The 57,286-nt window shown below is 60.6% G+C and carries 53 protein-coding genes and 2 pseudogenes (2 of these 55 running past the window's edge); 17 read left to right on the plus strand and 38 right to left on the minus strand.

The features are described 5' to 3' along the window. The 7 genes from P3T17_RS23620 to P3T17_RS23650 all read right to left on the minus strand — a co-directional run. Positions 1–264, minus strand: the start of a protein-coding gene (locus P3T17_RS23620; protein WP_429409119.1) for an ABC transporter ATP-binding protein. The gene continues 450 nt to the left of window position 1, outside the view; 264 of the gene's 714 nt are visible here — the first part of the coding sequence; the start codon lies at positions 262–264; the stop codon falls past the left edge of the window. Then, complete coding sequence (locus P3T17_RS23625) at positions 261–1,076, minus strand: ABC transporter ATP-binding protein (RefSeq protein ID WP_429409120.1); 816 nt, start codon at positions 1,074–1,076, stop codon at positions 261–263. Before P3T17_RS23625 ends, P3T17_RS23620 begins: the two co-directional genes overlap by 4 nt. Further along, the gene (locus tag P3T17_RS23630) at positions 1,073–3,058 is read right to left on the minus strand and encodes an ABC transporter permease (RefSeq protein WP_429409121.1); all 1,986 of its coding nucleotides are present in this window, start codon (positions 3,056–3,058) and stop codon (positions 1,073–1,075) included. Before P3T17_RS23630 ends, P3T17_RS23625 begins: the two co-directional genes overlap by 4 nt. A gap of 84 nt (positions 3,059–3,142) precedes the next feature. After that, positions 3,143–3,727: an amino acid synthesis family protein gene (locus P3T17_RS23635; protein WP_074267661.1), complete on the minus strand. Its 585-nt coding sequence runs from the start codon at positions 3,725–3,727 to the stop codon at positions 3,143–3,145. Positions 3,728–3,831: 104 nt separating this feature from the next. After that, complete coding sequence (locus P3T17_RS23640; RefSeq protein WP_074267660.1) at positions 3,832–4,422, minus strand: amino acid synthesis family protein; 591 nt, start codon at positions 4,420–4,422, stop codon at positions 3,832–3,834. Then, positions 4,398–5,378: a UPF0280 family protein gene (locus P3T17_RS23645; RefSeq protein ID WP_429409122.1), complete on the minus strand. Its 981-nt coding sequence runs from the start codon at positions 5,376–5,378 to the stop codon at positions 4,398–4,400. Before P3T17_RS23645 ends, P3T17_RS23640 begins: the two co-directional genes overlap by 25 nt. Positions 5,379–5,383: 5 nt before the next feature. Further along, a complete protein-coding gene (locus P3T17_RS23650) occupies positions 5,384–7,003 on the minus strand; it encodes a 6-hydroxynicotinate reductase (protein WP_429409123.1) in 1,620 nt (539 codons plus the stop codon). 266 nt (positions 7,004–7,269) lie between these two features. On the opposite strand from P3T17_RS23650, the gene fdxA reads away from it, so the two are divergent. The 3 genes from fdxA to P3T17_RS23665 all read left to right on the plus strand — a co-directional run bounded on the left by fdxA (position 7,270) and on the right by P3T17_RS23665 (position 9,674). Then, entirely contained in the window at positions 7,270–7,593 is a 324-nt protein-coding gene (gene fdxA / locus P3T17_RS23655; protein WP_429409124.1) for a ferredoxin FdxA, read from the plus strand. 141 nt (positions 7,594–7,734) lie between these two features. Next, positions 7,735–8,835: an NAD(P)/FAD-dependent oxidoreductase gene (locus tag P3T17_RS23660; protein ID WP_429409125.1), complete on the plus strand. Its 1,101-nt coding sequence runs from the start codon at positions 7,735–7,737 to the stop codon at positions 8,833–8,835. 134 nt (positions 8,836–8,969) lie between these two features. Continuing rightward, positions 8,970–9,674: a TetR family transcriptional regulator gene (locus P3T17_RS23665; RefSeq protein WP_429409126.1), complete on the plus strand. Its 705-nt coding sequence runs from the start codon at positions 8,970–8,972 to the stop codon at positions 9,672–9,674. Positions 9,675–9,693: 19 nt separating this feature from the next. On the opposite strand, the gene pcaC is transcribed toward P3T17_RS23665, so the two are convergent. The 5 genes from pcaC to P3T17_RS23690 form a co-directional block, all read right to left on the minus strand. Next, entirely contained in the window at positions 9,694–10,083 is a 390-nt protein-coding gene (gene pcaC, locus P3T17_RS23670) for a 4-carboxymuconolactone decarboxylase (RefSeq protein ID WP_074267655.1), read from the minus strand. Continuing rightward, a complete protein-coding gene (gene pcaD / locus P3T17_RS23675) occupies positions 10,080–10,871 on the minus strand; it encodes a 3-oxoadipate enol-lactonase (RefSeq protein WP_429409127.1) in 792 nt (263 codons plus the stop codon). The genes pcaC and pcaD overlap by 4 nt, the downstream gene beginning before the upstream one ends. A gap of 4 nt (positions 10,872–10,875) precedes the next feature. Beyond that, positions 10,876–12,255 (minus strand): 3-carboxy-cis,cis-muconate cycloisomerase, encoded by a 1,380-nt coding sequence (locus tag P3T17_RS23680; protein WP_429409128.1) that lies wholly within the window; start codon positions 12,253–12,255, stop codon positions 10,876–10,878. A 132-nt stretch (positions 12,256–12,387) separates the two neighbouring features. Beyond that, the gene (locus tag P3T17_RS23685; protein WP_429409129.1) at positions 12,388–13,047 is read right to left on the minus strand and encodes a 3-oxoacid CoA-transferase subunit B; all 660 of its coding nucleotides are present in this window, start codon (positions 13,045–13,047) and stop codon (positions 12,388–12,390) included. A gap of 11 nt (positions 13,048–13,058) precedes the next feature. Then, on the minus strand, positions 13,059–13,763 hold the full coding sequence (locus P3T17_RS23690) for a 3-oxoacid CoA-transferase subunit A (RefSeq protein WP_074267651.1): 705 nt from the start codon (positions 13,761–13,763) through the stop codon (positions 13,059–13,061). Positions 13,764–14,266: 503 nt separating this feature from the next. Here P3T17_RS23690 and P3T17_RS23695 point away from each other — a divergent pair. The 3 genes from P3T17_RS23695 to folE all read left to right on the plus strand — a co-directional run bounded on the left by P3T17_RS23695 (position 14,267) and on the right by folE (position 17,862). Continuing rightward, the gene (locus P3T17_RS23695) at positions 14,267–16,123 is read left to right on the plus strand and encodes a tetratricopeptide repeat protein (protein ID WP_429409130.1); all 1,857 of its coding nucleotides are present in this window, start codon (positions 14,267–14,269) and stop codon (positions 16,121–16,123) included. 46 nt (positions 16,124–16,169) lie between these two features. Beyond that, the gene (locus P3T17_RS23700) at positions 16,170–17,093 is read left to right on the plus strand and encodes a LysR family transcriptional regulator (RefSeq protein ID WP_429409131.1); all 924 of its coding nucleotides are present in this window, start codon (positions 16,170–16,172) and stop codon (positions 17,091–17,093) included. 133 nt (positions 17,094–17,226) lie between these two features. Continuing rightward, the gene (gene folE / locus P3T17_RS23705) at positions 17,227–17,862 is read left to right on the plus strand and encodes a GTP cyclohydrolase I FolE (protein WP_074267648.1); all 636 of its coding nucleotides are present in this window, start codon (positions 17,227–17,229) and stop codon (positions 17,860–17,862) included. Positions 17,863–17,944: 82 nt separating this feature from the next. Here folE and P3T17_RS23710 read toward each other — a convergent pair whose 3' ends face one another. The 4 genes from P3T17_RS23710 to P3T17_RS23725 form a co-directional block, all read right to left on the minus strand. Next, positions 17,945–18,853, minus strand: a complete 909-nt coding sequence (locus P3T17_RS23710; protein ID WP_429409132.1) for a DMT family transporter — start codon at positions 18,851–18,853, stop codon at positions 17,945–17,947. Between the two features lie 187 nt (positions 18,854–19,040). Next, the gene (locus P3T17_RS23715; RefSeq protein WP_429409150.1) at positions 19,041–19,853 is read right to left on the minus strand and encodes an AraC family transcriptional regulator; all 813 of its coding nucleotides are present in this window, start codon (positions 19,851–19,853) and stop codon (positions 19,041–19,043) included. A gap of 55 nt (positions 19,854–19,908) precedes the next feature. Then, positions 19,909–20,835, minus strand: coding sequence for a serine O-acetyltransferase EpsC (epsC, locus tag P3T17_RS23720; protein ID WP_074267646.1), 927 nt, complete (start codon positions 20,833–20,835; stop codon positions 19,909–19,911). A 105-nt stretch (positions 20,836–20,940) separates the two neighbouring features. Beyond that, positions 20,941–21,174 carry a hypothetical protein gene (locus P3T17_RS23725; protein WP_074267645.1) on the minus strand — a complete coding sequence of 78 codons (234 nt, stop codon included), beginning with the start codon at positions 21,172–21,174 and terminating at the stop codon, positions 20,941–20,943. A gap of 278 nt (positions 21,175–21,452) precedes the next feature. On the opposite strand from P3T17_RS23725, the gene P3T17_RS23730 reads away from it, so the two are divergent. Continuing rightward, positions 21,453–21,902 (plus strand): DUF3005 domain-containing protein, encoded by a 450-nt coding sequence (locus P3T17_RS23730; RefSeq protein ID WP_074267644.1) that lies wholly within the window; start codon positions 21,453–21,455, stop codon positions 21,900–21,902. A 254-nt stretch (positions 21,903–22,156) separates the two neighbouring features. Then, entirely contained in the window at positions 22,157–22,762 is a 606-nt protein-coding gene (locus tag P3T17_RS23735; protein ID WP_429409133.1) for a short chain dehydrogenase, read from the plus strand. A gap of 102 nt (positions 22,763–22,864) precedes the next feature. On the opposite strand, the gene araD is transcribed toward P3T17_RS23735, so the two are convergent. The 8 genes from araD to P3T17_RS23775 form a co-directional block, all read right to left on the minus strand. After that, positions 22,865–24,601: an L-arabinonate dehydratase gene (araD, locus tag P3T17_RS23740; protein WP_429288100.1), complete on the minus strand. Its 1,737-nt coding sequence runs from the start codon at positions 24,599–24,601 to the stop codon at positions 22,865–22,867. A gap of 101 nt (positions 24,602–24,702) precedes the next feature. Beyond that, positions 24,703–25,662, minus strand: coding sequence for an ABC transporter permease (locus P3T17_RS23745; RefSeq protein WP_429409134.1), 960 nt, complete (start codon positions 25,660–25,662; stop codon positions 24,703–24,705). Then, on the minus strand, positions 25,662–26,540 hold the full coding sequence (locus tag P3T17_RS23750) for an ABC transporter permease (protein WP_429409135.1): 879 nt from the start codon (positions 26,538–26,540) through the stop codon (positions 25,662–25,664). The genes P3T17_RS23745 and P3T17_RS23750 overlap by 1 nt, the downstream gene beginning before the upstream one ends. Continuing rightward, positions 26,537–27,616, minus strand: a complete 1,080-nt coding sequence (locus P3T17_RS23755) for an ABC transporter ATP-binding protein (RefSeq protein WP_429288102.1) — start codon at positions 27,614–27,616, stop codon at positions 26,537–26,539. The genes P3T17_RS23750 and P3T17_RS23755 overlap by 4 nt, the downstream gene beginning before the upstream one ends. 54 nt (positions 27,617–27,670) lie before the next feature. After that, on the minus strand, positions 27,671–28,849 hold the full coding sequence (locus P3T17_RS23760; RefSeq protein WP_074267638.1) for an extracellular solute-binding protein: 1,179 nt from the start codon (positions 28,847–28,849) through the stop codon (positions 27,671–27,673). A 167-nt stretch (positions 28,850–29,016) separates the two neighbouring features. After that, complete coding sequence (locus P3T17_RS23765) at positions 29,017–29,949, minus strand: SMP-30/gluconolactonase/LRE family protein (RefSeq protein ID WP_429409136.1); 933 nt, start codon at positions 29,947–29,949, stop codon at positions 29,017–29,019. 100 nt (positions 29,950–30,049) lie between these two features. Continuing rightward, the gene (locus P3T17_RS23770) at positions 30,050–31,630 is read right to left on the minus strand and encodes an aldehyde dehydrogenase (NADP(+)) (protein WP_429409137.1); all 1,581 of its coding nucleotides are present in this window, start codon (positions 31,628–31,630) and stop codon (positions 30,050–30,052) included. Between the two features lie 12 nt (positions 31,631–31,642). After that, positions 31,643–32,584: a dihydrodipicolinate synthase family protein gene (locus P3T17_RS23775; protein ID WP_429288105.1), complete on the minus strand. Its 942-nt coding sequence runs from the start codon at positions 32,582–32,584 to the stop codon at positions 31,643–31,645. An 888-nt stretch (positions 32,585–33,472) separates the two neighbouring features. On the opposite strand from P3T17_RS23775, the gene P3T17_RS23780 reads away from it, so the two are divergent. Continuing rightward, positions 33,473–34,177: a helix-turn-helix transcriptional regulator gene (locus P3T17_RS23780; protein WP_074267634.1), complete on the plus strand. Its 705-nt coding sequence runs from the start codon at positions 33,473–33,475 to the stop codon at positions 34,175–34,177. Here P3T17_RS23780 and P3T17_RS23785 read toward each other — a convergent pair. The 3 genes from P3T17_RS23785 to P3T17_RS23795 form a co-directional block, all read right to left on the minus strand. After that, positions 34,161–34,493: a hypothetical protein gene (locus tag P3T17_RS23785; RefSeq protein ID WP_074267633.1), complete on the minus strand. Its 333-nt coding sequence runs from the start codon at positions 34,491–34,493 to the stop codon at positions 34,161–34,163. The two genes, P3T17_RS23780 and P3T17_RS23785, sit on opposite strands and share 17 nt — an antisense overlap. A 220-nt stretch (positions 34,494–34,713) precedes the next feature. Continuing rightward, complete coding sequence (locus tag P3T17_RS23790) at positions 34,714–36,228, minus strand: MFS transporter (protein WP_074267632.1); 1,515 nt, start codon at positions 36,226–36,228, stop codon at positions 34,714–34,716. A gap of 157 nt (positions 36,229–36,385) precedes the next feature. Further along, the gene (locus P3T17_RS23795; RefSeq protein ID WP_074269329.1) at positions 36,386–37,075 is read right to left on the minus strand and encodes a FadR/GntR family transcriptional regulator; all 690 of its coding nucleotides are present in this window, start codon (positions 37,073–37,075) and stop codon (positions 36,386–36,388) included. A gap of 275 nt (positions 37,076–37,350) precedes the next feature. Between P3T17_RS23795 and P3T17_RS23800 the strand changes: the two genes are divergently transcribed. The 3 genes from P3T17_RS23800 (at position 37,351) to P3T17_RS23810 (ending at position 40,139) form a co-directional block, all read left to right on the plus strand. Next, the gene (locus tag P3T17_RS23800; RefSeq protein ID WP_074267631.1) at positions 37,351–37,824 is read left to right on the plus strand and encodes a universal stress protein; all 474 of its coding nucleotides are present in this window, start codon (positions 37,351–37,353) and stop codon (positions 37,822–37,824) included. A gap of 76 nt (positions 37,825–37,900) precedes the next feature. Beyond that, positions 37,901–38,659, plus strand: a complete 759-nt coding sequence (gene fnr, locus P3T17_RS23805; RefSeq protein WP_074267630.1) for a fumarate/nitrate reduction transcriptional regulator Fnr — start codon at positions 37,901–37,903, stop codon at positions 38,657–38,659. 157 nt (positions 38,660–38,816) lie between these two features. Further along, on the plus strand, positions 38,817–40,139 hold the full coding sequence (locus tag P3T17_RS23810; protein ID WP_429409138.1) for an SUMF1/EgtB/PvdO family nonheme iron enzyme: 1,323 nt from the start codon (positions 38,817–38,819) through the stop codon (positions 40,137–40,139). A gap of 149 nt (positions 40,140–40,288) precedes the next feature. On the opposite strand, the gene P3T17_RS23815 is transcribed toward P3T17_RS23810, so the two are convergent. From P3T17_RS23815 to P3T17_RS23855, 9 genes and pseudogenes are all read right to left on the minus strand, one after another. After that, positions 40,289–40,930, minus strand: a complete 642-nt coding sequence (locus P3T17_RS23815) for a hypothetical protein (RefSeq protein WP_253190076.1) — start codon at positions 40,928–40,930, stop codon at positions 40,289–40,291. Positions 40,931–41,095: 165 nt separating this feature from the next. After that, positions 41,096–41,515: pseudogene (locus P3T17_RS23820) on the minus strand (TniQ family protein); the annotation flags it as partial. A 231-nt stretch (positions 41,516–41,746) separates the two neighbouring features. After that, the gene (locus P3T17_RS23825; protein ID WP_167379443.1) at positions 41,747–43,051 is read right to left on the minus strand and encodes a TniQ family protein; all 1,305 of its coding nucleotides are present in this window, start codon (positions 43,049–43,051) and stop codon (positions 41,747–41,749) included. A 28-nt stretch (positions 43,052–43,079) separates the two neighbouring features. Further along, positions 43,080–44,165: an ATP-binding protein gene (locus tag P3T17_RS23830; RefSeq protein ID WP_429409139.1), complete on the minus strand. Its 1,086-nt coding sequence runs from the start codon at positions 44,163–44,165 to the stop codon at positions 43,080–43,082. After that, entirely contained in the window at positions 44,146–46,911 is a 2,766-nt protein-coding gene (locus P3T17_RS23835; RefSeq protein ID WP_074267625.1) for an integrase catalytic domain-containing protein, read from the minus strand. The genes P3T17_RS23830 and P3T17_RS23835 overlap by 20 nt, the downstream gene beginning before the upstream one ends. A 607-nt stretch (positions 46,912–47,518) precedes the next feature. Continuing rightward, on the minus strand, positions 47,519–48,316 hold the full coding sequence (istB, locus tag P3T17_RS23840; RefSeq protein ID WP_074267609.1) for an IS21-like element helper ATPase IstB: 798 nt from the start codon (positions 48,314–48,316) through the stop codon (positions 47,519–47,521). After that, a pseudogene (locus P3T17_RS23845) lies at positions 48,313–48,741 on the minus strand (IS21 family transposase); the annotation flags it as partial. The pseudogene P3T17_RS23845 and the gene istB, both read right to left, overlap by 4 nt. Before the next feature lie 52 nt (positions 48,742–48,793). Beyond that, complete coding sequence (locus P3T17_RS23850; RefSeq protein ID WP_429409140.1) at positions 48,794–49,459, minus strand: AbiEi antitoxin N-terminal domain-containing protein; 666 nt, start codon at positions 49,457–49,459, stop codon at positions 48,794–48,796. Positions 49,460–49,470: 11 nt separating this feature from the next. Continuing rightward, a complete protein-coding gene (locus tag P3T17_RS23855; RefSeq protein ID WP_074267608.1) occupies positions 49,471–49,938 on the minus strand; it encodes a hypothetical protein in 468 nt (155 codons plus the stop codon). 151 nt (positions 49,939–50,089) lie between these two features. Here P3T17_RS23855 and P3T17_RS23860 point away from each other — a divergent pair, with 151 nt between their 5' ends. Further along, positions 50,090–50,467, plus strand: a complete 378-nt coding sequence (locus tag P3T17_RS23860) for a helix-turn-helix domain-containing protein (RefSeq protein WP_167379440.1) — start codon at positions 50,090–50,092, stop codon at positions 50,465–50,467. Between the two features lie 137 nt (positions 50,468–50,604). Here P3T17_RS23860 and P3T17_RS23865 read toward each other — a convergent pair whose 3' ends face one another. Beyond that, on the minus strand, positions 50,605–51,618 hold the full coding sequence (locus tag P3T17_RS23865) for a LacI family DNA-binding transcriptional regulator (RefSeq protein WP_074267606.1): 1,014 nt from the start codon (positions 51,616–51,618) through the stop codon (positions 50,605–50,607). 327 nt (positions 51,619–51,945) lie between these two features. Here P3T17_RS23865 and P3T17_RS23870 point away from each other — a divergent pair, with 327 nt between their 5' ends. Further along, positions 51,946–53,487: an MFS transporter gene (locus P3T17_RS23870; RefSeq protein ID WP_074267605.1), complete on the plus strand. Its 1,542-nt coding sequence runs from the start codon at positions 51,946–51,948 to the stop codon at positions 53,485–53,487. 32 nt (positions 53,488–53,519) lie between these two features. Here the strand turns inward: P3T17_RS23870 and P3T17_RS23875 are convergent, their stop codons facing one another. Continuing rightward, entirely contained in the window at positions 53,520–54,434 is a 915-nt protein-coding gene (locus P3T17_RS23875; RefSeq protein ID WP_074267604.1) for a LysR family transcriptional regulator, read from the minus strand. 109 nt (positions 54,435–54,543) lie between these two features. Between P3T17_RS23875 and P3T17_RS23880 the strand changes: the two genes are divergently transcribed. The 3 genes from P3T17_RS23880 to P3T17_RS23890 all read left to right on the plus strand — a co-directional run. Then, the gene (locus P3T17_RS23880) at positions 54,544–55,563 is read left to right on the plus strand and encodes an aldo/keto reductase (RefSeq protein ID WP_429288111.1); all 1,020 of its coding nucleotides are present in this window, start codon (positions 54,544–54,546) and stop codon (positions 55,561–55,563) included. Between the two features lie 40 nt (positions 55,564–55,603). Then, a complete protein-coding gene (locus P3T17_RS23885) occupies positions 55,604–56,239 on the plus strand; it encodes an SRPBCC family protein (RefSeq protein WP_074267602.1) in 636 nt (211 codons plus the stop codon). Between the two features lie 153 nt (positions 56,240–56,392). Then, positions 56,393–57,286, plus strand: partial view of a c-type cytochrome gene (locus tag P3T17_RS23890; RefSeq protein WP_429288136.1) — the 5' portion only. The gene runs 402 nt beyond the window's last position; only the first 894 of its 1,296 coding nucleotides appear in the window; the start codon lies at positions 56,393–56,395; its stop codon lies off the right edge, out of view.

Genomic DNA, 57,286 nt, shown 5'->3' on the forward strand with positions numbered 1-57,286 from the left:
GTCCTCGGGCACGAAGCCCATTCCCATGCGGGAAATCCGATACGGCGATAGCGATCCAATGTCGGCGCCGCGGAAACGCACTTCGCCCTGGCGACGCGGCAACAGCCCCATCACCGCCTTCATCGTGGTCGATTTCCCCGCGCCGTTGCGACCCATCAGCGCCACTACCTCGCCGCGCCCGACTTCGAGGCCAACGTCGAACAGGATGTGCGCGCGGCCGTAGAACGCGTTGAGGCCTGAGACTTTCAGCATCGGCTCGCTCATTGCAAGGCCCCTTGGCGACCGCTTTGGCCGTTGTGATGGTCGTCTTCCAGCGCCGCATGCGCCTGGAAGGTCTTGCCGGTGCCGAAATAGACTTCCTGCACGCGAGCGTCGTTGCGGATCGTCTCTGCGCTGCCTTCGGCAATCAGCTTGCCGCGCGCCAGCACGATCATGCGGTCAGCGTAGGCAAACACGACGTCCATGCTGTGTTCGGTGAACAGCACGCCGATCTTGTGTTCCGTGACCAGGCGCTTGGTCAGCGCCATCAGATCGTTGCGCTCCTTGGGCGCCATGCCGGCGGTCGGCTCGTCCATCAGGAGAAGCTTCGGGCGGTTCGCCATGGCGATAGCAAGTTCGACGCGTTTGACGTCGCCATAGGCCAGCACACCGCAGGCGCGATGCGCGTCGGCGGCCATGCCTACCTGCTCGAGCAGGCCGAATGCTTCATCCGCATACCACGATCCGGCGGCCTTCCACAGGCCAAACAGTTTGCGTTCGCGAGACACCAACGCCATCTGCACGTTTTCAAGCACGGTCATCGAGTTGAAGGTCGCGGCAATCTGGAACGTGCGGCCCACGCCGAGCCGCCAGATATCGCGTGGCCGCATGCCGACGAGTTCGTGATCGTCGAGGCGGATCGAACCCGACGACGGCCGAAGTTGCCCGTTGACCATATTGAAGCAGGTCGATTTTCCAGCGCCATTCGGGCCGAGCAGCGCGAGCAGTTGACCGGCTTCGAGATCGAAGGAGACATCGTCGACCGCTTTAAGGCCACCGAATGATTTAGACAGGCCCGAGACGCGCAGGAGGCTCATAGACCCTCCTTCATCGCAGTGGCCTGCGATGACGGGGTTGACACTGGACCGGCGGCAGCCCGCTCCGCTTCGGCCGATCCACCCGCGTGACCATTCTTCGTGCCAGTATCGTCGTCGCCGAAGCGCTCACGGACGAAACCTACGATGCCTTGCGGGAACGCGATCACCAGCAGCAGGATGGCAAAGCCAAGGAGTGCTTGCCAGTAGTCGGTCTGCCGCGCCACGGTATCCTGCAGCCAGGTAAAGACCGCCGCACCGACGATCGGCCCGGCGAGGGTCTGCAGACCGCCTAGCAGCACCATGACGAGTCCGTCGACGGAACGGCTCACGCTAATCACTTCAGGCGAAATCGTGCCCTTCGAAAACGCGTACAGGGAGCCCGCGAGACCACAAAACACCGATGCAATCACAAACGACGCCCATTGCACCCGCTTGACGTCAATGCCGATTGCCTCGGCGCGCAAGCCGGAATCGCGCGAAGCTCGCATGGCATAGCCAAGCGGTGAGAACAGCATGCGCCGCAGCAACCAGACGCAGATCACGACGCACACTAGCGTCAGGTAGTAATACGCAACCGGCGAGGACAACCAGTTCGACGGCCACAATCCGAGCACGCCGTTGCTGCCACCCGTCACATCGTCCCACTGAAACACGACTGACCATACGATCTGCGCAAACGCCAGCGTCAACATGGCGAGGTACACGCCAGACAGTCGCACGCAGAACCAGCCGAACACCAGTGCTCCGGCGAGAGCGAGCAATGGCCCAAGCAGGAGCGCTGCTTCCATCGGCAAGTTGAGCACCTTGAGAAACAATGCGGCTCCATAAGCGCCAAGGCCAAAATACGCAGCGTGCCCGAATGAGTGCATGCCTCCCGGTCCCATGATGAAGTGCAGGCTAGTGGCAAACAACACCGCAATCATGATCTCGACCAGCAGGATGGGCATATACGGGAACGCCTTGGCCGCAAGCGGCGCGAGCACCAGCGCGGCAAGCACCGCTACCGCCAGCCGCTTCAGACGCTTGCCCGCGGGCCGCAGCGGCGCTTCCGGCGCAGCCATGCCGCGCACCGCGGCAGTTGCGCGGCCAAACAGACCCCAAGGCCGCACAACGAGCACGACGGCCATCACGACGAATTCCGCAACCAGTGTGAAGCGGCTTAGCGAAAAGTCGATCCCGCCAATCGACACGTGTCCGATGCCAATACACAGCGCCTTGATCTCCGCAATCAGCAAGGCAGCGACGAACGCACCGGGAATAGATCCCATACCGCCCACCACCACGACCACAAATGCATTGCCGATCGTCTCGAGGTCAAGCGACAGATTCGCCGACATGCGCGGCCCTTGCAACGCGCCGCCCAGGCCTGCTAAAAATGCGCCAACGAAGAACACCCCGGTAAACAGCCAGGCCTGATTGATACCCAGCGCGCCGAGCATTTCACGATCCTGTGTCGCCGCGCGCACCAGCGTGCCCCAGCGCGTGCGCGTAAGCGCATACCAGAGCAACAGCAATACGAGCGGGCCGATGATGATCAACGCGATATCGTAGGTAGGCAGTGGGTGGCCGAGCAGATTGATGGCACCTCCCAGATGCGGCGAACGCGGCCCGAACAGATCTTCCGGACCCCACAGCCATAACGCGGCATCACGGAAGATCAGCACCAGCGCGAAGGTCGCCAGCAAATGGAACAGCTCCGGCGCCTGGTAGATGCGCCGCAGTACGATCATTTCGACCAGCGCACCCAGTACCGCAACAACCAGCGCCGCCGCCAGCACCGAAAACCAGTAGCCGCCTACGGTGTGGCCGAAGCGGCTCGCAAAGGTATACGCGACATAAATGCCGAACATATAGAACGAGCCGTGCGCGAAGTTGACGATGCGCGTCACGCCGAAGATCAGCGACAGGCCCGCGGCGACGAGAAACAGCGTCGACGCATCGGCGAGTCCGTTGACCAGTTGTACCAGCAGATTCGAAAGCATCGTAATCCTTAGCGGCTTGCCATCCATCCCATGCGCGGCACGCTCATACGCACCTCACGGGCAGCACAGTACCAGCGAAACTATTCAACGCAAACCGTCTTCGCCCTTGATTTCGCTCGCCTGCAATCCACCGATGCGCGGCAGCGGCCGGCCCGAGGCCGTCACCGCGACCGCCACCACGATTTCATTGGCGCGCGGCGCATCGGCAACGCGTGCTTCGATGGCGTCGAAATGGCTGCGCACGAAGGCGGCGTCTTTATGGCCAAGCGGTACGTCGATGGCAGTACCCAGCGTGCCCATTTTCTTCGCCGACGGCACCAGTGCCGCCCCCTTCTCCACTGCAACGCGCAGCGGCGCACCAAGCTTTGGATGCAGGATCGCCGCAGCGTGCTCCAACTCGCCCGCCTCGCCGACAATCGCCGCCTTACCGTAACTTTGCGCCTCGCCGGGTTCGATGCCCAGCGCTTCGACGCACTTCTTGCCGAGCAGCGCGCCAAGTTCTTCACCCGCCTCGATCAGTGCATCGAGTTTAGGTTCGAAGCGGCCCGCGTAGGGGTTTTCGATGACGGCGATGGCCACCGCGCGACGCGTCGGCGGATCGATCGTCTGGCCCATTTCAATGCGTGTTTCATCTACCTGAACTACCAGCTTGCGAAGCTTGATTGCCATTTCGCTCTCCGTGTATGGGTTCGCCGGGTTTGCGTGAGCCCGGTTTGCCTTGACCCTGCGTTGACCGTGTCTACGTGTCTGCCACTACGCTACGTCGCGGTGGCCTAGCGCAGGCCGTCCTTCCCGACAATCGCCTCTTTCGCGAGACCGCCTACCCGCGCATGCACGCGCTGCCCCGTGCTCATGACGAGGATGTAGACCACTTCGTCCGCTGCCGGCGCTCCGGGCACGCAGACTTCGATCGCATCGAAATGACTGCGCACGTAGCTCGCGTTCACATGAGTCATCGGTACATCGAGCGCCGTGGAGGGTGCACCGACCTTCTTGGTCGACGGCACGATCGCGTTGGTCGGCACGCCGTTCTTCTCCAGCAGTTCACGCATGGCGTAGCCGCCCGGCACGTGCCATAGCGCACCGTGTTCCAGTTCACCCGCCGCGCCGACGATTGCTCCCTTGCCGTAGCTCTCGATTGCCGCATGCGGGACGGCCATCGCGGCAAGCAGACGCTGGGCCAGATCGATGCCGATCGGCTTGAGCGCTTCCATGGCGTGCTCGATCTTCGGCTCGTAGCGGCCCGCAAACGGATTCGTCATCACCGCGGCAATCGCGCCCTTGCGCAATGGTTGCGCAGGCGGCGGTCCGAACTCGTGAAAAATGTCTTCGACGTGCGTCAGCACGCGGCGGATTTCGAACACGGAGCCTCCGTTGGATATTGGGTGTTATGGGTCACGCGCAAGCCGCTGCCAGCGGTCAGCGGCGCACGCAAACCCGTCATGCCGACGACACTCACGCGCCGCTGCAAAAACAGCGCGGCGCCTTCGATCAAACCTTGCTCGTGCAGACGTCTCGCTTCCTGCGCACCGCAGGCGAGCGCGAAATCGACCAGCGGTTGCGGCAACGGCGGCACATCGACGGTGACCAGCAAGTCGCCGAGGTCGCTATCGTCTTTCAGCGACGAAGCCGGCTGGCGCACGATATCCGCGTGCTTCAGATCGACCGCGTTGGCGATCATCGTTGCAGCGGCATCGGCGGCGGCGGCGCTGCGCGCCAGCACGGTCACGCTATCCGCGATGCCGAGGCTGAAACTGCGGCCACGCCAGCCGCTCGTTGCAATACCGCGCACCGGCGACGCAGCGTCGAGCGTCAGGTTGGCGTCGAGCTTGAGGCCTTCATTCAAGCCGGCATCGGGACCATTGGCCAGGCTCGCGCCTTCAAATTCAGCCAGATCGGTGAACACGCCGATCCGGTAATGTTGGCCCTCGCCAAGATACAACGCAATATCGCCGCCGTTGTTGATGAACGCCCGCGATACGCCGGGCCGCGCGAATGCCGCGATCAGTTCATCGGCCACGCTGCCCGCGACTGCAGCCATCGGCGTGATATAGCGGGCCCGGTGCGGATAACAGGCGTCCCACATGCGGCGTGCGACCGCGCCTTTGCATGGCGCGCTCGACGCATCCTGCGGCACGGGCTGGCGTAACTTCGGCAACTCGGCCACCAGTTCGTCGAGGATCGTCGTGAAGCGCGCCCAGCACGCTTCATGCGCAGCCTGTACCGCCGCGGCGTCACCATCGGCGCCGATGATCAGATCGATCGGGCCGTGATGCAGGTGCCAGCGTGTGGCGTCGAGGGGCGCGCGGGTTGCGGTCATGGGCGTCATCCGAGCATCGGTGGTGTGCCGAGCGGCCAAGGGTTGTCAGGGTGACGCACGAGGGTACGGCGCCCGAGCGGCGCTCCTTCCACATGATCTGGTCCGTGAGCGAGCACGCTTTCCAGCGAACGAACGGCATCGAGGTGGCCGCCGAGATCGCGGTAAACGTCATAGCTCATGGTGAATTCGATCGGCGCCACGATAGCGGGTGTGGGCACCGTACCGAACGAACGGTCCGGCATACGCGTCACGTCTACCATGACGGTGATACCACCACCAGGCCATACGTACGCAGGCGCCCCGCCGCAGGTCACGTTCACCAGACGCTGTTTGATCGCACGGGTCAGCAGAACGGGATTCTCAGTAGCGCCGGCGCGCAGGCTGCCACCCGCGCCGCCCAGGAAAAGCACCGTAGCCAGCGATGGCTCGCAGTTTTCGCCAATCCGCTCCACGGTCCGACGAACCGCTTCGGGCATCTCCATCACTCGCGGCACCAGATTCGCATCCAGTTCGTACCACTGCGCATGTTCGCCCGTGGTGGACACCATCAACAAACGCATACCGGGCTGCGCTACAGCGGCATCAAAGCCCTCAACGATGGCAAGCGGGTCCGAGATGTCCGTGCCGCCCCATCCCGTGCCGGGGTTCGCAACCTGAAAATAACGGCCCGGTGTCGATTTGCGGCCGCGAATCTTCAGACCTGAACGCGTCATGCCGAGGCATCGTCCCGCCTGATGCTCGGTTAGCACGCCGGTAATGTGATCGTCGACCACCACTACTTCGTCGACATGCCCGAACCACTGCTTGGCAAATATGCCGATGGTGGCCGAGCCGCAACCCACACGCATGCGCTGCTCTTCGACGCCATCCACGATCGGCGCCGCGCCGGCGCGAATCACGAGACTCGCGCCGCCGTCGATGGTCAGCTCCACCGGCTGCTTGTTGCCGAGTTCGAGCATCATCTCGCAGGTCACGCGGCCCTCTTTCTTGCTGCCGCCGGTCAGATGGTGGACGCCGCCGAGGCTCAGCATCTGCGAACCGTATTCGGCCGTGGTCACGTGGCCGACGATCTCGCCCTGGCAACGCACATTTGATTGCTCGGGGCCGAGAAAACGGTCGGTATCGATTTTTACCTTGAAACTGCAGTAGCTGAAGATGCCCTCGGTGACGACCGTCACCATGTCGACGTCGTCGAGCTTTGAAGAAACGATGAAGGGCGCCGGCTTGTAGTCAGGATAGGTAGACGACGCGCCTACGCCGGTTACAAACAGCGCCTGCTCCTGAGCCTGGAGTGCCGCCGGCGAAGCTCCGTTCACGCCGGCAGATGCACCAAATTCGATCACCGCTGCTTCGTCCGTGGGCTTGCCGGACGCAAGCGACGGCGCCATGAACACCACCGGATCAACGCGGATCAACCGCCCGTCCGCATTTGCATAGCGGTCGCAAGCTCCGGTGCGGCCTTCGGAGATCTGGCACAGCACGGGACACGCATTGCATTCGATCTTGTTGCCCGCCATCCGCTCGCTGCGGGGCGCCGCTTTTTCGAGCACGGTAGGACCGGGCGTGGAGGCGGTTTCGCCATCCACACGGTCTGCACCGAAATCGACCTTCGTATGTTCGGTCATGTTGGGGTTCCCATACGACGACATTACAATCGGCCCTGCCCGGTTGACGAAATAGCCCTTGTTTCAAGGCATATTCGTGTGACCCGCACCGGCATGCATTTTGAAAAATGTTGCGGTCACTAACCGTTCGTGTAGTATGCACTACATCAAACTTGATAGAAATCTACTCGATCAAAATAGACTGCGCAACGTCTTTTCCCTGGTCACTGGTCATGTTGCGGCGCGCCATTGTCTGCGCCGCGGCCCTATGCAGAAGGAGTTTCGCCGTGACACATGTCGTGACAGAAGCCTGCATCCGCTGCCGTTATACCGACTGCGTAGACGTCTGCCCGGTGGACTGCTTCCACGCCGGACCGAACATGCTGGTGATCGATCCAGACGAATGCATCGACTGCGCGGTCTGCGTAGCCGAGTGCCCCGTCAATGCAATTTACGCCGAAGAAGACCTGCCTGCAGCCCAACAGACGTTCACCGCGCTGAACGCCGAGTTGACCGGCGTGTTCCCGGTGCTAAGCAAGCGTGAAGACCCGTTGCCCGACGCCGATGCATGGAAAGACGTCACGGAAAAATTGCATCTGCTCGAGCGCTGAGGCGTGCCATGCCGCGTCCCATGCGTTCCGTGCCGCCGCCGTTCAGCACTCTGATTTCGCCGCACCGCAGCCTCCCCGGCATGCGTATCCGGCTCCTCGTTCCCCCGTTGTTTTTCCCTCAACCGATCGCAGGAGAAACCCATGAACGAAGTTGTTGACCACCCCGCCTCTCACGATACGCAGGACACCCATGCCGAACCGCCATCGCCCATCACAACCGACGCATTGATCGTCGGTGCAGGGCCGGTCGGCCTCTTCCAGGTGTTCGAACTGGGGCTGCTTGAAATCAAGGCGCATGTCATCGATTCGCTGCCGGTAGTAGGCGGCCAGTGCGTCGAGCTGTACCCGGATAAACCGATTTACGACATTCCTGCGGTGCCGATCTGCACCGGTCAGGAGTTGGCCGACAATCTGTTGAAGCAGATCGAACCGTTCGGCGCAACGTTTCACCTCGGGCAGGAAGTGCAGATCGTCGAGCGTCTGGAAGACCGGCGCTTCTTCGTGCGCACCAGCAAAGGCACCGAGTTCGTGACTAAAACCATCTTTATTGCAGCGGGGGTGGGCTCGTTCCAGCCACGCACGCTGAAAGTCGCAGGCATCGACAAATACCACGGGCGGCAACTGTTCTACCGCGTGCGCGATCCAGAACTGTTCCGCGACAAGGACATTGTGATCTGCGGCGGCGGCGATTCCGCGCTGGACTGGGCACTCAATCTCGTGGACGTCGCGCAAAGCGTGATCCTCGTGCACCGGCGCGATGACTTCCGCGCGGCGCCTGCATCAGTAGCAAAAATGCGCGCGCTCTGCGACGATCTTCGCATGCAATGTCTGGTCGGCCAGGTAAGCGGTTTCGAAGACAATCATGAAGCGCTTCATCGCATCAAGGTGACGGGCGGTGACGGCGTCACGCGCACGCTCGAACTCGATCATCTGCTGGTGTTCTTCGGACTCTCCCCGCAGCTTGGGCCGATTGCCCAGTGGGGACTGGATATTGAACGCAAACAGGTAGGCGTCGATACGGAGAAGTTCGAAACCAATGTGCCGGGCATCTTTGCGGTTGGAGATATCAACACCTACCCCGGCAAAAAGAAGCTGATTCTCTCGGGATTCCATGAAGCCGCGCTGGCAGCATTCGGTGCTGCGCCCTATATTTTCCCGGACAAGAAGATTCATATGCAGTACACAACAACCAGCACTAAACTGCACAAGGTGCTGGGTGTGGAGTCGCCGGTGTTCGATTAATGACGTGCTTGCCCGTTTGCATCCGGGCGGTATGATGACAACGGCCGGCGGCGGAAACCGCTGGCCCGCAGTTTTGTGCCTAGTTTTGTGAGTAGATGCATCAGAACCATCACCAGAGAGAACCGAGGCCGCCCATGAGTCCAACTGCCGCCCGCAAGACGGGCGCTACCGGCATCCGCGCGAAGCAGGCCCAGGATACGCGCGCAAAGATCCTGAAAGCAGCCATCAAGGTATTCGCTAAGCAAGGCTATGCAAGCGGCCGGGTCGAAAGCATTTCAAAAGCAGCGCGCTCGCACGACCGGATGATTTACTACTACTTCGGCAGCAAGGAGCAACTGTTCGTCGAAGTGCTGGAGACGATCTACTCGCAGTTCAATGAAGCCGAAAGCCGGCTCGACCTGGATCTGGACAATCCCGTGCATGGCCTGCAGCAGATGGTCGAATTTGTCTGGCAGTACTACCTCGATCACCCCGAGTTCGTCACGCTGCTGTCCAGCGAAAATCTGCATCAGGGTAAGCACTCGAAGAAATCGTCCAAGCTGCGTGAGATTTCCGGCTACGCGATTTCTGTGGTCCAGAAAGTGCTGGATGCGGGCAAGGACAAGGGTGTGTTTCGTAGCAGCATCGCGGCGCGCGATGTGTACATCATGATCGCGTCGTTAGGGTATTTTTATAACGCCAATCAGTACACGCTTGGCGCGTTTCTGGGCGAGTCGCTGATGGACAAGGCGGCACTCGCGCATTGGCGCGAGGTCATCAAGGAGACGGTACTGCGAGCGGTGTTGGCAGAAGTGCCGGCCGAGGTGGCCGGCACAGAGAGCGAAAAAGCTTCGGTATAGGGCTGACCAGGGCTGGCGCTTACGCCTTTGCCCCGTCTTCCTCGCGGAACAGCTTGTCGGCCAGATGAAACGCCGAGTTAGCCGCAGGCACGCCGCAATAGATTGCGGTCTGCAGCAGCACTTCCTTGATCTCGTCGCGGGTCACGCCGTTGTTCTTCGCGGCGCGCAGATGCAGCGCGAGTTCTTCGCTGCGATTGAGCGAAACCATCAACGCGATCGTCACGAGGCTGCGGGTATGACGCGGCAAACCTTCGCGCGTCCAGATCTCGCCCCATGCATAACGCGTGATGAAGTTCTGGAATTCCTCGGTGAGTTCGGTGCGGTTGGCCAAAGACCGCTCTACGTGCGCGTCGCCCAGCACGGCGCGGCGCACGTTCATTCCGGCTTCGTAACGTTCGTCGTCGTTCATTGCTGCTCCGTGAGGAAGTCGAGGATGGTCTTCGTAAAGGCGTCAGCCTGCTCAATGTTGGAGATATGCGAGGAGTCGAGCTCGACATAGCGCGCGCCAGGAATCGATGCTGCGAGCTCCTTGCCTTGCGCGGGCGTCGCGGCCAGATCATGCGTACCGGAAATCACCAGCACCGGCAGCTTGATACCAGGCGCTTCGGGACGCAGATCGGTGGCATCGATCGCTTCGCAATTGCTGGCGTAGCCTTCCTTGTCCGTGTGGACGAAAACATCGCGGATCACGGAGAAGATCAGCGGTTCGCGTGCGATGAACTCGGCGGTGAACCAGCGCGGCAAAACCGCTTCGGAAAGCGTCAGCATTCCTTCCTTGCGTGCCCGTTCGGCACGCGGCACCCAGACTTCCGGCGAACCGATGCGCGCTGCCGTATTGCACAGCACGACGCGTTCGAAGCGGTTCGCGTGACGGGCCGCGAGGCCGACGCCGGTCAGTCCGCCCATCGAGAGGCCGCAAAAATTCGCCTTGGCGATCTTCAGAGTATCCATCAGGCCAATCACGTCGCCCGTCAACTGTTCGATCGTGTACGGCCCCTTCGGCGCTTCCGAATGACCGTGGCCACGCGTGTCGTAGCGCAACACGCGAAACGTCTTCGATAGCGCGGCGACTTGCGGCGCCCACATCGACATATCGCTGCCAAGCGAATTCGACAGCACGATCCACGGCGCGTGACCATGACGGTCGCCGTCGATCCGATAGTGAAGCTCGATGCCGTTGACTGCGGCGTAGGGCATTCCGTTACTCCTGGGAAGGTGCGCGGCCAGCGCGCTCGCTGTGAAGAGCCAGCACAGCGTCTACATAGGCGTGTGCCTGGCCGACGTATTGAGCCGGATCGAGCAGGCGCTGCAGTTGCTCGACCGGAAGATGTTCGGTGACTGCGGTATCGGCGGCGAGCACGTCGAAGAGCGTTTGCCCCGATTGCACCGCTGTTTTCGAAGCCCGCTCTACCAGATGATGCGCGTCGAGCCGGCCTATGCGGTCGCCCAGCGCAAGCATCACCGATTCGCCGAGGATCAGACCATGCGTAACTTCGAGATTGCTCGCGAGCCGTTCGACGTTGACGTCGAGACCGCTCACGATCTGTTCTATGTTGGCAAGCGCCCCACCTGCGAGCCGCGCGAGATCGGGCAGTGCGTCCCACTCTGCCTGCCAGCCGCCGAGGGCACGCTCGTGTTCCTGCACCATGCCTGCAAGCACGGTAGCGACGAGCCCCGGCGCGCGCGTCGAGGCGGTTAGCACGGCCGCGCAGCCGACGGGATTGCGTTTATGCGGCATCGTCGACGAACCGCCCTTGCCCGCCGCGGCCGGTTCGGCCAGTTCGCCGAGTTCGGTTTGCATCTGCAGCGAGATGTCGCGAGCAATCTTGCCAAGCGTGCCGATCAGCATGCCGAGCCATGAGGCCGTTTCGGCGATACGGTCGCGCTGCGTATGCCACGGCACCGCGGGCACGCTCAGGTCCAGCTCTTTGCCTAACGCTTGCGTTACTTCCGGCGCTGCGTCGCGCAGACTCGCAAGCGTGCCGGCCGCGCCGCCGAATTGCAGTGCCAGCACGCGAGGGCGCAACGCATCGAGCCGTTCTTGATGACGCAGTAACGTATCGAGCCACTGCGCGAATTTCAGACCCAGCGTAATCGGCAAAGCCTGCTGCAACCAGGTCCGGCCGATCATTGGCGTCGCGCGATGGGTGCGGGCAAGCACAGCGAGCGCTGCGCAGGTAGATTGCAGATGCGGGCCAAGCAGATCGAAGGTGTCGCGCAGTTGCAGGACGGTCGCGGTATCGATGATGTCTTGGCTCGTCGCGCCCCAGTGGACGTATTTCGACGCCTCTGCGTCCGCCGCCTTCACGCGCGCAGTCAGTTGCTTGACGAGCGGAATGGCCAGATTGCCGCCGAGCGCCGCGTCGCGTGCGAGCGCGTCGGCATCCAGTTGATCGGCCTGGCAAGCCGCTTCGATCGCGGCCACCGCCGATTGCGGAATGACGTTGTGCTGCGCCGAGGCCCGCGCGAGCGCCGCTTCGACATCGAGCATTCTTTGCAGCGTGGCGCGGGGCGACCAGACATCGTTCATTGGCTGCGTGCCGCAGATGAGACCGGTCAGACGGGCGCTGGCTTCGAGCATGGTGAATTGAAAAAACGGAGAGAGGATATCGTCCGAGCGTCCGAATCTACGCGCAAGCGGAGCACGCGCGGCCTTCGGAAACAATGGACACGCGAGACACGTTACACCATAGTCGCCAATGCCGCGCTGAGGTCACGCAGCGCGTGCCGCCTGGATGCCGTCGATCAGCGGCACGCCGGTCAGCTTGTGCAGCGCGTCGAAATCGATGTCCGAGAAAATCTCGCGCACCACGAGGCCGTCTGCGGTGACGTCGATCATCGCCAGGTCGGTGTAGATGCGATCCACGCAGGCCACGCCTGTGACAGGATAGGTGCACTCGGCAGCGATCTTGCTTTCGCCCTGCTTGGTCAGGTGCTCCATCATCACGTACACCTGCTTGGCGCCGATGGCCAGATCCATTGCGCCGCCGACTGCCGGAATCGCATCCGGCGCGCCGGTATGCCAGTTCGCGAGGTCGCCCTTGGCCGATACCTGGAATGCGCCGAGCACGCAGAAATCCAGGTGGCCGCCGCGCATCATCGCGAACGAGTCCGAATGGTGGAAGTACGCACCGCCCGTCAGCAACGTGACGTGCTGCTTGCCGGCGTTGATCAGTTCGTCATCTTCCTTGCCGGGTGCCGGTGCAGGGCCCATGCCGAGCAGACCGTTTTCGCTGTGCAGGAAAATTTCCTTGTCTGCAGCGAGGTGGTTGGCCACCAGCGTCGGCACGCCGATACCGAGGTTCACATACGCGCCTTCAGGGATGTCCTGAGCGACGCGCTTCGCCATTTCATCGCGGGTCAGTTTTTTCATGTCGGGTCTCCTCAGGCTGCGGTCGCGGATGCGAGCTCTGCTTCATGCGTGGCTTGCGGCACTTCGATCACGCGTTGCACGAAAATGCCGGGGGTGACGATCACTTCCGGATCGAGTTCGCCGAGCGGCACCACTTTCGACACCTGCACAACCGCAGTTTTCGCCGCGCTCGCCATGATCGGGCCGAAGTTACGCGCCGTCTTGCGATACACCAGATTGCCCCAGCGGTCGCCCTTGAAGGCCTTGATCAGCGCGAAATCCGCATGCAGCGGCGACTCGAGCACGTAATGCTTGCCGTCGATCAGGCGCGTTTCCTTGCCCTCCGCGAGTTTCGTGCCGTACGCGGTCGGAGTAAAGAAGCCGCCGATACCCGCACCTGCTGCGCGAATACGCTCGGCGAGATTGCCCTGCGGCACCAGTTCGAGTTCGATCTCACCGGCGCGGTAGAGCGCGTCGAACACATAGGAATCGGTCTGGCGCGGGAACGAGCAGATGATCTTGCGCACGCGCCTGGCCTTTAGCAACGCGGCCAGGCCGATGTCGCCGTTGCCGGCATTGTTGTTGACGATGGTGAGCTCGCGCGCGCCTTGCTCGATCAGCGCGTCGATCAGTTCGGACGGCATGCCGGCCGTGCCGAAACCGCCGATCATGACGGTCGCGCCGTCGTGCACATCGGCGACCGCCGACTGAAGTGACTCGAAAATCTTGTTGATCATGTCGAATTCCCTAAGGGACGCGCCGTACCGTGCCGCTCGCGCCGTCACGGCACGCCTGCTTTGGCGAACCACGCGGAACGGTTTGCGGGACGGTCTCCACGTCCTGGTCATGGCGCGCCGACCGGATTCGATCAACACGCAGTTTGTTCGCGAATTTGTTCGATATACGAACACTGATTCGTTTAGCGAACGCATTGGCGCATTATGAAAGCTGCTGCTTGCGCTTGTCAAGGCGGGGCTATCCATGATCCGCTTTTATCCCACCTGCCCGGTAAAAATTCTGACGAAAGAAAAGAAGTCCCCGCTTGTTTAACCTGTTCAGGATATTCAATATCTTGATCTGGCGATCTTCGATGTCCACGTGGTTTTGAGTTCCTGACGGTTGGGGTAAGTGATTCAGGACACACGATCCGTATCTCACGTATCTCACTTCATCAGGATTCTTAACTAACCAAATTGAATGAGCCAGATCGAACCACAATTCATCATAGAGACAAAATATCTTGCAGCTCAACCATCCGCCTAACAACAACGTCGACGCAACCGTGGACGTGGAGGCGCTTGTCGCACTCGCCGACACTGACTTTGCCGCGCGGCGTTTCACCGAGGCGATGAATGGTTACCGCAAAGTGCTCGCCATCAGCCCGCGCCATGTGCACGCGCTGCATCTGATGGGACTCGCCTGTGTGCATGCGAACGACATGAACCAGGCGCGCGGCTATCTTGAACAGGCGCTGCAAGTCGCCCCTGACCGCGCCGATCTGTGGGAGCACGCCGGCCTGCTCGCGGCGTTGCAGGGAGACATCGTTTGCGCCGACGCGTTCTATCGTCGCGCGATCGCATTGGGCGGCAGCACCGCCAGCCTTCACAGGAACCTCGCTGACAGCCTGCGGTTGTCTGGCCGCTTTAGCGAGGCAATCACCCACTACAAAAATTCCCTTGAAATCGAGCCAGCGTTGCATCATGCAATTCGTGCCTTGGCCCGAATCAGCGCGCAAATCGGCCACATCGATGACGCCGCCGATTACTGGTTGCGCGCATGGACGCTCGATGCATCCAGCCTGCAGGACGGCCTTGATCTGATTGCAGCACTGGCAAAGACAAACCGTACCAGTCAGCTCAACCTGGCGACCGCGCAGATCCGAACCCGCTTTGCCCGCGACGCCGAGGCGCTCAAATCGCTGTCGTTCGTATTGAACACCAACGATCATTTCAGCGACGCATACAGCGTTGCGACACAGGGACTCGCCATCGATCCACGCCATCCCTTACTGCACCACAACGCAGCGCGCGCACTCGGCATGCAGGGTGACCTTGCCGCAAGCCGGCCACACAGCATGGAGGCTGCGCGGCTTATGCCGGATAACCCATATATGCAATTTCAACTGGCCGGTGTGCAACTTGGATTGGGCGATTTCGAAGAAGGCTGGCAGCGATACGGATGGTTCTACAAAATCCCCGGCCGGGAGAAAGAATTGGTCCGTCCACCGTTTCCTGAATGGCAGGGTGAATCGGTTGCGGGACGTCTATTCCTGCTGATTGGTGAACAAGGACGTGGCGATGAAATCCAGTTCATCCGGTTTGCTGAATGGTTGCATCAACAACGAGCAATCGTCGACGTGCTGGTAAGCGAGCCCATAGCAAGGCTAGCTGCCAGCATGACGAACGTGCGAACCGTATGGACTACCGTACCTCCCGGACCTTACGACTACTGGAGTCATATGCTAAGGATTCCAGAGCGCATGAAACTCAGCTTGCCCATGCTCCCCGTTGCGATGCCGTATCTCGCCACGACGCCTCACACGTTTCGCTATTGGCAGGGCTACATTGATGCCCTGTCATCGCGAAAGATGAGCGAAGGAGGCAAACGTATCGCCGTGGTGTGGGCAGGCAGCGCGACCCACGCTCTCGACCGTTACCGGTCTATCCGGATCGAGGCGCTAAAGCCGCTCTTCAACCTCCCGCAGGTCAGCTGGTATTCCGTGCAGAAAGGCGAGCGCGAACGCGAGAGCGAACGTTTCGGCAATGACTTCGACGTGCACACGTTAGGCCCCGCAATCGAAGACTTCACCGATACGCTCGCGATACTTCAAACGCTCGATCTGCTCATTACGGTAGACACCTCCGTTGCCCACCTTGCCGGAGCCGCGGGCTTGCCCGTGTGGACGCTTATACCCGCCTGCGCGGACTGGCGCTGGCTGACGGACAGAACAGATAGCCCCTGGTATCCATCAATGCGCCTGTTCCGGCAACGTCGGTTGGGAGAATGGGATGCCGTCGTCGACGAGGTAAGGCATGCGCTACGCGAGTGGCAAACGGCCTCTTCGGCGCTTTCCCCAATATCCGCCAGCGCGATTTAAGGAGTAAGGTATATGCGTTAAACCGATACTCCCTTGCGCTGCCGGCATGCCCGAACTAGACCTCAACCTGATCCCCTACCTCGTTGCGATGGAGGAAACCCGCAACGTGAGCCGCGCCGCGGAGCGTCTGGGCGTCAGCCAGCCACGCGTAAGTACGGCGCTTGGCCGGCTTCGCGAGTATTTCGGCGATCAGCTTTTCGTGCGCACTTCGCGCGGCATGGAACCGACGCCGCGTGCCCTCGCGCTGATTCCCGCGGCGCGCGACGCGCTGCTGCGCATCGAGCAAGGCATGCTGGACGCGCAGGACTTCGAGCCGTCCACCACCACCCAGACATTTTCGATCGCTCTCTCCGACGTCGGCGAAATCGTCTTTCTGCCGCGTCTGCTGCAAATGTTCGCCGAACGAGCGCCACGCGCGAATCTCCGCTCGGTCTCACTGCCGCCTTCGCAAATCGAGCGCGGTCTCGAATCAGGCGACGTGGATCTGGCGGTCGGCTACTTCCCGGACCTCTCAGGGAACAACTTCTTTCAACAACGCCTCTTCACGCATCGCTTCATTTGTCTGATGCGCAGCGATCATCCGCTCGCGCGCGAACCGTTGACGCTGTCGCAGTTCATCGGATGCGGACATGCGGTCGTGCGTGCCGAAGGACGCAGTCAGGAAGTCCTCGAGCAATTCCTCGAGAAAAAACGCATCCGCCGCCGCGCGGTGCTCGAAACTTCGCATTTCATGAGCTTGCCGTTCATTCTCGCGCGCACCGACCTGATCGCCACGGTGCCGCACGCAATCGGCTTTGCGTACGTCTCGGAACATGCCTCCATCATGCTCGTCGAACCGCCGCTCGAACTGCCGCGCTTCGATCTGAAGCAGCACTGGCATCGCAAGTTTCATAACGACCCGCGTGCGAGTTGGCTGCGTAGTGTCGTCGCCGAACTCTTTAACGACGCCATGGACGAGTGGCCGAAATAGCCGGCGCATTGCGGTGCCGCGGACCAGCGCTCACGGTTATAAAGCTGCAGCCTTGCACACCGCATCGCAAAACATGGAACAATGACCGGTACCGGTCGGACCTGGTAGACGTGCGACCTCACAGGAGTGAAGGATGACCAGCAAGGCAAAGAAGACCAAACAAAGCGAAGCCCTTGGCCGCCCGACGCGTGAAGAGGCGGAAGATGCCGTACGCGTGTTGTTGCGCTGGGCCGGCGACGATCCGCAACGTGAAGGACTGCTCGATACGCCGGCGCGCGTCGTGCGCTCTTATGAAGAGTTCTTTGCGGGCTATTCGGTCGATCCGCGCGAGCTGCTCGCTCGCACCTTCTCCGAGGTGGATGGCTACGACGAGATGATCGTGCTGAAAGACATCCGCTTCGAAAGCTATTGCGAGCATCACATGGTGCCGATCATCGGTCGTGCGCATGTCGCCTATTTGCCGGGCCATCGCGTGGTGGGGATTTCGAAGCTGGCGCGGCTCGTCGATGCGTTCGCCAAGCGTCTGCAGATCCAGGAGAAGATGACTGTGCAGATCGCCGATACGCTCAATGAAGTACTGCAACCGGCCGGGGTCGGCGTGATCCTCGAAGCGGCTCATCAATGTATGTCGACACGCGGCGTGCACAAGGCCGGCGTCACGATGGTCACCTCGCGCATGCTCGGCACATTTCGCACGGATCCGTCCACGCGTCGGGAATTTCTGTCGATCGTCGGCCATCCTGGTGTCGTGGCAGTGTCGAATACCTGAGCACGCACATAGGCGCTCGCAAAGTTCCGTCGCGGGATCGGCGCTCAGACCCGCGATCAAAGCCGCAGCCAGGTACGCCGCGTCACGCTGTGCGACGCGGTGCGCGCTTCAGGTGCCCCATCGTCGCAAGCAAAACCGCGCCGAGCACACACACCACCCCGGTAAGCTGCGCACCCGTCACCGGCTCGCGTAGAAACGCCGCCGCCATCACCACGGCGCTAATAGGCACGAGCGCCGTCATGAGGCCGGCTTCCGCGCCGCTGATCCGGGCGGCCCCCGCATACCACAGCACGAACCCGCCAACCGTCGGCACCAGGGCGTAATAGACAACGCCCGCCAGCGCGGCTGCATCGAACGGCAGGCACCATGCGTGCTCAAAGGCCGCTGGTACGATTGCCACCGCGAAGCCTATTCCACTCATCAATGCGGACAGCGGCAGCGCCGCCACCGGCGTGCGCAGCTTGCGGTTAAGCAGAATGAATAGCGCTTCGCACACGATCGCGATAAACACCAGTGCATTCCCCGCTAACGAACTCGCTGCACGCGGAACACCAAGCTCGCCCAGCCGCACGGTGCACACCAGCACGCCTGATGTCGCCAGAATAATGGCGCCGACGAGCGAAGGCGCTGGACGCTCGCCGAGCGCCAGCATCGCCACGAGTGCCGACACGGCCGGAAGAGTGCCCGCAATCACGCCGGCATCCGCTGCCGAAGCGAGCTTCATGCCGCTGATCAGAAACACCGTGTAGCCGACGCTGCCCGCACCTGCCTGCGCGATCAGCAGCAACACGTCTCGCCACGCAAGGCGCGGCCAACGCACACCGCGCACGCGCATCACTAGCAGGAACACAGGAAACGCGATCGCAAAACGCAACGCAGTGGCCGAAAACGGCGGCAGCCCGGCCGCGATTGTCTTGCTGACCACGACCGTGCTGCCGACACCGATCATCGCCAGACCGCAAAACAGATAGCCGACGTAACGCGAATTCATTCTGCCGCCGTTCATGATTGAATGAGCGGCCAGCTTAGAAGTCGCGCAGCGGACGGTCTTGAACGAAATTGCAGCGTACTGCGTATTGACGCGCGCAGATCGCCGCGCGCGCCGCCGTATGCAAAAGAAAGGAGAGAACGCTGCGAACATCGGGCCATGTGGCCCTCGCGAGACGCCGAACGGATCGCTAGCGGATCGCCGCGGCGTAGTTAGCCGGCGTCACACCGAGCAAACGCACGAATGCTCGCGTCATATGACTCTGGTCCGCAAATCCCGCGGCAGCCGCCGTCTCGGCAAGCGCAGTGCCACGCGCAATCAGCTGACGAGCCAGCACAACGCGCCGCTGCATACGGTACGCATGCGGCGGCAGCCCTAGTGCTTGCGCGAAGTTGCGCAGCAACTGAAAGCGGCTCATGCCCGCCTCTGCGGCCAGCTCCGCGAGCGTAAGCTGTGCTGCGGGATCATCGTCGATGCGGGCTTTGGCGCGCGCAATCGGAGTCGCCACGTCGCGTGGCGAAACGTACCTCAATGTAGTGTGGCGCCGCGCGAGATGCCCGAGCATATGCAGCAGCGCCGTTTCGCGCGCCAGTGCATCGCCGGGGCCGGCTACCGTAACGGACACCTGGAACAACCGATCGAACAGGGCGTTCAATACAGGATCGTGAGCGACCGGCTGCGTCAATTCAATCATCTGATGCGCCGCGCCGGCTGGCCCCTGCGCTACCAGTTCACCCGCCACATCGCGCAGAAGTGCTGGCTCGAAGTAAAGCATGCGCCATGCGCGGCCACGCTCGTCCAGCGGACTGCCGTCGTGGACTTCCCCAGGGTTGACCATGATCGCGTCATTCATGCGCGCTTCCACCACACCGCGCCCGCTCGCCGAGCGGTGTCCGCCTCGCACGATCACCCCAACGCCGAAGCGGTCGTGCGAGTGTCGTGGAAATGCATGTGCCGTTTCCGCAATCGTCGCCTCTACACCGGCGATCGCGCAGCGGGGCATACAGACGCGACCGCCAGTCACGGCGAGCTCCTCCAAGCGTGGAAGAGCGTCGGCATCAACGCCCCCCGTCGTCCTTGCGATCGCCTTCGCGGATCTTGCCCTGCGAGACGCTGCTGCCCGGCGGCACGCTATGCGTCAACCAGACATTGCCGCCGATCACCGAGCCTCGCCCAATCGTCACACGTCCGAGAATCGTCGCGCCAGCGTAGATCACGACGTCATCTTCAACGACCGGATGGCGGGCATTGCCCTTGACCAGCGTGCCATCCACATCCGCCGCGAAGCTTTTCGCGCCGAGCGTCACGGCTTGATACACCCGCACGCGCTCGCCGATCACAGCGGTCTCGCCAATTACCACACCCGTGCCATGGTCAATGAAAAAACTCGGCCCGATCTGCGCGCCAGGGTGAATATCAATGCCAGTGGCCGAATGCGCGATCTCGTTGATAAAGCGTGCCAGCAGCGGCACACCGAGCCGGTGTAATGCGTGCGCGAGGCGGTGGTGCGTCATCGCCCACACGCCCGGATAGCAGAGCAGGATTTCGGTAATGTGCTGCGCAGCGGGGTCGCCCGTGAATGCGGCCTGAATGTCGCTGACCAGCAGCGCGCGGATACCAGGCAACTGCGTGCCGAATTCACGCGCCACCTCGAACGCGCGCTCGCCCAGCTCCGTCTCCGGTGTCTCGGCGTGTTCCGGCAGGAATCGCAAGGCGCGGCGAATCTGTTCGGCGAGCAGCCGCAAGGTGCTTTCGAGTGTGTGCCCAACGTAGTAGTCGACAGTCTCGTCAGTCAGGTCGGGCGCACCATAGTGCGTCGGAAAGAGCGCGGCGCGCAGGCCCGTGACGATACTGCCCACTGCCTCGCGTGAGGGCAGGTCGCGAATGCCGAGCGGGTGGCGGGTGCGGTGCAACTGCTCGCGCGACTCGCGCAGGTCTGCGACGATCTGCTCGAGGCCCCAGTTATGGGAAGGACGGTTTGACATGGTGAGGACGGCGCCCGTGCGGCGAGCACGGTTCAGAGTGAATTGTCCCCAGAGATTACCGCGTTTTGCCGCCGCTCGCGCGGCGCTGCATCCAGGCCAGCAGCGTCATATGGTGACGCTGCTGGCGTCGATCCAGCGCACCGCCCAGTCTCGCGCATGCGCGATCGCGGCGGCTTCATCGGTAAAGCGGAAATCGGTAGGGAAGAAACGGTTGGCCACCAGTTCGCCGTCGCTCGAACGGGAGATCACCACGTAAGGTTGCCAGGTTCCATCTCCTGCGCGCGCCGGCTCGCAATTCAGCAAGTAGCCGCGATGTGTGAATGCAGCATCGAAGTGCATGTGTCACCGCCCCTGATTGCCTCGTATATAGTTGGCTCGAGCAGCGCCGTCTCTCTCTGGTCACGCTGAAACGGCTCGGTAAAAACCGTCGATTTAATAACCGCGCTGACTCGTCGGATTAAGATCATACTCTGTAGAAAATACGCGCTGGTCAAAAAAAAATCAAAAGAATGTCATACGCCCGCCCTGGTGCAAGCTGAACCGTGCAGCGCTACTCAGGGAAGACCCGGAACAACTTTTGCTGCACTCACCTATGTTGTCTTCAAGGAGAAAGCATAATGAACAGCAATGTCACAGACACCACCCGTAAGCCCGGCACCGGCGGTCCGAGCAGCACAGAGTTGCACAACGACCGCACTCACGACAGCACCGTCGACACCGACGGCAAGAATCTCGAAGCTGCGCGTCTCGCGGGCCATAGCCCGATTGGACCGGACGAAGTCACAACCACCAACGCCACGCTGGTGAACAGTGTGCCGGAAGCAGGCGACGGTCTTGGCGGCTTCGACAGCCGCGTTGGCGGCAATCGCCTACTGCTCGCGTTAGAGCCGGGCTATACGGTGATCGACAAGGGCATGGTCGGGCCGCAGTCCGCCTACGATGAAGATCATCAGTTCGACGATCCGCGGCCGGTGGGGAGCCGTCAGGACCGCGGGCGCATTCATTACGCGTTGAACCATATGCGGCCTACGCGCGTCATCGAGTTGCAGCGCAGGACCAAGGAGTGACCTTTGCACCGCATGAGGTCACGAGACTCATGCGGTGCAGCGTTTACTTTCTTCCTGTTTCGCCCGGATCTGAGGGAATCCGCGTAGCGCGTACCGTTTGAATGACGACGTGGCGCTACGCGTCGCTGCATCGACACGCCGCTTCGCAAGACGATTCGAAACTGCAGGTTTAAGCACTTGCAAGCCGCACCCTCTTACTCCCGCTCCCTATCCCGTCGACAATCGAACCCACATTTAACATTCAGGGGTGGCAGATGAAAAAGATCGTCGTGATTGGCGCTACCGGCACACTCGGCCAGGCAGTGAGCGCCGAATTGAAGGCCCGCCATGAAGTAATCGAAGTGGGTGCGACGCGCGGCCAATATCGCGTCGACAGCACGGATCCCGCGAGCATCGAAAAGCTGTTCCGCGAAATCGGCAAGGTGGATGGCGTCGTCACCACCACGGGCAAGGTGCATTTCGGCCCGCTGCCGGAGATGACGATCGAACAGTTCTGGGTCGGCTTACGCGACAAGCTGATGGGACAGATCAACGTGGTGCTCGCGGCGCAGCAGTACGTCAATGACGGCGGCTCGTTTACGCTGACCAGCGGCATCCTCGCCGAGGAGCCGATCCGGGAAGGCGCGAACGCGACCACCGTTAATCTCGCGCTGGAAGGTTTTGTGCGCGGCGCGGCGATCGAATTGCCGCGCGGTATCCGCATCAACCTGGTGAGCCCGACGGTGCTGACCGAATCGATGGAAGGCTACGCGCCGTATTTCCGCGGCTTCGAACCGGTGACGGCCCAGCGCGCTGCGCAGGGGTATCTGCGCAGCGTAGAAGGCGCGCAGACGGGACGCGTGTATCGGATCGGGTCTTGACGACGCGTTAACGCGCAATGACGTGTCAGTTGCCTGGCGGCGCCAGGCAACTGACGGCGGCGGGACGCGACCAAAAACGTCCCGCCGCCACGAGCAAAACACTCAGTGAATCTCCGGCTCGCTGCCCGCTTCAGCCGCACCGTCGCGCTGCAGGAAGTCGAAGTCGCAACCCTTGTTGGCCTGCATCACGTGTACCTGATGCATCGCACCGTAACCGCGCGTAAAGCGCGGCGCTGGTTCGACCCACGCGGCCTTGCGGCGCGCCAGTTCCTCGTCCGATACCAGCACATTGAGTTTGCGTTGCGGCACGTCGAGTTCGATCATGTCGCCGTCCTGCACCAGCGCGAACGGTCCGCCGATAAACGATTCCGGCGCCACGTGCAGCACGCACGCACCGTAGCTCGTACCGCTCATCCGTGCATCGGAGATGCGCAGCATGTCGCGCACGCCCTGTTGCAGCAGCTTCTTCGGAATCGGCAACTGGCCCCACTCCGGCATGCCCGGTGCGCCTACCGGACCCGCATGCTGCAGCACGATCACACAGGTCTCGTCGATATCGAGCGCGTCATCGTCGATGCGCGCCGCCATATCGTTGTAGTCCTTGAACACCACTGCGCGGCCGGTATGCACGTGCAGCTTCGGATCGGCCGCACCCGGCTTGATGACGGCGCCATCCGGCGCGATATTGCCGCGCAGCACGGCGAGACCATTGTTCGGCAACAGGGGCGCAGCGCGGCGGCGAATCACGTCGTCGTTGAAGATCTTCGCGCCTTCGAGGTTCTCGCCGATCGTGCGGCCATTCACAGTCTTCTGCGAGCGGTCGATCAGATCGCCGAGTTCGGCCAGCATCGCCTGCAGGCCACCCGCATAGTAGAAGTCTTCCATCAGGTACGAACCGGTCGGACGGACGTTCGCCAGCACCGGCGTTTGCCGCGAGATATCGTCGTAGCGGTTGAGCGTCAGGTCGATGCCGGCGCGGCGTGCCAGCGCAATCATATGCACGATCGCATTGGTCGAACCCGAGAGCGCCAGACAGGTGGTCACGGCGTTGTCGATCGAACCCGCCGTGATGATGTCCGACGGCTTCAGGTCTTCCCACACCATCTCGACAATCCGCATGCCGGTCTTCGCCGACAACTGCGCGTGGCGCGAATCCGGCGCAGGCGTCGAAGCGAAGCCGGGCAGCGTGAAGCCCAGCGCTTCCGCTGCACTCGTCATGGTCGAGGCCGTGCCCATCGTCATACAGTGGCCCGGCGAGCGCGCGATGCCGCCTTCCACGCCCTGCCAGTCCTGCTCGGTGATCTTGCCCGCGCGCAGGTCGGCCCAGTACTTCCAGGTGTCCGAACCGGAGCCGAGCGTCACGCCGTTCCAGTTGCCGTTCAGCATCGGACCGGCCGGAAGGAAGATGGTCGGCAGATCCATCGAGATCGCGCCCATCAGCAAGGCCGGCGTGGTCTTGTCGCAGCCGCCCATAAGCACCACACCGTCTGCGGGATACGAACGCAGCGTCTCTTCCGCTTCCATCGCAAGGAAGTTGCGGTAGAGCATCGTGGTGGGCTTCTGGAACGGCTCGGAGAGCGTCTGCACCGGCAGCTCGATCGGGAAGCCACCCGCCTGCCAGATACCCCGTTTAACTTCTTCCACACGCTGCTTGAAGTGCGTGTGGCACGGGTTCATCTCGCTCCACGTGTTGAGGATCGCGATCACCGGCTTGCCTGCATATTCCTCGCGGCTATAGCCCATCTGCGAGGTACGCGAACGGTGGCCGAACGAGCGCAGGTCATTTACGCCATACCAGCGATGGCTGCGCAATTCTTCAGGGGTCTTTCTCTTGGTCACAACACTCTCCAACGACGTCTTGACTACAAAGCTCGTTAATAAAACACGCTGAGCACGCCTGCCCGAACCGCCGCGTTACCTCGCGCGGCAGTTCGTTTCGCTCAGCGCTTCTGTTCCTTCACACGTGAGACGATCTGCGTCGGACTCACGAATTGCAGCGCGATCAACACCCATACCAGCGTGATCGCCATATAGATCATCGCCATCGCATCGATCGATTGCGGCGCGCGCACCCCGGTCGAAAACACCGCGTAGTACAGCGCGACCACCAGCGTCTGCGTGCCGGGGCCAGCCGTGAAAAAGGTCAATTCGAACATGCCGATGGTGCGCACCAGCACGAGCAACCCCGCCGCCAGCATGCCGGGCACCAGCAGCGGCAGCAGCACGTAACGGAAATAGCGAAACGTATTCGCGCCGAAGATCCGCGCAGCCGCTTCGAGATTCGGGTCGATCTGCTCGATGAACGGCGTCATCACCAGAATCACGAACGGCAGCGCCGGCACGAGATTCGCGAGAATCACACCGGGCAATGTGCCGGCGAGGCCGACCTTGTACATCACCGTCGCCATTGGAATGCCATACGTGACCGGCGGCACCATCAATGGCAGCAGAAACACCAGCACTGCGAAGCGTTTGCCGGGGAACTGCACGCGTGCCAATGCATAGGCGGCCGGCACACCGAGCAGTACCGACAGGATCACCACGGCGCCAACCACTTCCACCGTGACCCACAGCACGCTCGCCAACTGGAAGTCGCTCCATGCCTGCGCGTACCAGTGCAGCGTGAAGCCTTGCGGCAACAGCGTGCCGAACCAGCGCGTGCCCACCGAGTTGACAGCCACCGTCGCGATCAGCAGCAGGACGTTGAGGAGGAAAAACACCATCGCGCCCCACACCAGCACTTTCCAGATCCGCTCGGCAAGCGGTGTGCGCTGCTTCACTGCTTTGCCCGGCTGCACGCCGCGATTGCGGCCCGCGCTATCACCGTCGGTCTGGCCGGCCTGGGTTTGCGGCTTGGCGGAGGCGGGCCAGCTTTGCGTTGCGTGATGATCGGTTGTCATCAGCCCTTCCCTCCTGTCACCGGACCGCTATAGAAGAAGCGGCGCGCACCCAGCATTCCCGCGACCACCAGCAACTGCACGAAGCCCATCACCATCGCGATGGCCGACGCAAGCGAGTAGTCGTAGTTTTCGAACGCGGCTTCGGCGGCGGCAATCGACATCACCCGCGTCGGTCCCGCCGGCGCGCCGAGCAGCACCGCCGAGGGGAACACCGAAAACGCCTGCACGAACGAGAGGCAAGCGGTCATCGTCAAACCGGGCACCAGCAGCGGCAGGTAAATGCGCAGAAACTGCTGCCACGGGCTCGCGCCGAGCGTGGCGGCGGCGCTGGCAAGCGTCGGATCGATCCCCGTCACGTACGACAGCGTCAGCAGAAACGCAAACGGAAAGCCCGACACGATCAGCGAAATCAGGACACCCCAATAATTGTGCGTGAGCCGTACTTCGTCGGTGTACAGATGCAGGCCTTGCAGCGCCTGAGGAAACCAGCCGTTCGGCCCGAAATACGTGAGCATGCCATCCGCAATCAACACCGTGCCGAGCGTGACCGGAATCACTAACAGCGTCGTGACGAGCTTCTGATACGGCGAATTGCGGCGCAACGCGAAGGCCACTGGAATCGACACGCCCACATTGATCAGCGTTGCAGGCACCGCGAGTTTCAATGTGACCAGGATGGTCGGCCACATCGACGTATCGGTGAAGAACGCGACGTAGTTCGCCCACAGGCCACCGCCGTTCATCGGCTGGAACGACAGCACCAGGCCGTAGGCAAATGGGTAGATAAACAGCGCAACGATAAAGATCAGCGCAGGCGCAACCAGCCAGCCCTTGGGATCGCGCGCAGCGACCGGCGGTGACAGCGTGCCGGCGTTCATAGCGCGTCGCCGTCGTAGACGAGTGTGCGTGAAGGCGGCACGCGCAACGTAATGCGCTCGCCCTCCGCGAAGTCACCCGCCACGCGTGCCCACAGATCGCCGAACGCCGATTTCACGCGAATCAGCGAATCGCGGCCGCCGTATTCGACGGTCGTTACCTCGACGTCAAACGCGTTCTCGGCGCCGGGCGTGCTGCGTTCCAGATCTTCAGGACGCATGGCCACATTCACCCGCTTGCTGTTGAAGCCGTGCATCGGCATACCCAATAGACGCACACCGTTCGCGTTCACCGCAACCGCTTCTCCCTGCGTGCCTTCGAGCGTGAACTCCATCACGTTGCGATAACCCATAAAACGCGCGACGTGCAGATTCTTCGGCCGTCCATACACTTCCTTCGGCGTCGCCACCTGCTGCACGACACCTTCCTTCATCACGACGATGCGGTCTGCCATCGAAAGCGCTTCGTCCTGATCATGCGTCACGTAGATCGTCGCGCGCTCGAGCTGACTATGGATGCGGCGAATCTCCGCGCGCATCTCGATGCGCAACTTCGTATCGAGATTCGACAAGGGCTCATCCATCAGCACGAGCGGCGGCTCGATCACGATGGCCCGCGCGATTGCTACGCGCTGTTGCTGGCCGCCGGACAACTGACCCGGCAGCTTGCCTTCATGCCCGACCAGTTGAACGAGCTGCAAGGCTTCGCGCGCGCGGCGCACCGCCTCGCTTCTCGCGACGCCGCGCATCTTCAGCCCGAAGCCGACGTTGTCGAGTACGCTCATGTGTGGAAACAATGCGTAGTTCTGAAACACCATGCCGAAGCCGCGCTTTTCCGGCGGCAGGACGTCGATACGGGTGTCATCGAGCCAGATGCCGCCGCCGGTGAGCGGTTGCAAGCCGGCGATGCAATTGAGCGCGGTCGACTTGCCGCACCCGGACGGCCCCAGCAACGCAATGAACTCGCCGCGCTGGATGTTCAGATCGAGGCCCTGCAACGCAGCCACAGGATGCCCTTCAGCATTCGTAAAACTGCGGCTCACCGAATCGAGACGCAACTGCTCAAAATGAGGCTTCATGGCGCTTACTCCCGTCCCATGCAAAGCGGAGGCGGGCCGTGGCCCGCGCTCCGGCTATTGGCTTTTCTGCGCGCCGATATCACGGTCCCACTTCTGGAACGCGGCGACCATCGCAGCAGCGTCCAGAGGCAGAACGTGCGGATGAGCGGCCAGCATTTGCGTATATTCCGGCCGGCCGTATTTCTTCAGGACTTCCTGGCTATGCGCCGGCGCCTGATCGACGGTCACGCCCTTGATAGCCGGTCCCGGGTAGAAGTAGCCATCGTCATAGGTCAACGCCTGCTGCGCCGGTTCCAGCATGAAGTTCATCAACTTGTAGAGCACGTCGAGCTTCTCTTTCGGTACGCCCTTCGGAATCACCATGTAGTGCGCGTCGTCGACCCACGTCATGTTGTCGAAGTTCTGCACACGGAACTCCGCCGGTACGATCCCAAGCGCACGCGGGTTGATGTCCCAGCCGGTCACCGTCACCGTCATGTCGCGAGTGCCTTCGCCGAGTTCCTTCATCACCGCCGATGTGCCGCCAGGGTAATACGGAATGCAGTCGTTCAGCTGCTTGAGGAATGCCCAGGTCTTGTCCCAGCCGTGCACCGGATCGCGCGGATCCTTGTCGCCAAGCACATACGGCAGCCCCATCAGGAACGTGCGGCCCGGGCCGGAGTTAGCCGGACGGGCGTAGATCAGCTTGTTCGGATGCGCCTTGCACCATTGCAGCAACTGATCGGGAGTCTTCGGCGGATCGGTGACCTTGGCCGGGTTGTATTCGAGCAGCGGTCCAGCCGGCATGTACGCCACTTCCAGCCCAAAGCCCTGCGCCAGGTCCTGCATCTTGCGTGGACCAGGCGCGTATTTGTCGAGCACGCCCGGGAAGGTGGCGGCCTGCTCCGGCAGCAGCTTGGTCCACAGGCTCTGTTCGATGCCTGCAGCGAGTGCGTCCGTGCCGGTCAGCACCAGATCGATATCGGAGCGGCCAGCCGCCTGCATCGCCTTGATCTTGCCGGGCAATTGCGGCGCCGGAGCGTTCGTATAGGTGATGTTCGCCACGAGGTTCGGGTACTTCGCCTTGAACGCCTCAAAGCCCTTTTGCGTCAACTGAAGATCGCCCGCTACATCGACGATATTGAGCGTGACGGGGTCTGCATAGGCCGGCGACGCGAAGGTCGCGCCCAACGCTGTTCCCACTGCCACGCAGATACTCGCTAACCTGACTGACAAGCTGCCAGAAAAAGTCATTACGTCTCCTCGCTTCTTGGTATGGAAGTCCGCCGGTCGGATTGCGGTGCCCGCGGTACGTGTCTCTCAATGCAACATAGCCAGCGCCCATTCATCACGTCAAGCAAATCGCAGGCTAAAGCGCGGGCAAGACGCCGTAGCCTGTTTCAGCAAAATCCTTTTGATGCTTAACCGCCCTTCACACCCTGCGTGTTCACGTACAGCGAATACAAACCGTGGCTCGCCGCCATGAACAGGCGATTGCGATGCACGCCGCCAAAGCAGACGTTCGCGCAACGCTCGGGCAATGCAATATGGCCGATCGCCTCGCCTTGCGGCGTGAAGATGCGCACACCATCGAGTTCGTCGGTGCCCATACCCCAGCCGCACCACAGGTTGCCGTGAATATCCACGCGGAAACCGTCCGGCGTGCCCGGGCCCGCATCGATGAGCACGCGGTTGTTCGAAAGCGTGTTGCCGCTGACGTCGAACGCGCGGATCTTGCGCGGCTCGCTACGCGACTCGACCACGTACAGAATCTTTTCATCCGGCGAGAAGGCGAGGCCGTTCGGGCCAAGCACATCGTCGATCACCATCGTCACTTCGCCGCTCTGCCCGTCCACGCGGTACACGCAGGCCGGCAATTCAGATTCCTGGTGCTCGCCTTCGTAAAACCCGTCGATGCCGAAGGTGGGATCCGTAAACCAGATCGAGCCGTCCGACTTCACGACCACATCGTTAGGCGAATTGAGGCGTTTGCCGTTGTAACGATCCGCCAGCACGGTGATCGAACCGTCGTACTCGGTACGCGTGACGCGGCGTGTCAGATGCTCGCAACCGATGAGCCGCCCTTCACGATCGCGCGTGTGACCGTTGGCGTTGTTCGACGGCTGGCGAAACGGCGTCACCGTACCGCTGTGTTCATCCCAACGCAGAATGCGGTTGTTCGGGATGTCGCTCCACAGCAGATAACGCCCGTCGCCAAACCATACCGGACCTTCCGACCAGCGCGCGCCCTGGTACAGGCATTCGACTGAAGCCGACGCAAGACGCAAGGCTTTGAAACGCGGATCGAGAATACGGACGGCGGGGTCGGGATAGCGTCGGTTTGTCTCGGTCATGCAATGTCCTTTGGATGCTTCGTTTGGTGCCTCTTGCGACGCCCTTATGGCGCTTCTTCGCACGGCGCCTCGTTCGGCGCCCGTGCGAAGCGATCGACGCTTATCCCTGCACAAGCTTGCCGTCGCGCAGGCGCCAGAGCTTGAGCGGATTATCGTCGTGCAACGCTTCGGGCAACAGTTCGGCCGGCAAGTCCTGATAGCAGACCGGGCGCAAGAAGCGCTCGATTGCGGTCGCACCCACTGAAGTCGCACGCCCGTCGGACGTAGCCGGGAACGGGCCGCCGTGAACCATCGCATGTGAAACTTCGACGCCCGTCGGAAACCCGTTCGCCAGAATCCGGCCTACCTTGCGCTCGAGTGTCGGCAACAGACGCCGCGCCAGTGCGTAATCGTCGGCTTCGAGTTGCAGGGTCGCCGTCAGCTGGCCTTCGAGATGGCCGGCCACCTTGAGCATTTCGTCGATGTCCGCACAGGTGACGATCAACGAGGTCGGCCCAAAGATTTCGTCTTCGAGTTGTGCTGTCGCGAGAAATTTCGCCGCCGTGGTTTCGAACAGGACCGGGATGGCGGCGCAAGTCGCTTCCGATGGCGTGCCCTGCGCCACGCTTTGTACGCCGCTCTGCTCCGCGCGTTGCTTGACACCGTCCTTATAGGCAGCGGCGATGCCGGCGGTCAGCATCGTCTGCTCGCTTTTCTTGGCGAGCGCCTGCGCGGTAGCGTCGATAAAGCCGCGCGTATGCGGCCCTTCGAGCACCAGCACGAGGCCCGGGTTCGTGCAGAACTGGCCCACTCCAAGCGTGACCGAATCGACCAGCGCATTCGCCAGCGCTTCGGCGCGCTTCGCCAGCGCACCGGGGAACACGAAGAACGGATTGACGCTGCTCATCTCAGCGAACACGGGAATCGGCTCGCGACGCTTCGAGGCGATGTCGACCAGCGCCAGGCCGCCGCGCCGCGAACCGGTAAAGCCCACCGACTTGATGGCCGGATGCTTGACCAGCGCCTCGCCGATTTCATTGCCCGCGCCGATGACGAGCGAGAACACGCCTTCCGGCAGACCGCTATCGGCCACGGCTTTCTGAATGGCCCGTCCGACCAGTTCAGAGGTGCCGAGGTGCGCCGGATGCGCCTTGACGACTACCGGGCAACCGGCGGCCAGCGCGGAGGCGGTATCGCCACCCGCCACGGAAAATGCGAGCGGGAAGTTGCTCGCGCCGAACACTGCAACCGGCCCGACCGGAATCTTCTGCAGACGCAAATCAGAGCGCGGCAACGGCTTACGCTCGGGCAGCGCGGAGTCGAGCGTAGCGGTTAGCCAGCGGCCTTCGCGCACGAGCGTTGCAAACAGCTTGAGCTGCCCGACCGTGCGTGCGCGCTCGCCTTCGAGGCGCGCTTTGGGCAGCGCCGATTCAACGTGAGCGCGCTCGATCAGCGCGTCGCCGAGCGCGACGATATTCTCGCCGATCGCTTCCAGAAAACGTGCGCGCGTCTCGAGCGGCGCATGACGGTAAGCGTCGAACGCCTCGGCCGCCAGCTCGCATGCGCGGTCGACATCCGCTGCGCCGCCGGCGCCGAACGCGGGTTCGATCTCCGCGTTACGCGCCGGATCGAACGCGCGCAATGTGCCTTTGGTCCCGCGTACTGCGGAACCACCCAAAAGCATGTCCCCTGTGATCTGCATCTTGCAATTCCCTTAACGTGCCGCGGAGGTTTCCGCAAATTGGCGTTCGAAAGCGAGCAGCGCCTGTGTCGCGCTGTCGATACTCGCATGATGCCCCACTGGACTCGAACTCAACAGCGGCAGCATCGGTCCCATGTCCGCGATTTTCGAGAAAGTCACGGCGTCGTGCAGCACGCGGATCAGCGAAATATCGTCGCGCAAGGTTTCGAGCGGCATGAAAGCGTCATAAAGGCGTTGGGCCTCGTCCATCTGGCCGGCCTTGATGGCACGCAGCAACGCCATGACGGCATGCGAGGCGATGCAGCCGGAGCCCGTGGTCCATGCTGCGAGACCGAATTCACGCAGATGCACCAGCGCCGGACGTTCGCCCATGCCGGACACCAGTTTAGCGGCTGGCACGCTTTCGAGCAGACGGCGCAGATACACGTCGTCGGCCGGGTTCTCACGCACGATGGCGTACTTGACCGCGATCAGCGTGCCGCTGTCGACGAGGCGCGCGAGCGTGTCGACGTCCACGTAGTTTTCGCTTTTGACGTAGAGCGTGAGCGGGATTCCCGCGGCGTCGACGATCCGCTTGAGACCGGTTTCGACGCCTTCGGAAGTGGTAAAGCCGGCGAGCGGCAGGACCATCGCCGTGCGATACGAGGTCTGCGCGAGGATGCGGGCCTGGTCGAGCATCTTGCCATAGTCGGCGCCGATGGCCGGAATCACCCGGGTGTCCGGACCCGCGCTTTCCGCGAGCATGTCGAGCAGTTCGCGGTATTCGCTCACGGCCACGTGATACAGGTTGGCGTTGCCGCCATACAGCAAGGTGCGCACGCCGCCGGCTTCGATGTGCCGGATCAGCTTCTGGTTTTCGGCGGCGTCGAGCGAATAATCGGCGCGGCGGGCCAGCGGCGGCACGGCCATCACGGTGGCGGCAAACTCGCTATCGAGGATGGGGGAGATTTTCATGGCGCCTCAGCACAGTGTCGAAGAATTGATGCCAAGGTAGCACCGGGTCCGCAAGGTTGTCAAACAACATTTGCGAGACGCTCGGAGGATGTGCTCGCGCAAGCATGCACGCGCGGTGCCGAAAGCAACCTTTCGATCCTGGTCTTCAAGCCGGCCTGTCGGTGCTGTCAGAGGTTTTTTCCTTAGGCCGGATCGGTGACTTAAATTTCGTATGACAACATTTAAACCGACGGTCGTCGCGGCCCAGTCAAGATTCGTTAGTTCACGCTGGATAAGCGTCGATGGCCAGGCGGCACCGAAATCGGCCAGGCGGAACAAACCAGAAAATGGTCAAACAGGCAGAACATAATCTTTCGCGCAGTTTTATCGCTCGAATAGGCACTCTATTTTTGGCCTTGGTTTTTATAAGTACCCGGCCATTAACCGTTGGGCGATTTGAACAGAATTCCGGCACGCCGGACAACCCATTCAACCCTGGCAGCTAAATTTTTGAAGATTATTGCCGATATCAAGTGTTTGAAACTATGATGCTGTTCCGCGCGCAAAAACCGGTCCGGGACAATTGTTAAATCGTCCGGAAATCGTTTTCAGCCGGGCTGATTTGACAATTTTTTGAGGAATCCGCAGCAGCCGGGGCATTGGTCTTACAAGCGGTAACCAGTCCGGGCAAATTTTCGCCGAGCGAAGATAGTATTGGTTTATCCGCCGCGCGGAGAGATTCTGAAAGTCCGGAATATGGGTCCGGACTTCGTTTTTCGAGCCGCTCAGTAATAAACGGTGATAGATTGCTGCCCATTATCATGCCGGTCGCGAGTTCGCGCCGGCGAAGCCCGCAGCTGGGCCGCTGTGATTGAGGAATCGAAAGTGTCGCTACATTTTACTGAGCAAATGTCGCCACTCGTGGACGCTCCGGACGAAGCAACGTGGTTCAACGCGATTACCACTATTGCAGGCGGCTGGGGTTTCGACCGGGTTCTGATTGCAATGCTGCCGCGGCCCGGCATGCGTCTGGAAGATGCATATGTGCGCAGCACCTATTCGCAAAGCTGGCGCCGCAGTTATGAAGAGCAGGGATACATGCACATCGATCCCGTCGTCAGCCACTGCCTCACCCGCGCAACGCCGCTGGTCTGGTCACCCGAACTCTTTGCCACACGGGATCAGCGGGCGCTTTACGAACTCGCCTGCTCGCACGGCCTGCGCTCCGGCGTGTCGTTACCGATTCATGGACCCAACCAGGAAGCCGGCATGCTGTGCGTCGCCAACAACTTCCACGGGACCGACACGTTCTGGACCCACATCGACGGCGTGCTGCCCAATCTCGTCCTGCTGCGCGACCTGGTAATCGACACCAGCCGCCGGCATCTCAACTCGCACGCGAAAAGTGTCCTGCCGCAATTGACGCCACGTGAACGGGAATGCCTGAACTGGACCGCGCGCGGTAAATCCACCTGGGAAATCTCACATATTCTTAGTTGCTCGGAAGCTGCAGTGAACTTCCACGTAAAGAATATCAGGGCAAAATTCGGGGTGAACTCACGGCGCGCGGCGGCCGTGATTGCCGCTCAACTCGGTCTTATTGACCCGGGCTAAGCAGCGCAGCGGCGTCGCGGCTGTAAATCACGCGTTCAGCACGCCCTAAATCGCTGTCGGAAACCGTTTTCAGGAAGTAAAGCCCCAGCAGGATTGAAACCGGCGGCGGAATTTCCGCGCCCGATTCGAACCGGCTGCCGCGCGACTGCGTCACGCCAAAGCGCGCCCAGAAACGGCGCTGGCTTTCCTTTTTCATTTTCCTGTAAGCAATGATGAGATGCCGATCCACTGCGGTGGCCGGAGTCTCTTCTGCGACGTCAACGGCCCGGTTTTGAATGGTGACGGGTGCTTTCCAGTGATTTTCGAGTAATTCCATTTTTTGAGTCTCTCAGGTGGATTAACCATTATTCGTCTGAATTTTGATGGACCCTGAAAAAGGACACACCTATCCAGGTAGGTAGGTGCAAATCCGACCCAACATGCATACCGTTTTTCACGCGTTTTTTATGCCCTACGGACGAGCCGATAAACACAGGAAATCAGGAATTATTTCCGGATAACTGATTATGGTGTTTGAAAAACGGTAAAAATGTGACTTAATTGGCGCTGCGTCTGAACGTGATATTCGAGATCCGGCGGACCACAAAAGCCGCCACCAGCGCGGCAACGCCCGTGAGCACCACGCCGATATGGATGGACTGAACCAGCACATGGCGTGCCGCTTCCACTAGCGCCGGACCCGCGAGACCCGCCCGCCCCAGCTCGCCGAGCAAGGTATCGCGCAGGCTTGGATCGATCAGGATCCGCGGGTCAGACAACTTTGGCAACCAGGTGGAGGCCACCGGTTCGCCGAGCACCTGCAACGCGTCCGCGACGCCCGTCTCGTAGCGGCGGTTGATGATCGTGGCGACGATGCTGGTACCCAGCATCCCGCCCACCATCCGGCTCGACTGCAACAACGCCGTCGTGATGCCGAAGCGCTCGCGGCCCGCGATCTCCTGGCCGAAGACGTTCAGATTGTTGAGAATGAAGCCGAGTCCGATGCCGACCGCGCCCATCGCCAGTTCGAGATAAAGATGCGGTGTGGCCGGCGTCGCCAGTGCGATCCCGACCGAAGCGATCACCAGCAGCATGAAACCGATCGACAGGATCAGCGTCGGCTTCGGCAAATGAATCACAATCCGCGTGTTGATCAGACTGCCGAGCGCGATGCAGGCGGCGATCGGCGTCGCAAGCAGTCCGGCCTCCTGCGGAGTCAGCCCAAAGCCGCCCTGCAGTAGCAACGGCGCGAAGAAAATCAGCGAAAACATCACGAAACCGGACAGCAGCGAGAGGGTGAACAGCGTCACGAGCTGGGCGTCCCTGAACAGGTCGAGCGGAATGATGGGGTGCGTCGCCCGGCGCTCGCAAACCAGCAGCGCGCCGGTGCCAAGCACGACGAACGCCGCCAGCAGCAGATTGGCCGTTGTCAGCCCCGACTTGGGCACCGCCTCGATAAACGTCTGCAGGCCGCCCAGCACGAGCGCCACCAGCACCGCCCCGCTCCAGTCGATACGCACCTCGCCGGTCACGGCACGCCGGTAATTCGGCAGATGCGCCCAGATGAAATACAGCGCAAGCGCGCCGACCGGCAGATTGACGAGGAAGGTAGAACGCCAGCCGAACTGCTGGCTCAGCCAGCCGCCGAGCGAGGGCCCCGCCGCCGTGCCGATGCCGTAAGCCGCCGCCATGATGACCTGCCAGCGCACCCGCGCGCGGGCGTCGGGGAACAGATCGGGAATCGAGGCGAACGCGGTGCCGACCATCATCCCGCCGCCTACGCCTTGCAGGCCGCGCGCCACCACGAGGAACGGCATGGTGGGCGCCACGCCGCACAGAAGCGAGGCGACCGTGAAGACGATCACCGCTGCGATCACAAAGCGCTTGCGGCCGAAATAGTCGCCAAGGCGCCCGAACACCGGCACCGTCACCACGGACGCCAGCAGGTAGGCACTCGCGATCCACGCGTAAAACTCGAAACCGCGCAACTCGGAGACGATCGACGGCAGCGCGGTGCTGACCACGGTCTGGTCGAGGGCGACCAGCATGTTGACGAGGGCGATGCCGAGCATTGCCAGCAGCGCGTCACGGAAAGGCAGGGGGCGGGGAAGATTCACTTCGGCACGACGCGGCGTAGCGCGTAAAGGAGCATGAGGGAGCCAGACACGAGGCCGGACCGTTCAAAAAAAACGGGCCGCGTTCGACGCGGCCCGCAGAGACTGGGATAACTCAGGAACCGAACATCCGCTCGAGCGCATTTTCGAGGTGCGCGCGCATCGCCCGGCCGGCCCCGGGGCCGTCCTTGCGGCGGATTGCTTCGAGCACCGCGAGATGCTCGGCCTGCACCAGCCGCTGCCGCTCGACCGTCTTCACCAGCGACAGGTTGCGCGACAGGTTCATGCTGAACACGATCTGCTCTTCGATAAAGGACATCACGGTAATGAAGAATGGATTCTTCGACGCCCGCGCAACCGCCAGGTGAAACGAGAAGTCGTCCTTCGCGCCGATCCCCTGGGTTTCGACGATGCGCTCCAGCTCGTCCCACGCGAACTGTATCGCGTCGATGTCGTCCACTTCGGCTTTTTCCGCGGCGAGTTCGGCGGCACCGCCCTCTGTGACAATGCGAAATTCGTAGCAGCGACGGATATCGGAGAGGGTTTCGAGCGGCGCAAAGCGGCGCACGTCTGGATCGGGGCGACGCGCGACCGTAGTGCCGGAGCCGTGCCGCGTCACGATGATGCCGTCGGCACGCAGACGGGCCAGCGCCTCGCGTACCGTGGGCCGCGAGGTCTCGAAGCGCTCGGCCAGCGCGTGTTCGGTGGGCAGCCGCTCGCCTTCCTTGTACTCGCCTTCGAGTATGCGATTGAGGATGTCGCCGTAGATCTTGTCGGGCAGGCCCGTCGATTTGCGCTCGTTCATCATCGATGAAGGTTTCAGCTTGTCAGAATAGGCCACAATTGTAAGGCAAACAGGGTGGATTGCCTGCTCAAAGATTGGTTAGGTGGACTGCACGCCCGCCGCAAAGGCTCACCGGACGGCGTTCCGCCTATATGACCCTACCTGCGGAAATTTGCCAAGTGTTTGATTTACATCCCGACAAAAAAACACAATCCCGCACATGATCTAAGCTGAAACCGGCAATCAGGCGGCAACAGGCGCAGCCGGTCCCGAACCCTTTCCACGCGGAGTCCAACATGTACAAACGTATCCTCGTAGCGGTCGACGGCAGCAATACCTCGCGCCGCGCATTTGAATCTGCGCTGAACCTGGCGGGTTCCATGGGCGCGGTACTCCAGCCGTTCTACGTCGTCGAAAACACGCCAATGTATTTCGAGGCGCCCGGCTATGACCCGTCTATCCTGCGTAACCGGCTGATCGAACAGGGCAAGGAACTGGGCGCAGAATTTACCCAGGCGATGCGCGAAAAAGGCGTTTCCGGCGAGGTGGCGGTCGCCGAGGCCACGGCGGTCGACGATGTCGCCACCGTGGTGCTGAAGGCCGCCGCCGCGTTCAACGCCGATCTGCTCGTCATGGGCACGCACGGGCGCCGGGGCGTCCAGCGGCTGTTCCTCGGCAGCGTTGCCGAACGCTGCGTGCGTCAGGCTGCGCTACCTGTGCTGCTGGTGCCTTCGGCGGCAGGACAGGAGCACGACGCCGCATCGGCTTGACGCGTCATTTTGCCGCGAAACGGTGGATAACCACGGTGGGACAATGGATTAATTCCCTTACAAACGGTCGTACACCATGCTTACGCCCACCGCCGTAGTTCGGCCTCCAGCCCGTCGCCGCCGCCCCTCCACCAGCCTGCCGGTACCCCGCAGCATCGCGCGCTGCTCGAACTGCGCGATGCGGCCGCTCTGCATGCCGCAAGGTCTCTCCCCGGACGAACTGCCGAAGCTCGAAGCGCTCATCTGCAGCGCGCGCCCGGTCCAGCGCGGCGAGACGCTATACCGCTCCGGCGACGCGTTCGGCAATCTGTATGCGGTGCGCTCCGGCTCGCTGAAAACCACCCTGGCTTATCGCGACGGCCGCGAGCAGGTCACGGGCTTGCGCCTTGCCGGCGAGGCACTCGGCTTCGACGGCATCAGCGAAGACCGGCACGCCTGCAGCGCAACCGCGCTGGAAGACAGCACCGTCTGCATCATTCCGTACGTCAAGCTCAAGCGTCTGTGCCGCGACATCGGCTCCATGCAGGAGCGTCTGCACAAGCTGATGGGCGAGCAGATCGTCCGCGAGGCCGCGCAAATGATGGTGCTCGGCTCGCTGTCCGCCGACGAACGGGTTGCCGCGTTCCTGCTCGATGTATCGGAACGCAACGCAAAACGCGGATATTCGTCCGCGGAATTCAACCTGCGCATGACGCGCGAGGACATGGGCAGCTATCTCGGCACCACGCTGGAAACCGTGAGCCGCACCCTGTCAAGATTTCAAAAGCGCGGCCTGATCGACACGCAAGGCAAGTTCATCCGTATCGTCGATCTGGACGGACTGCGGCACGTGTAAGCCGTGAGGCGTCACACGGCGCGGCCCCGCGCGCCGCGCCTGTCCCCGGACGCTTCAGTTCCACCACCATCCGCCTCCCCTGTGGCTCCGCCTTGGCACGTCTCCTGCGACTGCGGTACAGTCTTCAAACTGTCCCCCATCCAGGAGACCCGGCGACATGAATCGTGACCCCACCCCGCATCATCCGCTAGTCCAGCGCCTGATCGACGCGCGTCAGATCACAGACGCCCTCTTCTCCATCGTCAAACCCGAGTACCTGTACGAACGGCCGATCCGCGAGCGTCACCGGGTCGTGTTCTACATCGGCCATCTCGAGGCGTTCGACCGGAATCTGTTCGATCAGCGTCTGTGCACGTTGCCCGCTTTCAATGCTTCGCTCGACCAGTTGTTTGCCTTCGGCATCGACCCGGTCGACGGCGGCCTGCCGACCGACGTGCCCGACGACTGGCCGTCGCTGGAGGCCGTGCACGGCTACGGCCAGCAGGCACGCGAACAGATCGACCGTGAACTGGCGGCCTTGAACATCGACGGCGACCCCGAGGCGGATGACGCCCAGGATGCCACGGCCGCGCAGTTGCTGAACGTGGCCATCGAGCACCGTCTGATGCATGCCGAGACGCTCGCCTACATGCTGCATCAGTTGCCGCTTGCGTGGAAGGTAGGCGCACCTGGCCGCGAAGACGGCCAGGCGGCGACGAGTTCCGAGCGTCGCACCTTCGGGCCGGAAGAAGCGGCCATGGTCCAGGTGCCGGCTGGTTCGACGCTGCTCGGCATGCCGCGCGACAGCGGCCGCTTCGGCTGGGACAACGAGTTCGGAGAACTGCGCGTCGACGTGCCCACCTTCGAGATTGACCGCTACATGGTGACGAACGGCGCCTTCCGCGAGTTCCTGCTTGCCGGTGGATACCACCAGCGGGCCTGGTGGAAAGACAAGGACTGGGTCTGGAAGGAGAGCGAGGGCATCAGCCACCCCGCCGGCTGGTCGCAACGCGACGGTGACGGCGAGTGGATGCTGCGCACCATGTTCGAAGAGATCCCCTTGCCGCTCGACTGGCCGGTCTACGTCAGCCACGCGGAAGCCAGTGCGTACGCCCGCTGGGCCGGCAAAGCATTGCCAACCGAAGCGCAGTGGCAGCGCGCCGCGCACGGCGCCCCGCACGCAGCATCAGGCAACTTCGATTTTCGCAGCTGGGATCCGCAGGCCGTGGATGCGCATCCCGACAACATCAGCGCATTCGGGGTGGAAGGTCAGTTCGGCAACGGCTGGGAATGGACCTCGACGTTGTTCGATGCGTTGCCGGGGTTCGAGCCGTTTCCGTTCTACCTGGGATACTCAGCGAATTTCTTCGATGGGCAGCATTACGTATTGAAGGGTGGTTCGCCACGCACCGCGCAATGCATGTTGAGACCCGCGTTTCGAAACTGGTTTCAAGCGCATTATCAGTATGTGTATGCGGGGTTTCGGTGTGTGCGCGGGTGACAAACAAAGCGTAAGTTGATCGTCAAAACAGCCTTATGCTTTATTGCAAATACTGGCCGACTTATGCTTTATTTTCCCCACCCAAAGCGAATATGGAGGCGAGCAGAAAACGTGCGGGGTGTCTCGGGACGAGTATGAGCTGCCCCCAACTAAAGCTTACCTCGTATTACCAGTTTCAGTATGCGACTGCTTTCCGTGCCGGGCCAGAACCCTGCCCCTGTCTCCGAGCGAGCAACGCACTCTGTAAGCCGGCCGCCCGTCGCCTCAACTTCTCTCTTGATCTCATGCAGCCTTTGCACGAGCCGTTGCCTACGCGCGCGACGCCTCTTGGCCCTTTCAATTTCGTCCTTTCTTCTTATGGTGGCTACTAGTTCCGGGAGTATTACTTCCATCCTCCTTGGAGCGACGCGCACCGATTGCGCGAGTTCATGTAACGACATTCCAGGCATCTCACCAGCCGCCTGTTGAAACGCTAGAGCGAGCTCAGCATCGCGGATCGTCCTGCGGCGCGCCCGGGGGATAGCATCGGACGGCTGGTAAGCCCGCTCGATTTTCCCGTCAAGCAGACGTACGAGATTCGCGCCAGTTGTCAAGCATATCGTCATCAGCAAATCGATGGGGACCCTTGATCGGCCGCCAAGCGTATACAAGTGACCCACATCCATTCTAAAAAATCGGGATGCCTCCATTACGCTGCCGAACTCATCAACGAGGTGGCACAAGACCGCCTCAGCAGCGACGCCACGATCAAACTCCTTGCCATCCGATATCGCCGCAATCAGATCGGCCATCTGCGAGGCGATTATAAGTTTGTTCCCGGTTGCCCGTCTTGCAGGGTGTTCGGAACAGCCATACGACACCGATCCACAGCATGGACATACACCAAATAGATTCGGTGCCTTTGCGGACCCGTACTGCATCGGGATGAGACACGAGCAAGACATTAAGTCGATCTCATGGAATGGACATGCGTCCACTATGGAAATGTCCCACAGCACCCGGCCCCACGCATCTGGAAATGGAGATTCCTCAACACACACAGGGCAATAACGCCCGGCGCCATCTATCCCTCCGATCATTAAAGCGAAGTTATTTCGAAATGGTAGTAGTGCGCATTTATGAAGACCGTCGCAGCCCGTCGCTAAAGTGAGCGATTCTGCCTCTTTGCCCGGACTGTTATATCGATTGCGCAATCCGCGACGACTCGGATAAATTTCGGAAAGGTACGATTTTAATTTCACATAAGGTACGCAGTGCTGGAACGCGAGGCGACGCATGAAGCTTCCGACGCTTTCGCAGTCCCACAAACCGAGACCAATAGGCTTCAACGGATAAAGGATGGTTCCCGTCGTTTGCACATCTACCTGATTTACCACGGTACGTACCTTTATCAACTAGTGCAACTAACCATTACGTATCGAAGACTCGACAATTCAAGAAATCTAGCCTACGCGCGCTAGAAGCAGATCGGCGAGCACGCTGTTTGGAGTTGGTGATCGAAAAACCTCGGGCAATGTGAACGACTAACCTGTCATCTCCTCGTTGGTGCAATCGCTGCACTTCGGCATCGCCCTACTCGCGCTGTACTAATGCAGCGGCTGACGAGACTAGTCGTTCTGCGCATCCTGCTCACGCCTGAAAGGCTCTTCAAAGCGTGAGCCTCGACTTACACAAATGCCCGATTCGAGCCACACATTGCGTAGCGTAACGGATTTACCTGCGTTCTTCAGATTCTGGGCAACGGATTCAATCGATGCTTGTGCCTCAAGTATGCGCGCGGCCGTATTAATGCTTCTTGCCGAGCGCCAACGCGCTGTGAGCATCGCCGCCTCCTCCGGCAGACGTTTCGAAATGGTTGAACGGTCGCAACCTATATAAGCCGCAACAGCCGCCACGGAGGGATCTTGCAGGACAGCAAGCGCAGAATCTATCTTTTCGCGCAACTCATCAAGAGAAGTGATCCGAGTTCGGCGCGCGTGAGGCTTATAGCGAAAGTCCGCCCCTTCGGAGCATTGCGCCGGGCCTCGCAACACATCAACGACATTTATACCGCATGCCGCGCAGAGCGCGAGCAGAGGGGCGTACTTGATAAGCCTGACTCCGTGAATCCAATCGTATAGCCTGGCTTTGTTGAACCCGCATACTGCAGCTGCGCGAAATGGGAAGCCATCGCCTATCTGGGTCGCGAGCCCGCGGATACGCTCAGGCGCCAACGGTGCGTCAAAATTCTCGCCATCCGAGACCGCAGCAATGAGCATCGCTGACTGACGCGCCACCCACTGCTCTGCGAGCGACGCGCCTACGTGGGAAACCGCCCGGCAAGCGTAGGCGATCGAGCCACACTCGGTACAGACCCCTGGCATGTGAACTCTATGCCACCTCGGACGGCGTTGGGGTGTCTCCCGTCCGCATTCAGAATCGACCAGTCGCACCGCGTGAACCGGACAGCAACTGACTGCCTTCAGATCCCAAAGAAGCGGACGGTGCAGTTGGGCAAACTCTGCGGCTCCGTAGCACAGCGGACAGTGGCGAAGACGGAGAGAGGACATGCCCGCCAAATCTATGACGCCATCAAGAGAAGCTAGCGAAAGCCGACCGACCGCCTGAATTCCGGTCGCTCCGACGAGGGCGTCCCGGAGTGCCAGCGTGCGTTGCTTCGCAAAGACATCCACCGCGCGGTCTTTCATCCACGTCGAGAAATGACGCCAGATTTTGAAATCGTTTGCGGAATACCGCGCCAGTCCCATGTTGACCAGATCATCGACGCTAACGCAATGCGCCAAAGCCAACCTGCAAAGGTAACTCACCAGACCTTCGCAATCTCCCGTCCCTATCCCCATTGGCAGAAGCCCATAAAACAACGGAACAGGTTCTCGCGCCAGCGGTAGACCGGAACGCAAGTCTTCGGACATGGCGGACTGCATCGTATCTGCGTTCACTTCACCTTCCCGCCACGAGCTTTTCCATCTCCGCAACGCGATCCAGTTCAATGGTTGACTCATCGAAATTTTCTCTTATCAACATGGCTTCACCGGCCTCGACTGCTTTCCGGATCTTTTCGATAGAGTGCTTCTTCTTGAGCGCAACGGGTATGAAGCCTTCCTTCCACCTTCCCGAGTTCTCTATCTGGCAAATCAGACATCGCGTCAAAAATTCCTTCAGCAATCCGACGATACCTAACGTCGCCGTCAACAAGTCGCTTGCTACCAGTTCAAATCGCGGCACCAGCTCCAGTGGCCAGCGTTCCATCAGTTTTCTTATAATATTTTTGTACTCATCCACATCGCTTTTGTTCCGAACTTTATCCGGTCGATCATTCCTGTACCGGCCGAGATAAACCATTTCGCCTCGCCGCACCACCTGGTCATAGTTTGTCACCATGCCGAACAGATCATAAGGCCCGATCAACAGAATCTGGGTTGAAACGGCGTCCGACAGGTCTTTCACCGAGTCCAAGGCTTTATCGTGATCACCATATCGCAGGATATGGAGAATTTCGTCAACGACGAGTAGCCGTGTGTCACGGTTTTTCAGCATCTGGCATACCGCATTTTGCAAAGCCGGGAGGTCAGCCCGACTACTCGAGCCGATCAGACGATTGTCCCGCACGCCCCATGAGCGCTTCGCGTCAATCATCGGTTCCTGACCTGCCTCCAGGATTTTTCTGAAAAAACCACCCCAGGATACTTTTGCGGCTCCAAAAGCGGGCGCTCTCACATAAATATATGGCCGATGACCGGCTTCAGTCGAGTTCATCCGGGAACCAACTGTCTCGGCCAGCGCTGTCTTGCCCCCTCCGGTTGGCCCGAAAAGTGTAATTATTCCGGTATCGGTGCACGGCCCCAACAGATCCGTTAGCTTAGCTTCCGCACCGTCACGAAGAAGATGCTTTACTCTCAGCGAATAAAAGTAGCGAACTTTCTGCGCATCGGGAAGCGCGAGGACCTGCTCACGAGTCAGCCTGCTATACATCAGCCTCTCTTCGTACGTAATCCTGTGTATTGTCTTAGAGAAGTCCAGCTTCATCTGGCTCGCTCCATGCGGAAGAGGTCGGATCAGACAGCGCGGCAAGTTCGGCAGCCGCTTCTCCACCAGCTCGCGCGATCGCCGCATCGGGCGCCATGTCCACCTCCGAGGAATCGGGCCCAGAGGCTGAACTGCAAGCTGGTTCCTGACGAGGTACCATGCCAAGATCAATGGCTCTTGCAGTTCCCATTCCAAGCGCCTTATAAAGCTCCAATTCGCTCTTCTGTTTCTTTGCAGTGGTCTCGTCAAAACTTATAGGCGTTCTTACCTGCCCAAGACGCACGGCCCGCGATGTCGTATGGCGGTCACGTTCTGCAGCAAGGCGGTTGAAATTTCGCTCCATCCGCTTGGCGTACTCCACTTCGTAGCGCGTTCGACCCCAGTAGGGCTCGAGGTCACGCGCGAGGGCCGTCACCCAGCAATGACCAACATAGACATAGATGACGTTCGCCAGCCACGGCTCGTATCGGACCGGACACGGCTTCCCGCCGACCTTTGCAAATTCCGCATGCCAATAAAACATGCCGCTCTCCCACACACCCCGTTGCGCGTGAACCTTGTGTTCGCTGCGTGGTGGCGAAGGCGCCGTGAGCAGAAGCAGATTCTCGTCAAATTCGACCCGTATATGGTCCCGCCGGCCTGTCTGTTCGAGCCTGGCCTGCTCGTAGTCACACTGCGTCATACCCAGCCCCGGATGAACGTGCCGACGGTATCTGAAGTCGAAAAGAAAGGATTCCATCGCGCGGTAAAGCTGAGGGAACGTCCAGACAGCGCGGCGCGTAGGATCGACTGACTTGGTTACGGTGCGAGCCTCCTTCAACTGGATCGAACAGCCTTCCAGACCGGATAGCAGTTCTTCCTCGGTCAGACCGAATAGCCGCTCAACGTCTTTGCCGCCACGCGGTCGACCGCCTGCCCGATATCGCACATCAATGTTATGGATCTTGCAGAACTGTTCAACCGCGTGCGAGCGCATGTCGGCGCCACCGTCAAAGACCACAATCCGCGGCAGGCGCCTCCACCGACGCACATAGTCCCGGAGTGTCATGAGCACCGACAGCGCGGATGGTGGACGATATGAGAGATAAAATGCGCGTGCACAGGTTACGTTACCGTCCACTGCCGCAGAGAGCCAGAGCTTTCCCCAGTCCTGTCCCTCAGGACCCTTCGTGAAGAGATTAGGCTCGGTGTGGTCGATGTAGCAGACTTCGTGGGGCGCTACGCCATCCACCGGCTCGCGCGCGTCCAGGATCAGAGGAATCTGCCCGTCCCGGTAGGCAACACGTTTGCCGAACCGGGCATTCGGGTCCTCGTATGCCTTGACCCGTTGGCACAATGTTGGATAAGACATGGGCACGACACCCTGTTTAATGCATTCCTCGCAGTAGGTGTCGTAAGTCTTCTTTGCATTGCCGGCCGATGCCGCGTTATGAACGGTCTCAATCGTCGTCTTCGCAAGCAACTCGACCAGTGGTGGAAGCCGGGGTAACCGGTTACCTTTTTCTGCGTGATGCGGTGCGAGCTCGAGCAGGACATCCTGTACGAAGGTGCAGTCGCGTATTGCCTGCCTGGACCTGCCCAGAGTCGCATCGGAATACTGGTCTGCCCCGTCGTCCAAGATTACTGCCTTATATTTCTTTATTCCATCCTTGAGCTCCGTCCTGCTTAAGGAAGCGATGGCGCGCCGTTTCTCGCTGTTAAGCAAAGCAACGCGCTCTTCATCGGTTGCGCGCTCGGCCAGCAATTGCCTTGCTGTCTCGGTGGGGAGGCTCATTCTCCCTCCCGCGCCTGAAGTAAGAAGCACCTCCGCGTCCGGTCCTGTCGAACCCAAGATAACAGTCCACGCCTCTCCTCCATATTGCAGTCGGGTGCCGATTGGGCACGCTGCAAGGCCGGGAAGGGGCAACGGCTCGCACATGAAGTCGCCCCGGCGAATGAGCCGATCGGCCTCGGCAAGGTCAGCATCGCGGTGCATCAGCAGATCGGCGGGATTACCAATACTGTCGGTATTCAGATCAACGAACAGCACACCCTGGACGATCGCCGACAGCAGAACATCCGCTTGGAATCCCTCACGCTTCATCATGTCATCGTAACTGACCGGACCGTTCTGTACGCATTGCCTTAGCCGCTCTGCCGTATCCGAGGAGAGAACCGGTGTCCTTGGATCGTAAAAATCCCGCAGATATCGAATATTCTCGAGAAACCGTCGTGGAATCTCTCGGTTCGTCCGCAGTTGATGCGCAATTCCAAGCGACCCGCAATATTGCTCGCATGCGCGGTCATGCCAGCGATCGCATTCATCACGCCAGAAGCGGCCCACCTTTTTCCATCGATCGTCTTCTTTCTTTTGCATCTGGAATAGGACCGTCTCCTCTTTCCAGTCCTCGAAGCGGGGCGCACCGTCCCCAAGTATCAGAAAATCGAACCAGTGCTGCGACTTGTTTGCGACGCTCCCATCTTCCCGTTGAGTAATTGCAGTGAATGAATGCACATTTGCATAGTATTCCTGAATTTTTTCGTCAAATTCATACCACATGGCCGCACTGGCGTGTAGCGTCCGGCTCTGTACGGTGACGCCCTGCTGCATTTTTGCGGAACGAATCGTCACGACCGTTCGTGTACCCTGATGATTGAACGGATTGAAGTCTGACTGATTGCGCCGGATCTTCTCCACCAGTTCGCGCGTGGTAGCCGGCATCGGATGGCTTGCGAGATACTCAGCTAGTTCCAGTTGACCGAACATTCTGGCACCTGTAATCCATGCATCATGATTGCAACACACTTCTGATTGACGGCGGCGGGATACGGTGGATCCTGACCAACGCTTTTGCGTTCGCCATCAGTTACACACCTGACACGTCCTGAAATAGCAGCTCATGCGCCATATTCCAACGATCGGAAGCCGGAGCACCCCAATCGCGCGCCCACTGTCAGGGACAAGCATAGCTTGCCTGCCCGGGAATCGAGGCATGACCTGCGGTGTGGGCACGTGGTGGGCGGCTGTTTCCAGGCCGTGCACGGCTGGCTGGATAACACGGGCACGTAAGAGCTTTTTCGGCACAAAATCGGGTTTTTATGGGAAAGCCGAAATGTCGATATATGTCCTACAACGGTTTTCAGAGCAGTCTGACGGAATACTGTTTGTATCGGAAACATCGTCTGTGGTATTTTTTTTCAATTGCTGATACGCGCAACCGCCATGTTCGATTGCGAACATCCGTCTTTCCCCATACCGGTTGCCGTTGTTATTTAGTTAACGGCACAAATAAATACACGGCAAAAAAAATGGACGGTTGGCGCGTCATGCCGGGACGGTGAGCGCAATAATGCCACTCTGTTTCGCGTGATAATTAAAGTTGTCGCGCCTCCATCGTAATTGTCGCCGGCGCGCTCTGTTTGTCGCTGGCCTTTCGACGGCGATAGCTTTCCACATACAGTTCAAAGATCGTCGAGTGATGGACAAGCCCGTCGATGGCTGCGACCGTCATGCCGGGGTCGGGGAACACGTCATTCCAGCCAGAGAACGGCTGATTGGCCGTTATTAAAAGACTTTTTCGCTCATACCTCTCGGCGATCAGCTCGAACAGTACGCTGGTTTCGGCCTGGTCCTTGCGCGCATACGACAGGTCATCCAAGATGATGAGATCGAAGCGATCGAGCTTCGCGAGCGCGGATGGCAGCTGCAGGCGCTGGCGTGCAGCCTGCAGCTTCTGGACGAGTTCGCTGGTGCGCGTGAACAGCACCCGGTAGCCAGCGTCGATCAGCGCGTGCCCGATGGCCGATCCCAGATGACTCTTACCGGCACGAAGCGGCCCGAACAGGAGAATCGTGGCGCCTTTCTCCAGCCAGGATTCCCCGGTTGCCAGCGCAGTGACATGCGCCTTCGAGACCATCGGCACCATGCCGAAATCGAAGGTAGCAAGTGTCTTGGTCGGGTCCAGATGCGACTCGGTTCGGTGGCGCTCGATGCGTCGTTTGGCGCGTTCGGCCAGTTCGTGCTCGAGCAATGCGCCGAGCAGCCGTGAAGCCTGCCAGCCTTCCTTGTCAGAGCGTTCCGCGAACTCGGGCCACAACCTGCCGATGGTGGGCAGGCGCAGCTCGTTGAGCATCAGGGCCAGACGACCGTTCTCATAGGCGGGTGCGTTCATGCGGCCGCCTTGTCGAGGAGTTCGTCATAGACTGCGATGAGAGGCATCTCGACCACCACCTCGGGACACAGCGCCTCGCGCGGAGCGAATTCGTCGCGCAACTGTTTCAGGTCGGGCAGTTCGCCGACTACGAGTAACGCATCAAGCCGCTGCGCCAGCAACGCTTCAACGCCGTGGTGTCCTGCAAGTTCGAGCAACCCCACCATGGTCTTGCATGCCTGACGTTGCATCGGTTGCGCCTCCAGCCGCTCCCAGGTCCGGCGGTGGGCATCGCGCGGAAACAGCGCGTCGCGAAACGCAAGTCCCCTGAACGCCTGAGGCTTGCGCTTGAGAGAATCGATGAAGTGACGGTAATCCAGCGCGTGGCGGTTGTCGGCGGCACGGGAGCCTCGCGGCGTACTGTGCGCCAGCGCGCCCGACAGATACCGGATTCGACCAGAAGCAGCTAATGGCCCATCGTTTTCACGGTGAAAAGGTTCAGCATACTAGCTGCTTCGCCCACTCGAAATCTTCATCTTCCCCGATAGACTTGAGCGTCCAGACAACATCGCGCTGCGGGCAGTGATCAACCAGTTTTTGCAGCACGTCGAGGCGGATGTTTCGCAGCATGCCCACGAGATTGACGTTATCCTCGTGCAGCCTTTCGTCATGCACAGAACCGGCCAGATATTCCAGGATGGCACGTTCTGTGGCCGCCACCGGCATCCTTGCACTACGCGCGGGCAACGCCGAAATCGCGAACGTCGTCGGCAAGGCATCGTCAAACAGGCGGTCGTGCTCGTACGTGAGCAACAGCAACTCTTTCGCCCACGAAGGAAATTCGAAGGGCACGGCGCCCCACAGATTGATCCGGGGGCGTGCGTACAGGTAATAGCGTATGCCTCGCATGTCCAATGCGGCCTTGCCGCTCACATGAAGCCCGGGAAGGCGTCGGGCAAAAAAGGCAACGGTGCCGTCGAGAGCCGGCAAATCACCTCGGAGTAGGTAAGCGTCGTCAGAAAGTCGCCGCAGCCAACCGCCTGTTACGAGATCTGACGCTTCGACCGACGTCACGCCGTATTCGGCGAGGAAGCCTAGATCGAGCGGCTCTCCGCGTGGCGCGAAATCCATCAGAAGCTGGACCAACCGGGTGATGTCCTCCATGTCCGATTCGACTACGTCGCGTCTACAACCGGGTCATTGCAATCCTGTGCATCCAGGTTGAGTGCAAGCTGCAATGGGGCGTCGTTGGGAAGGCGATGCCGCAGCCGGGAGCAGGGATGCAGATCACCCTCTTCCGTTCTGTACCAGTAGTCGTACGCCGGCGCAATGATTTGCTGCTGGGTCAACAAGCCTGTCACGCGTTGCATTCGCGCAGATGGCCGATCCTCGGCGGGTGCATCCATGACGTACACAGAGAAGCTCCCTGACGTCAGTTCACTCGCGATATCGAGAAGCGCCGCCGGGTCGACGACCAGCAACCCGTCGGGCAGTGCTCCGGTCCGGTCAGACTGGGGCGCGGGGAAAACCCAGAAACAGATCGTGTCGTCCGTCCATCCCACACACCTCCACGGTTGGAACGGCTTTGCGATGGCGCGCCGGAACGCACTCGACTCGGCCCAGTTTGCATCTGTGAACAACATATCTCTCCCTTACGGTGACACGGAAACGCAAAACACACGACAAGACAACAATTAATGTTGCCAACCAATATAAAGCGATGTTATCAGATCAGTACATTGAAGAGACCATCTCATGTTGAATGACAACATGAAATGGTGACTTTTGACTGCCGTGAACGAGCAGAAGACCGCAAAGCATTTGGGGCGCGCGCTAGCAGCGGCCCGAGCCGATGCACAGCTAACGCAGGAGCAGGTGGCCGAACATCTTGGCGTTTTTGTCGAGACCGTAAGCCGCTTTGAGCGCGGCGCGCATTGGCCGACCATCCCGCGTCTGCTGGAGCTAGCGGATCTCTATAAAATTCCGGTCGTGACATTGCTCAGGCGCGCGTCCGACCGGCCAACAGATGTCAGCCTGGAGATCGCCGAGCAACTCGAGCGGCTCAGTAGTGACGATCGCGCATGGGTGGGCACGCTGGTCAAGGATCTGTGCAACCGGTTGCCAGCCGCATATGAACACAAAGCGAGCGGCCAAGGCCGTGCGCGTCAGTAACGCGACTTTAGCGGTTCACTCCGCAGCGCGCGACCGAGGGAGTTTTTCAGCGTCCCGACAGGATCCGCGCAACCTGCATACTCCGCGCCTTCCAGACACGAAGCTCGCTGAGGTATGTCGTTCGAAAGCAGGCCAATCTATACCGCCGGCGCTGCAGCGGTACTTTCCCGCACAATGAGTTCCGCTTCGAACTCGTCTTGCCTGACGGGCTGATTACCCACGTTGTTGACCTGCGCCAACAGGTTTTCAGCACTTAGGTGTCCGATCTTAACGGCATCGGAATGGATGGTGGTGAGCGATGGAGAACCGAGTCTGGCTAGATCCCAGTCGCCAAAACCCGTTACCGACACCTGACCCGGAACGGAAACGCCGAGCGCTCTGCACTCGGCAAGCGCCCAGGCCGCTACGAAATCGTTGTTGCAGATAAGCGCAGTCGGAGGATTTGCCCTGGAAAGAAATTGACGCGCTGCGGAGCGAACGGACTCGGGGTCATACGGCGTAGCGATCACAGCTTCAGGCCGCAAGGCTATTCCATGACGCCCCAACTCCTCGCGTATGCCCGAGAGTCTCGCGGCCGACAACTGATGGACATCGGACGGACCTGTGAGCACGCCAATACGGACATGCCCAAGGTTGACGAGATGCTCAGTGACGCGCCCCATGGCACGTTGGTTGTCATAGCCGACGGTCGGATGAACGCGCTCCGGGTCAGTCGCCCACATCAATACATAAGGAAGTTCCTGCCTGCGTATCAGGGTTAGCACGTCGGGATGATGGCTGGAACCGACTAGCGCGAGGCCATCGACTCCGCGTTCGATAAGCGTCCGAACGATACGCAACTCCAGATCTCGATCATCACGATGGCAGGTTAGCAGCCCCGTGTAATCCAACTGAAGAAATTCGCTTTCCAGGGTATCAACGGCTCGCGCGTACAACTCGTTCATCAATGTCGGCGCAACGATACCGATGGTTCGCGAGCGACCCGACCGGAGTACGCGGGCTGGCGCGTACGGGACGTAATCAAGCGACGCAATTGCCTCTCTGACCTTTTTCAGCGTCTTCGGGTGCAGGCGCTCCGGCGCTGCAAGCGCGCGCGAAACGGTGGACGACGACACCCCGGCAAGCGCGGCGACTTGTTTCAGATTCACCATGTACACCCCGATACCGGCATGTTCATACCCATAAGATCGTGCGGCGTTGAGTGTATCAAAACAGCAATTCTCTTCATGCCCGTCTCCAATGGAGGCGCCAAAAGCATCGCAGCATCCCGGCCCGTTGAATTCCCGGCAACTCGCCCCACGAAACCACAAATGATAACGATTGCAAAACATCATAATATTGATTTAAATAGAAAAAATATGATATAAGTCTGAACGTTGCAATCGTTGTCATCAAATTCATCAAGGCTAGGGAAAGGATGGGAGCGCGCAGCTGCGGACAACTTCCCATGCAGACGGCCCCAGTAGGAGAGATAGTCCATGAAGGCATCAAAACAACTCCTGATCATGCTGTGCGTGTCCATACCGTCGTTCATGATCAACCTTGACGGAAACATCATCGCCGTATCGTTGAGTTCGATTGCCCGTTCGTTACATGCCGATTTCGCCGCAGTCGAATGGGTTATCAGCGCTTATACCTTGACCTTTGCGGCCATGCTCATGCCGGCCGGAACGCTTGCCGACCGCTTTGGTCGCAAACGCATGCTGATCGTCGGCCTGGTCCTGTTTACGGGCGCCTCGGCGATGTGCGGCGCGGCACACTCTGATACGGCGCTCAACTGGGCACGAGCACTACAGGGAGTCGGTGCGGCCTTGCAGCTGAGTGCGGCGATGGCAACCCTCTCCCACTCATTTCGTGGACTCGCACGGGCCCGTGCGTTTTCGTTCTGGGGCTCGGTCATCGGCGTTGCGATCATGCTCGGGCCAGTCGCCGGCGGCCTGATCACCCAATATCTCGGCTGGCGCTGGATTTTCTTCGTCAATTTACCGGTGGGCGTGTCAATGATCGCGTTGACGCTGTACGCGGTCGAGGATTCGAAAGATCCGCAAGCGAAGCGACTCGACATTGCTGGTGTGACGACCTTCGGCGGCTCTCTGATATTGCTGACGCTTGCCCTTATCTCGGGTAACCGTGCCGGATGGTCCAATCATCTGATTCTGGCGGAGTTCATCGGGGCAGCGGTCCTCTTTGCCGGGTTCCTGACTGCCGAGACACGACAAGTCCGGCCAATGGTCGATCTGCGCTTTTTTTACCAGCCAACGTATGTCGGCGCCAATATCGCCGGACTAGCCTACGGGATGGCTTTTCTGACCATGCTGACCTATTTGCCGATGTACTTCCAGAATGGCATGGGCCGCACGCCGCTCGACGCAGGGCTTCTCATGTTGCCAATGGCCTTGCCGCTATTCGTGATCCCACGCGTCGTCGCCTGGTGGCTGGCGCCGCGTTGTTCCGGTCGCCTGCTTCTCAGCACAGGCTTGGCACTGGTCGGGCTGGGATTGATATGGACGTCCACCGAAATGCGCAGTTTCGCCTATACACCCATCCTCGTCAGCATGCTCGTCGCCTCTTGCGGTGCCGGAATTCTCAATGGGGAAACCGCCCGGGTCGGCATGACTGTCATTCCCTCAGACCGTGCGGGGATGGCCTCCGGGGTTTCGGGTACCGTCAAGTTCAGCGGAATCGTGATCGGCTTTGCGACGCTGGGGGCGATCCTGGTTTCCCGCGTCCAGGCGTCGCTCGCAGACGCTTTGCCTGGGTACCCGGCGGCGGTGCGCAAAGAGCTCACGCGAATGATCACGGGTGGTAATTTGCATGCCGCGCAGGTGCTGGCTGGCCAGCGCGGTGGTTCGTCATTTGCGCAGTGGAGCTTTGGAAGTGGGTATGAGGCCGTGTTCTTTACGGCCGGCGCCATTGCACTGATAGCCGCCGCCCTGAGCTGGATGCTGGTCGACGCAGGTGAGACGGCACCGCTGGGAGCGGAAAGCATCCGGGATCACATCGCCGTGATGGAAGACTGAACCCATGAGATCGGCCACTCTCAACGGACCGTTCAAGCCGCGTCACGAATGACCTCCCTGATCCATGTTGTGAAGGCATCCATCGTGGCCTCGGTCCGCGTTGGCAGATGGCGGTGTCTTGGATAGAGAATCGATACTTCGGGCGCTGGCGTCTCCCATGAGGTCAGGATCCGCTCCAGCCTGCCCTCGCGTAGTGCGGGCGCAGCGAGGAACGAGAGGCTCTGGACGATACCCATGCCGGCGATCGCCAGTTGCAGCCGGGCATCGGAATCCCCAATCGAGGCGATACTGCGAGGGAACAGTTCCTGCCGTTCCCCGTTCTTGTCGAACTCCCACTCGAGCCGCGCTCCTTGCTGCGGCAGCAGAAAGTCGATCAGATGGTGTTCGGCGAGGTCTTCCGGACACTGCGGCCGCCCCCTTTTCCGTAGATACGCGGGCGAGGCGACCGTGACGCGTCGTGGACGCCCCAGGGGCCGCAGCACCAGGTCCTGATCCTCAAGTCCTCCAATCCGTACCGCGAAATCGATCCCGTCGCGTACAAAATCGCTGCGATGGTCATTCATCACCAGTTCGACGTGGATCTGCGGATGCTGCTCAAACCAATCAGGCAAGCGCGGTATGAGAATCGAACGGGCAATCGAGATGTTCGCACTGATTCGGACCCGCCCCGCGAGCGCCTCTTGAGAACCGGTCAGTGAAGCTTCGATTTCGTCCAGTTCGCCGAGCACCCGGCGACAGACCTCGTAATAGCGCGTACCAGCCTCGGTGGCGGCAACCGCACGCGTCGTGCGGGCCAAAAGCCGCACGCCCAGGATTTTCTCAAGGCGGGCCACCCGTTCCGTTGCATTCGAAGAAGACATGTCCATTGAACGGGCTGCCTTACCGAAAGAGCCCGTTTCCACAATGCGCACGAAAAGACGCATGGCAGCCAACTGATCAACGCGCATCCGATTACTCGCTTAAGCCGAAAAGAGTCTTCGCATCTTACGCTCTAGGCGATTGACCGTCGATTCCCTATTGTGTGAAGTGTTCTCAACATAAAGCGGGCTCACTGTCATGAACTACTGCACCTTCGGCCGCTCCGGCCTGCGCATTTCCCGTCTCACACTCGGCGCCATGACGTTCGGCGCAGGTGAAGGCATCTGGGCAACGATCGCCGGCCTCAATCGTGAGCAGGCAGCACGTCTTGTGGGTCTTGCCCTGGATAATGGGGTGAATCTGATCGATACTGCCGATGCCTATTCGCAGGGTCAGTCCGAGGTGGTGGTCGGCCAGGTGTTGGCCGATCTGGGCCTCGACGAAACGCGCATGCTCGTCGCCACCAAGGTCCGCCTGCGTACAGGCCCCGGCCCCAACCAGGTGGGCCTTGGGCGCTCGCATATCATCCGCACGGTCGAAACGAGCCTGAAGCGGATCGGCCGCGATCACATCGATCTGTTGCAACTGCACGATCGCGACGCACTTACACCGCTCGACGAAACCTTGCGCGCGCTCGACGATCTGGTTACACAGGGCAAGGTCCGGCACATCGGAGTATGCAATTTCAGTGCTTCCGAACTCGAGCGGGCACACGCGATCACGTCGCAGGCGCATTGGGCGCAGGTTGCCAGTAATCAGGTGCACTACTCGCTGGCCGCACGCGACATCGAGCACGAAGTCGCGCCCGTCGCACGGCAACACGACATGGCGCTGATGGTCTGGAGTCCTCTGTCAGGCGGTTATCTGAGCGGCAAATACACCGCGCAGAACGGCGAATCTGCAAAGGGTCGGCGCACCAATCTCAACTTTCCGCCAATCGTTCCGCAAAAGGTCGATCCCATCGTCGAGGAATTACGCGTGGTCGCAAATGCACTGAACACAACGCCAGCGCAGGTCGCGCTCGCCTGGTTGCTCGGGCGCGACGAAGTGGCAACCGTGATCGTCGGGGCAAGTTCCGACGAGCAACTTGGCGCCAATCTGCAAGCAGCAGAACTCGTGCTCCCGCCAGAACTCCGTGACCGGCTCGATCGCATCTCGCAACCGGACGTACCGTATCCGCACTGGATGCAGCGCTTTCATGACAAGGACCGTGTCTAATCCCACAGCAAATAGGTGAGAAAGACGAAAGGACGACCCCATGACTGAAGGCAATATGACTATTCCCCGCGCCCTCGCATTGCTGGCGATTGCAGGGAGCGCGCTTGCAGCGTTCCCCGCATTTAGCCAGGGCAGTATGCAGCCGACCGCTCAGCCGGCCACAAACGACGTCAAAACGATGCAATTCGATCTCCAACACCGTTCGCGGGAGATTCACTGGCCCGAAGGTTTCAACCCGGAAACAGCCGACCTCTTTTCCCACAATGAGACCGTCATCCATGCGTCGTGCGAACGCGTATGGGACAACATAATCGATGCCACCAAATGGCCTCAGTGGTATCCAAATTCGAAAGATGTCCACATCATCGGTGACAGCCCCGTCCTCACTCGCGACTCCGTGTTTCATTGGACAACATTCGGCCTGCAACTGGAAAGCAGGATTCACGAATTCGTTCCGTACACGCGTATCGGCTGGTACGGCTATGCACCAGGTACTCAGCCCAGCTTCTACCACACGTGGTATCTCACGCCTGAGGGGAGCTCCTGTCGTGTAGCGATGGACGAAGTAGGTAACGGTGCCGCCCCAGCCCATCTACGCGAGACCGATGAGAGCCTCATGCACCGCGGCCATGATCTCTGGCTTGCTACGCTGAAGTGGGTTTCTGAAGAACACTAGCCATCGTGACGGCATCATTGCCAGCACTGACTACGAGCACAAGCAAATCGTAGAGAAAAACAACCGCCCCAGCAATCTGTAACGTTCGCCAATACAAGGGCGAATGTGATCGTGGGTTTCAGACGATCCCACCTTCGCTTGGGAGTTCTGATGGTGAAAGCTGGAAAGCTTGGTTTGATTATGCTCGGAGTGGCGGGAGTCGCCCTTGCATGCGCAATCCGTTACGCATGGCAACCCTCGATTGAGCCGCTGTTGGCCCCTGCACCGACTGGCGCCGACACGGCGCTGGTCGCCCACGGGGAGCAAGTCGCAGAAGTGGGTGACTGCATGTACTGCCATACCGCCAACCGCGAAAAACCTTTCGCAGGCGGCATGCCACTCGATACACCGTTCGGTGTGATCTACAGCACGAATATCACGCCCGATCCGGATACCGGCATTGGCCGCTGGCCGCTCGATGCGTTCACGCGCGCGCTGCGCGAAGGCGTTTCACGCGACGGCCATCTGCTGTACCCAGCCTTTCCGTATCCGCATTTCACGAAGATGAGCGACAGCGACATCGCTGCACTCTATGCCTATCTGATGTCAGTCGCACCAGTCAGCGCACCGGCGCACCCGAACGATCTGCGCTTTCCGCTCAACTTCCGGCCACTCGTGGCTGGGTGGAATCTGCTGTACCTCAAAACGGGCGAACTTCAGCCGCCGGACAGGTCGGAATCGCCGGCATGGCTGCGGGGCCGCTATCTCGTAGAAGGAGCCGCCCACTGCGCATCGTGCCACACGCCGATGAACGCGTTGGGTGCGGAAAAAAACGGCGAAGCATTCGCGGGCAACCTGATTGACAGCTGGAACGCGCCGCCGCTCAACGCACTGACACGTGCGCCAAAACCGTGGACCCACACACAGCTCGTCGACTACCTGCGTACCGGGCTCGCCTCCGAGCACGGCGCCGCAGCTGGTCCAATGCTGCCCGTCACGCAACACCTGGGCAACGCGCCGGAGTCCGATGTAGAGGCCATCGCCACTTACCTGATGTCGTTGCAACCG

Source organism: Paraburkholderia sp. GAS82 (assembly GCF_050436285.1).
Classification (GTDB): domain Bacteria; phylum Pseudomonadota; class Gammaproteobacteria; order Burkholderiales; family Burkholderiaceae; genus Paraburkholderia; species Paraburkholderia phenazinium_B.

Bases quoted from the DNA above. Each gene is read 5' to 3' on its own strand.
- P3T17_RS23830 (WP_429409139.1), bottom strand. From the start codon at position 44,165: ATGAAGCTGGACTTCTCTAAGACAATACACAGGATTACGTACGAAGAG.
- P3T17_RS23765 (WP_429409136.1), bottom strand. From the start codon at position 29,949: ATGACCGAGACAAACCGACGCTATCCCGACCCCGCCGTCCGTATTCTC.
- epsC (WP_074267646.1), bottom strand. From the start codon at position 20,835: ATGTCAAACCGTCCTTCCCATAACTGGGGCCTCGAGCAGATCGTCGCA.
- P3T17_RS23885 (WP_074267602.1), top strand. From the start codon at position 55,604: ATGACTGAAGGCAATATGACTATTCCCCGCGCCCTCGCATTGCTGGCG.
- fnr (WP_074267630.1), top strand. From the start codon at position 37,901: ATGCTTACGCCCACCGCCGTAGTTCGGCCTCCAGCCCGTCGCCGCCGC.
- P3T17_RS23760 (WP_074267638.1), bottom strand. From the start codon at position 28,849: ATGACTTTTTCTGGCAGCTTGTCAGTCAGGTTAGCGAGTATCTGCGTG.
- P3T17_RS23795 (WP_074269329.1), bottom strand. From the start codon at position 37,075: ATGAACGAGCGCAAATCGACGGGCCTGCCCGACAAGATCTACGGCGAC.
- P3T17_RS23690 (WP_074267651.1), bottom strand. From the start codon at position 13,763: ATGATCAACAAGATTTTCGAGTCACTTCAGTCGGCGGTCGCCGATGTG.
- P3T17_RS23660 (WP_429409125.1), top strand. From the start codon at position 7,735: ATGAACGAAGTTGTTGACCACCCCGCCTCTCACGATACGCAGGACACC.
- pcaC (WP_074267655.1), bottom strand. From the start codon at position 10,083: ATGAACGACGACGAACGTTACGAAGCCGGAATGAACGTGCGCCGCGCC.
- P3T17_RS23635 (WP_074267661.1), bottom strand. From the start codon at position 3,727: ATGGCAATCAAGCTTCGCAAGCTGGTAGTTCAGGTAGATGAAACACGC.
- P3T17_RS23725 (WP_074267645.1), bottom strand. From the start codon at position 21,174: ATGCACTTCGATGCTGCATTCACACATCGCGGCTACTTGCTGAATTGC.
- P3T17_RS23775 (WP_429288105.1), bottom strand. From the start codon at position 32,584: ATGAAAATCTCCCCCATCCTCGATAGCGAGTTTGCCGCCACCGTGATG.
- P3T17_RS23625 (WP_429409120.1), bottom strand. From the start codon at position 1,076: ATGAGCCTCCTGCGCGTCTCGGGCCTGTCTAAATCATTCGGTGGCCTT.
- P3T17_RS23800 (WP_074267631.1), top strand. From the start codon at position 37,351: ATGTACAAACGTATCCTCGTAGCGGTCGACGGCAGCAATACCTCGCGC.
- P3T17_RS23850 (WP_429409140.1), bottom strand. From the start codon at position 49,459: ATGGAGGACATCACCCGGTTGGTCCAGCTTCTGATGGATTTCGCGCCA.
- P3T17_RS23730 (WP_074267644.1), top strand. From the start codon at position 21,453: ATGAACAGCAATGTCACAGACACCACCCGTAAGCCCGGCACCGGCGGT.
- P3T17_RS23715 (WP_429409150.1), bottom strand. From the start codon at position 19,853: ATGCCCCGCTGCGCGATCGCCGGTGTAGAGGCGACGATTGCGGAAACG.
- P3T17_RS23650 (WP_429409123.1), bottom strand. From the start codon at position 7,003: ATGACCGAACATACGAAGGTCGATTTCGGTGCAGACCGTGTGGATGGC.
- pcaD (WP_429409127.1), bottom strand. From the start codon at position 10,871: ATGCCCTACGCCGCAGTCAACGGCATCGAGCTTCACTATCGGATCGAC.
- P3T17_RS23770 (WP_429409137.1), bottom strand. From the start codon at position 31,630: ATGCAGATCACAGGGGACATGCTTTTGGGTGGTTCCGCAGTACGCGGG.
- P3T17_RS23810 (WP_429409138.1), top strand. From the start codon at position 38,817: ATGAATCGTGACCCCACCCCGCATCATCCGCTAGTCCAGCGCCTGATC.
- P3T17_RS23815 (WP_253190076.1), bottom strand. From the start codon at position 40,930: ATGGCCGATCTGATTGCGGCGATATCGGATGGCAAGGAGTTTGATCGT.
- P3T17_RS23750 (WP_429409135.1), bottom strand. From the start codon at position 26,540: ATGAACGCCGGCACGCTGTCACCGCCGGTCGCTGCGCGCGATCCCAAG.
- P3T17_RS23870 (WP_074267605.1), top strand. From the start codon at position 51,946: ATGAAGGCATCAAAACAACTCCTGATCATGCTGTGCGTGTCCATACCG.
- P3T17_RS23835 (WP_074267625.1), bottom strand. From the start codon at position 46,911: ATGTTCGGTCAACTGGAACTAGCTGAGTATCTCGCAAGCCATCCGATG.
- P3T17_RS23665 (WP_429409126.1), top strand. From the start codon at position 8,970: ATGAGTCCAACTGCCGCCCGCAAGACGGGCGCTACCGGCATCCGCGCG.
- P3T17_RS23755 (WP_429288102.1), bottom strand. From the start codon at position 27,616: ATGAAGCCTCATTTTGAGCAGTTGCGTCTCGATTCGGTGAGCCGCAGT.
- P3T17_RS23790 (WP_074267632.1), bottom strand. From the start codon at position 36,228: ATGCTCGGCATCGCCCTCGTCAACATGCTGGTCGCCCTCGACCAGACC.
- P3T17_RS23785 (WP_074267633.1), bottom strand. From the start codon at position 34,493: ATGGAATTACTCGAAAATCACTGGAAAGCACCCGTCACCATTCAAAAC.
- P3T17_RS23865 (WP_074267606.1), bottom strand. From the start codon at position 51,618: ATGGTGAATCTGAAACAAGTCGCCGCGCTTGCCGGGGTGTCGTCGTCC.
- P3T17_RS23825 (WP_167379443.1), bottom strand. From the start codon at position 43,051: ATGTCCGAAGACTTGCGTTCCGGTCTACCGCTGGCGCGAGAACCTGTT.
- P3T17_RS23645 (WP_429409122.1), bottom strand. From the start codon at position 5,378: ATGACCGCAACCCGCGCGCCCCTCGACGCCACACGCTGGCACCTGCAT.
- folE (WP_074267648.1), top strand. From the start codon at position 17,227: ATGACCAGCAAGGCAAAGAAGACCAAACAAAGCGAAGCCCTTGGCCGC.
- P3T17_RS23700 (WP_429409131.1), top strand. From the start codon at position 16,170: ATGCCCGAACTAGACCTCAACCTGATCCCCTACCTCGTTGCGATGGAG.
- P3T17_RS23680 (WP_429409128.1), bottom strand. From the start codon at position 12,255: ATGCTCGAAGCCAGCGCCCGTCTGACCGGTCTCATCTGCGGCACGCAG.
- P3T17_RS23780 (WP_074267634.1), top strand. From the start codon at position 33,473: ATGTCGCCACTCGTGGACGCTCCGGACGAAGCAACGTGGTTCAACGCG.
- istB (WP_074267609.1), bottom strand. From the start codon at position 48,316: ATGAACGCACCCGCCTATGAGAACGGTCGTCTGGCCCTGATGCTCAAC.
- P3T17_RS23880 (WP_429288111.1), top strand. From the start codon at position 54,544: ATGAACTACTGCACCTTCGGCCGCTCCGGCCTGCGCATTTCCCGTCTC.
- P3T17_RS23855 (WP_074267608.1), bottom strand. From the start codon at position 49,938: ATGTTGTTCACAGATGCAAACTGGGCCGAGTCGAGTGCGTTCCGGCGC.
- P3T17_RS23735 (WP_429409133.1), top strand. From the start codon at position 22,157: ATGAAAAAGATCGTCGTGATTGGCGCTACCGGCACACTCGGCCAGGCA.
- P3T17_RS23630 (WP_429409121.1), bottom strand. From the start codon at position 3,058: ATGCTTTCGAATCTGCTGGTACAACTGGTCAACGGACTCGCCGATGCG.
- P3T17_RS23685 (WP_429409129.1), bottom strand. From the start codon at position 13,047: ATGAAAAAACTGACCCGCGATGAAATGGCGAAGCGCGTCGCTCAGGAC.
- P3T17_RS23745 (WP_429409134.1), bottom strand. From the start codon at position 25,662: ATGACAACCGATCATCACGCAACGCAAAGCTGGCCCGCCTCCGCCAAG.
- P3T17_RS23875 (WP_074267604.1), bottom strand. From the start codon at position 54,434: ATGCGCGTTGATCAGTTGGCTGCCATGCGTCTTTTCGTGCGCATTGTG.
- P3T17_RS23710 (WP_429409132.1), bottom strand. From the start codon at position 18,853: ATGAATTCGCGTTACGTCGGCTATCTGTTTTGCGGTCTGGCGATGATC.